37 protein-coding genes and 1 pseudogene are annotated in these 44,757 nt (G+C 73.1%); 25 read left to right on the top strand and 13 right to left on the bottom strand.

Features of this window, described 5'->3' with window-relative positions; all coding sequences use genetic code 11:
- Positions 1–454 precede the first annotated feature (454 nt).
- Positions 455–1,051, bottom strand: a complete 597-nt coding sequence (locus ACFV2J_RS29145; RefSeq protein ID WP_385084692.1) for a TetR/AcrR family transcriptional regulator — start codon at positions 1,049–1,051, stop codon at positions 455–457.
- Positions 1,052–1,274: 223 nt separating this feature from the next.
- Between ACFV2J_RS29145 and ACFV2J_RS29140 the strand changes: the two genes are divergently transcribed.
- The 7 genes from ACFV2J_RS29140 to ACFV2J_RS29110 all read left to right on the top strand — a co-directional run bounded on the left by ACFV2J_RS29140 (position 1,275) and on the right by ACFV2J_RS29110 (position 7,440).
- Positions 1,275–1,883 (top strand): ATP-binding protein, encoded by a 609-nt coding sequence (locus ACFV2J_RS29140; RefSeq protein ID WP_385084690.1) that lies wholly within the window; start codon positions 1,275–1,277, stop codon positions 1,881–1,883.
- Between the two features lie 662 nt (positions 1,884–2,545).
- Entirely contained in the window at positions 2,546–2,683 is a 138-nt protein-coding gene (locus ACFV2J_RS29135) for a hypothetical protein (RefSeq protein ID WP_168500444.1), read from the top strand.
- Positions 2,684–2,795: 112 nt separating this feature from the next.
- Positions 2,796–3,641 (top strand): JmjC domain-containing protein, encoded by an 846-nt coding sequence (locus tag ACFV2J_RS29130; protein ID WP_385087883.1) that lies wholly within the window; start codon positions 2,796–2,798, stop codon positions 3,639–3,641.
- Complete coding sequence (locus tag ACFV2J_RS29125; protein ID WP_385087884.1) at positions 3,638–4,525, top strand: JmjC domain-containing protein; 888 nt, start codon at positions 3,638–3,640, stop codon at positions 4,523–4,525. Before ACFV2J_RS29130 ends, ACFV2J_RS29125 begins: the two co-directional genes overlap by 4 nt.
- Positions 4,522–5,064 carry a GNAT family N-acetyltransferase gene (locus ACFV2J_RS29120; protein ID WP_385087885.1) on the top strand — a complete coding sequence of 181 codons (543 nt, stop codon included), beginning with the start codon at positions 4,522–4,524 and terminating at the stop codon, positions 5,062–5,064. The genes ACFV2J_RS29125 and ACFV2J_RS29120 overlap by 4 nt, the downstream gene beginning before the upstream one ends.
- A gap of 143 nt (positions 5,065–5,207) precedes the next feature.
- Positions 5,208–6,467 (top strand): MFS transporter, encoded by a 1,260-nt coding sequence (locus ACFV2J_RS29115; RefSeq protein ID WP_385087887.1) that lies wholly within the window; start codon positions 5,208–5,210, stop codon positions 6,465–6,467.
- A gap of 91 nt (positions 6,468–6,558) precedes the next feature.
- Positions 6,559–7,440: an aminoglycoside N(3)-acetyltransferase gene (locus ACFV2J_RS29110; protein ID WP_385087889.1), complete on the top strand. Its 882-nt coding sequence runs from the start codon at positions 6,559–6,561 to the stop codon at positions 7,438–7,440.
- A 144-nt stretch (positions 7,441–7,584) separates the two neighbouring features.
- Here the strand turns inward: ACFV2J_RS29110 and ACFV2J_RS29105 are convergent, their stop codons facing one another.
- The gene (locus ACFV2J_RS29105) at positions 7,585–7,908 is read right to left on the bottom strand and encodes an acyl carrier protein (protein ID WP_385087891.1); all 324 of its coding nucleotides are present in this window, start codon (positions 7,906–7,908) and stop codon (positions 7,585–7,587) included.
- A gap of 238 nt (positions 7,909–8,146) precedes the next feature.
- On the bottom strand, positions 8,147–8,620 hold the full coding sequence (locus tag ACFV2J_RS29100; protein ID WP_385087893.1) for a hypothetical protein: 474 nt from the start codon (positions 8,618–8,620) through the stop codon (positions 8,147–8,149).
- 383 nt (positions 8,621–9,003) lie between these two features.
- Here ACFV2J_RS29100 and ACFV2J_RS29095 point away from each other — a divergent pair, with 383 nt between their 5' ends.
- The 7 genes from ACFV2J_RS29095 (at position 9,004) to ACFV2J_RS29065 (ending at position 17,795) form a co-directional block, all read left to right on the top strand.
- On the top strand, positions 9,004–10,338 hold the full coding sequence (locus ACFV2J_RS29095; protein ID WP_385441394.1) for an aminotransferase class V-fold PLP-dependent enzyme: 1,335 nt from the start codon (positions 9,004–9,006) through the stop codon (positions 10,336–10,338).
- A gap of 10 nt (positions 10,339–10,348) precedes the next feature.
- On the top strand, positions 10,349–11,338 hold the full coding sequence (locus ACFV2J_RS29090) for a LysR family transcriptional regulator (RefSeq protein ID WP_385087897.1): 990 nt from the start codon (positions 10,349–10,351) through the stop codon (positions 11,336–11,338).
- Positions 11,339–11,582: 244 nt separating this feature from the next.
- The gene (locus ACFV2J_RS29085) at positions 11,583–12,854 is read left to right on the top strand and encodes a serine hydrolase domain-containing protein (protein WP_385087899.1); all 1,272 of its coding nucleotides are present in this window, start codon (positions 11,583–11,585) and stop codon (positions 12,852–12,854) included.
- Between the two features lie 252 nt (positions 12,855–13,106).
- A complete protein-coding gene (locus ACFV2J_RS29080) occupies positions 13,107–13,994 on the top strand; it encodes a DMT family transporter (RefSeq protein WP_385087909.1) in 888 nt (295 codons plus the stop codon).
- 114 nt (positions 13,995–14,108) lie between these two features.
- Positions 14,109–15,998, top strand: coding sequence for a glycoside hydrolase family 15 protein (locus ACFV2J_RS29075; protein WP_385087901.1), 1,890 nt, complete (start codon positions 14,109–14,111; stop codon positions 15,996–15,998).
- 231 nt (positions 15,999–16,229) lie between these two features.
- On the top strand, positions 16,230–16,988 hold the full coding sequence (locus ACFV2J_RS29070) for a hypothetical protein (protein WP_385087903.1): 759 nt from the start codon (positions 16,230–16,232) through the stop codon (positions 16,986–16,988).
- A 270-nt stretch (positions 16,989–17,258) separates the two neighbouring features.
- Positions 17,259–17,795: a hypothetical protein gene (locus ACFV2J_RS29065; protein WP_385087905.1), complete on the top strand. Its 537-nt coding sequence runs from the start codon at positions 17,259–17,261 to the stop codon at positions 17,793–17,795.
- A gap of 15 nt (positions 17,796–17,810) precedes the next feature.
- Here ACFV2J_RS29065 and ACFV2J_RS29060 read toward each other — a convergent pair whose 3' ends face one another.
- Both ACFV2J_RS29060 and ACFV2J_RS29055 read right to left on the bottom strand, forming a co-directional pair.
- Positions 17,811–18,632, bottom strand: coding sequence for a maleylpyruvate isomerase family mycothiol-dependent enzyme (locus tag ACFV2J_RS29060; RefSeq protein ID WP_385441389.1), 822 nt, complete (start codon positions 18,630–18,632; stop codon positions 17,811–17,813).
- A 140-nt stretch (positions 18,633–18,772) separates the two neighbouring features.
- A complete protein-coding gene (locus tag ACFV2J_RS29055; RefSeq protein WP_385441386.1) occupies positions 18,773–19,258 on the bottom strand; it encodes a hypothetical protein in 486 nt (161 codons plus the stop codon).
- A 267-nt stretch (positions 19,259–19,525) separates the two neighbouring features.
- On the opposite strand from ACFV2J_RS29055, the gene ACFV2J_RS29050 reads away from it, so the two are divergent.
- Positions 19,526–20,041, top strand: coding sequence for a DUF5990 family protein (locus tag ACFV2J_RS29050; RefSeq protein ID WP_385083571.1), 516 nt, complete (start codon positions 19,526–19,528; stop codon positions 20,039–20,041).
- 128 nt (positions 20,042–20,169) lie between these two features.
- Here ACFV2J_RS29050 and ACFV2J_RS29045 read toward each other — a convergent pair whose 3' ends face one another.
- Both ACFV2J_RS29045 and ACFV2J_RS29040 read right to left on the bottom strand, forming a co-directional pair.
- Positions 20,170–20,859, bottom strand: coding sequence for a hypothetical protein (locus ACFV2J_RS29045; RefSeq protein WP_385083572.1), 690 nt, complete (start codon positions 20,857–20,859; stop codon positions 20,170–20,172).
- Between the two features lie 463 nt (positions 20,860–21,322).
- A pseudogene (locus ACFV2J_RS29040) lies at positions 21,323–22,570 on the bottom strand (methylmalonyl-CoA mutase family protein); the annotation flags it as partial.
- Between the two features lie 250 nt (positions 22,571–22,820).
- Between ACFV2J_RS29040 and ACFV2J_RS29035 the strand changes: the two are divergent.
- A complete protein-coding gene (locus ACFV2J_RS29035; protein WP_385083573.1) occupies positions 22,821–25,451 on the top strand; it encodes an AAA family ATPase in 2,631 nt (876 codons plus the stop codon).
- Between the two features lie 691 nt (positions 25,452–26,142).
- Here the strand turns inward: ACFV2J_RS29035 and ACFV2J_RS29030 are convergent.
- The 4 genes from ACFV2J_RS29030 to ACFV2J_RS29015 all read right to left on the bottom strand — a co-directional run bounded on the left by ACFV2J_RS29030 (position 26,143) and on the right by ACFV2J_RS29015 (position 31,041).
- A complete protein-coding gene (locus ACFV2J_RS29030) occupies positions 26,143–26,847 on the bottom strand; it encodes a LuxR C-terminal-related transcriptional regulator (RefSeq protein ID WP_385083574.1) in 705 nt (234 codons plus the stop codon).
- Between the two features lie 657 nt (positions 26,848–27,504).
- The gene (locus ACFV2J_RS29025; RefSeq protein WP_385083575.1) at positions 27,505–27,738 is read right to left on the bottom strand and encodes a helix-turn-helix transcriptional regulator; all 234 of its coding nucleotides are present in this window, start codon (positions 27,736–27,738) and stop codon (positions 27,505–27,507) included.
- Positions 27,735–28,313, bottom strand: coding sequence for a Uma2 family endonuclease (locus ACFV2J_RS29020; RefSeq protein WP_385083576.1), 579 nt, complete (start codon positions 28,311–28,313; stop codon positions 27,735–27,737). The genes ACFV2J_RS29025 and ACFV2J_RS29020 overlap by 4 nt, the downstream gene beginning before the upstream one ends.
- Positions 28,314–28,416: 103 nt before the next feature.
- A complete protein-coding gene (locus tag ACFV2J_RS29015; RefSeq protein ID WP_385441381.1) occupies positions 28,417–31,041 on the bottom strand; it encodes a BTAD domain-containing putative transcriptional regulator in 2,625 nt (874 codons plus the stop codon).
- Between the two features lie 282 nt (positions 31,042–31,323).
- Here ACFV2J_RS29015 and ACFV2J_RS29010 point away from each other — a divergent pair, with 282 nt between their 5' ends.
- Genes ACFV2J_RS29010 through ACFV2J_RS28975 form a run of 8 tightly spaced genes read left to right on the top strand, consistent with a single transcriptional unit; the run spans position 31,324 to position 42,202 of the window.
- Positions 31,324–33,120 carry a fatty acyl-AMP ligase gene (locus ACFV2J_RS29010; RefSeq protein WP_385083578.1) on the top strand — a complete coding sequence of 599 codons (1,797 nt, stop codon included), beginning with the start codon at positions 31,324–31,326 and terminating at the stop codon, positions 33,118–33,120.
- A 2-nt stretch (positions 33,121–33,122) separates the two neighbouring features.
- On the top strand, positions 33,123–34,886 hold the full coding sequence (locus ACFV2J_RS29005) for an acyl-CoA dehydrogenase (protein ID WP_385083579.1): 1,764 nt from the start codon (positions 33,123–33,125) through the stop codon (positions 34,884–34,886).
- A 35-nt stretch (positions 34,887–34,921) separates the two neighbouring features.
- Entirely contained in the window at positions 34,922–35,203 is a 282-nt protein-coding gene (locus ACFV2J_RS29000; protein ID WP_385083580.1) for an acyl carrier protein, read from the top strand.
- Positions 35,191–38,145: a type I polyketide synthase gene (locus tag ACFV2J_RS28995; protein WP_385083581.1), complete on the top strand. Its 2,955-nt coding sequence runs from the start codon at positions 35,191–35,193 to the stop codon at positions 38,143–38,145. Before ACFV2J_RS29000 ends, ACFV2J_RS28995 begins: the two co-directional genes overlap by 13 nt.
- On the top strand, positions 38,142–39,200 hold the full coding sequence (locus ACFV2J_RS28990; protein ID WP_385083582.1) for a 3-oxoacyl-[acyl-carrier-protein] synthase III C-terminal domain-containing protein: 1,059 nt from the start codon (positions 38,142–38,144) through the stop codon (positions 39,198–39,200). The genes ACFV2J_RS28995 and ACFV2J_RS28990 overlap by 4 nt, the downstream gene beginning before the upstream one ends.
- Positions 39,197–41,098 (top strand): HAD-IIIC family phosphatase, encoded by a 1,902-nt coding sequence (locus ACFV2J_RS28985; RefSeq protein WP_385083583.1) that lies wholly within the window; start codon positions 39,197–39,199, stop codon positions 41,096–41,098. The genes ACFV2J_RS28990 and ACFV2J_RS28985 overlap by 4 nt, the downstream gene beginning before the upstream one ends.
- The gene (locus ACFV2J_RS28980; RefSeq protein WP_385083584.1) at positions 41,088–41,345 is read left to right on the top strand and encodes an acyl carrier protein; all 258 of its coding nucleotides are present in this window, start codon (positions 41,088–41,090) and stop codon (positions 41,343–41,345) included. Before ACFV2J_RS28985 ends, ACFV2J_RS28980 begins: the two co-directional genes overlap by 11 nt.
- Positions 41,342–42,202: a 4'-phosphopantetheinyl transferase family protein gene (locus ACFV2J_RS28975; RefSeq protein ID WP_385083585.1), complete on the top strand. Its 861-nt coding sequence runs from the start codon at positions 41,342–41,344 to the stop codon at positions 42,200–42,202. The genes ACFV2J_RS28980 and ACFV2J_RS28975 overlap by 4 nt, the downstream gene beginning before the upstream one ends.
- Here the strand turns inward: ACFV2J_RS28975 and ACFV2J_RS28970 are convergent.
- The gene (locus ACFV2J_RS28970; RefSeq protein ID WP_385083586.1) at positions 42,182–43,174 is read right to left on the bottom strand and encodes an AfsA-related hotdog domain-containing protein; all 993 of its coding nucleotides are present in this window, start codon (positions 43,172–43,174) and stop codon (positions 42,182–42,184) included. The genes ACFV2J_RS28975 and ACFV2J_RS28970 overlap by 21 nt on opposite strands.
- A gap of 127 nt (positions 43,175–43,301) precedes the next feature.
- Positions 43,302–44,285, bottom strand: coding sequence for a hypothetical protein (locus ACFV2J_RS28965; protein WP_356809000.1), 984 nt, complete (start codon positions 44,283–44,285; stop codon positions 43,302–43,304).
- A gap of 167 nt (positions 44,286–44,452) precedes the next feature.
- Between ACFV2J_RS28965 and ACFV2J_RS28960 the strand changes: the two genes are divergently transcribed.
- Positions 44,453–44,632, top strand: coding sequence for a hypothetical protein (locus ACFV2J_RS28960; protein WP_385083587.1), 180 nt, complete (start codon positions 44,453–44,455; stop codon positions 44,630–44,632).
- The last annotated feature ends 125 nt before the right edge of the window (positions 44,633–44,757 follow it).

Here is a 44,757-nt window from a genome sequence, read left to right as displayed (position 1 = left end):
GGAAAAACCGTCCCTCGTTGTTGTCAAACTGTTTTTGTGGGTCCGGCTCGCTGGGGTGGCGCACCGGTGGCGCCGCCCCCGGCCCCCGGGCCGGCGCCCGGCGGGGGTGGCAGGGGGGCGGCGGCGGGGGTCTCTTCATCGGCGTACTCGTGATCGGCACCGGGCTTCCGGTGACGGCCGTCCTGGGCCGCGAGGCCGGTGACGGCCAGGCTGCGGCGGATCGGTACGGCCATCCGGTACGGCCATCCGGTCCGTGGGTGCACCGGTGCCGCTCGGGCCGCTCGCGCCGGCCGGTCGGCCGGAGTGTCCGAACGTCCGCCCGCGGAAGGCCGGAGCGTCGGGCCGGCGTGGGTCCCCTCGGGGGCCGGCGGCGGTGCGGGCGGGTTCGGCTCACGCTCGTCCGGCTTCCCGGTCTGCGGGGCGCGGCGGCCCGGCGGACCTCTGCGGGCGGCGCCTAGACGTCCCGCCAGCCGGGTTCGAGGCGGTCGAGGAGGGTGTGGAAGGCCGCGTCGGCCCGGTCCCAGTCGCCGTTGGTCAAGGGTGCGATGAGCAGGCCGAAGGTCGCGTCGAGCAGGAGGGTGGTCTCCGTGCGGGCCCGGGCCTCGGTCATGCCCAGTTCACGGAAGACGGAGGTGAGCAGGCGTGTCCACTCGCTCATCACGTCGCGCATGACGGGCCCGTACCGCTCGGGGTGGAGCAGGCCCGCGGCCATGATCTCCAGGTAGAGGGGGAGTGTGGCGCGCAGCTCGGGGTTGCTGAACTGCTGCCAGGTCTCCTCCATGAAGCGGCGCAGCCCCGCCGGGTCCCGGGGGGAGTCCGCGGTGGTGAGCAGGCGCCGGGCGCGCAGCAGCGGCCGCCTCTCGTACATGGCGAGCGCCTCGGCGACCATGCGTTCCTTGCTCCCGAAGTAGTACAGGAGCATGCGGTCGCTGGTGCCCAGGGCCTGGGCGAGCGGGCGCAGGGACAGGTCGGCCACGCCGTTGCGGATCATGTACGCGCGGACCTGCTCCAGGAGGTCGCGCCGTTTGGCCGGGTCGGCTGGCCGCGACATGAAGGGCCTCCCACCTGCGGTTGTGCGGGACGGAACGGACCCCGCATGTCTAATTCGTTAACTTTCGTCCAGGTATTTACCGTAGCACGTGCTACATGTATATTTATGGATGTAGCACGTGCTACGTGAATGCGGGATCCGGCGCATGCCCGCCCCGGTCGCCGAAGTGCTTCGGCCGTTCCGGCAGCATCGTCGCCGGCAGTTACGGAAGGGACTGATTCCCATGGCCGCCTGGGCCATCGACCTCGCCTCGATCTCACCCCTGGGATCCCTCGCCCGGTTCTCCCGCGGTCGGACGCAGAGGCCGGACCGGCGGGCTGCCGCCGGCCACGCCCAGGACGAGGACCAGGCCCCGCAGGCCGCGCCCACCTCATGGATCGCCCGGAGCCAGGCTCTGTGGTCGCGTTCCCTGGAGCCCCTGCGGCCGCTCGACGCGCCGCGCGCCCGGGCCACCGCCTGGGACGCCTCCTGGCCCCTGCCGCGGGAGCTGACCTCGGTCCGCCGGGCCCGTCGCCTGGCCACCGCCCAGCTGGGCGAATGGGGTCTGGAGGACCTGGCCGACACCGCCGAACTCCTGGTCAGCGAACTGGTCACCAACGCCCTGCGCCACACCCGCGGCCCGCTGCGGCTCAACCTGTACGCACGCGGCTCCCACCTGCGGTGCGAAGTGGAGGACACCGAGCCCACCGGCCCCGTACGCCGCTTCGTCGACGCCGACGCGGAGAGCGGACGCGGTACCGAACTGCTCGATCTGCTCACCGAGACCTGGGGCAGCACCCGCACGGCCACCGGCAAGACCATGTGGTTCGAGATACCCACGCGGACGCCCTGACCCAAAGCGCCGCCCACCCCACCGGAACACCTCAGACACACCACCGGTGGGGCGGTGGGGGCGGCCGAGGACTCCCCGTGCCAGGCCCGCCGTGCCGGCTGCGCCCGAACCGTACCGGCCGTACCGCGCCTTACCGCGCCGTACCGCGCCGCGCCGTACCGCGCCGCGCCGTACCGCGCCGCGCCGTACCGCGCCGCGCTGCGCAGTACCGGCCGAGCCGCGCCTTACCGCGCCGTACCGGCCGCTTCCGGCATCGCGCCCCGCCCCGGGCCCCGTCTCAAGCCGTTCTCGTGCGATTCTGCGGCAGCCCCCGGCACGGTGCCCGCAGACGGCCATGACGCCGCCACCCGGGTCCGCGATCCCCGAACCGCAGCCCCGGCCCCGCGCATTCCCACCCCTCAACCGCCCACCCGCCGGCCCCCGTTGTCCAGCAGGCCCGGCCCCGGCCCCGCGCACTCCCACCCTTCAACCGCCCATCCCTCAACCGCCCACCCACCGGCCCCCGTTGCCCAGCAGGCCCGCCCGTTCCGTCCCGCCCGCCCCGGCGGGGCTCGACCGCCGCACCCGAGCGCGGTCAAGGACCGCGCGAGGCCCCGCTGGCATGCTCCAGGGCAGCTCACCGCACCACCGCGGTGAGAACCCCGCCGCCTGTGGAGGCTGACATGGGTATCCGCGACACGAAGAACGCGATCGACAACTCCGAGAACCCGGAGGAGCTGGCGCAGACGAACATCAGCGCCGAGGAGGAGGACGCCTTCGACTCCCCGAAGACGATCATGAACCAGATCTCCAACGCCTGACACGCCAGACGGCTCCGCCCGGCCGGAACGCCCGCACTCAGCCGGGCGCTCCGGCCGGCGCCCGGACACCGAAGACACCAGAGCCCTGGGGGTCGGGTTGAACACGTCGCTCGTGGACACTCTGCGCGGCGAGGGAATCTTCGCCGACGCATGGAACAAGGAATTCAGGATCCTCCGCGGCGCGGTCGATCCCGCCGACCACGTCTCCTCCGCCTTCATCGAACAGAAGCTGGACGCCAGCCTGCTGCGCTGGCCCTACTTCTCGGTGCTGCGCCACGGAGCCGTACCGCCGGAAAGCGCCTACACCCGCTCCAGGGACGTCATCGGGCACCAGCGCCCCGGCTTCCCCGACGCCGCGGCCGTCAACCGGCTGATGTCGGCCGGAGGCACCCTCAAGCTCAACCAGCTCTCCGACTGGCACCGTCCCACCCGCACCGTCGTCGAACAGCTCCAGGCAGCCGCCCCGGTCGCGGTGGCCTCCTACGTCTTCTGGACCCCGCCCGAGAGCCGCGGCATGCTCCCGCACCGCGACGCCTCCCACGTCGTGGCCCTCCAGCTCGAAGGCCGCAAGGAATGGCAGCTGTACGCCGGTTCGCAGCAGGTCCGAGCCGACGCCGGCCTCGACGTCGACGCCGCCCACCCCACCCACACCTTCGTCCTGGAACCCGGTGACGTGCTCTATCTGCCGCACGGCTGGCCCCACGACGCCGTCGCCCGCGACGGCGACTCCCTCCACCTCACCTTCACCCTCACCGAACCCACCCCCGACGACCTCCTCGAGGCGCTCGGCCGCCACCTCCTGGACGCGGACCCCGACCTCGCCCACCGCTTCCACACCACCACCCTCGAACAGCGCACCGAGCGCGTCCGCGCCGCCCTGCTCGCCCACACCCGCCACCTCGACGACGACACCTGGGCCCACGCCGCTCTCACCGCCATGCGGGAGGTGACGGGATGACCACCACCCGGATCACCCTCGAGGACCTGGTCGGCGACACCGACGCGTTCTTCCGCGACCACTGGGCCGCCCAGCCCGCCGTCTTCCGCGCCTCGGCCGACCTGACCGGCCTGATCACCGAGCAGGAGATGTGGGAGGAGGTGGACTGCGGGCTGCTGATCCGCCCCTACTTCACCGCCTTCGACGAAGGCGTGCGCACCGCCGTCTCCGAGATGACACGCTCGCGCACCATCGTCGGCCACCACGTCCCCGGCTACATCAACCCCGCCCAGATCAAGGCGGACTTCGCCGCCGGCGGCACCTTCAAGTTCAGCCAGCCCGAGCACTGGCACCCCCGCCTGCGCGCCCTCGTCCAGGCACTGGCACCCGAATTCCGCGCCGAACTCGAGTCGTTCGTCTTCCTCAGCCCGCCCGGCAAGACCGCCATCGCCGCCCACATGGACGGCTCCCACGTCCTCGTCCTGCAGATCGCCGGCGTCAAGGACTGGGTGGTGGGCCGCCTCGACGAGACCTCCACCAGCGACTCCGACCGCTACACCGGCGGCGTCATCCCCTACGACCGGCGCATGGAGGTCACCCTGCGCCCCGGCGACGTGCTCTACATGCCGCACGGCACCCCGCACTCCGCCACCGCCCGCATCGGCACCTCCCTCCACATCGCCGTCACCATCGAGGAACCCACCCCTCAGGACCTCGCCAACGTCTTCCTCGCCGAACTCCTCGGCCGGCCCGAGTTCGAGGCCCTCACCCGGCACCACCACGAACTGTCCCTGACCGAACGCCTCACCCGGCTGCGCGCCCTGCTCACCCGCACCCTCGGCGCGGCGGACGAGACCCAGGTGCTCAAACAGGCCGTACGACTCAAGGCCGGGCACCTCGGATGAGACCGGTGCTGCGCCCGGCGACCGTGCTGCGCCCGGTGACCTCCACGGACCTCGACCGGTTCGACACGGAGTTCGCCGGGCCCCACGGACCGGGCCCCTACCAGTGGTTCGGGCACACGCCGAGTCTGCGGCTGCGCCGGCTGCTCGACGAGCGAGGCCTGCTCGGCGGTGACGAGAACATGCTGTCCGTCACCGTCGACGACACCCTCGCCGGACGCGTCGAGTGGTTCCGCCGCGCGTGGGGACGCGTGGAGACCTCCGCCTGCTGGGAGATCGCGATCGGCCTGTTCGCCGCCCACCGCGGCCAGGGCATCGGGACCCAGGCGCAGCGCCTGCTCGTGGACTACCTCTTCACCCACACCCGGACCGAACGCGTCCAGGTGTGCACCGACGCGGACAACCTCGCCGAACAACGTGCCGCCGAGAAGGCCGGCTTCGAACTGGAGGGCCGGGTCCGCCGCGCCCAGTGGCGCGCCGGCACCTGGCACGACCAGCTCCTCTACTCCGTCCTGCGCCCCCTCGGCCCGCCCGCCCCCTGACCCTCCACCACCCCGGACCCGAAGCCGAAGCCGAAGCCGAAGCCGGACCCGAAGCCGGACCCGAAGCCGGACCCGGACCAACCCACAGGCAGAGCCACAGACAGAGCCGTAGCCGTAGCCGTACGACCGAGCGGAGAGCGCGCATGCCCCTGTTCCCGGCCAGCCTGAAGGGCCCCGCACGGCAGCTCGCCGTCCTGCACGGCATCGACGGCATCGGCGTGGGCCTGTACATGGCCGGCTCCGCCGTCTACCTCACCCAGGTCACCGGCCTGAGCCCGGCCCAGATCGGCATGGCGCTGTCCGCCGCCGGACTGACCGGACTGCTCGCCTCGGTGCTGTTCGGCATGGTCGCCGACCGCACCGGGGCGCGCCCGCTGCTGACCTGGCTGCTGATCGGGCTGGGCTGCGGCTACCTCGCACTGCCCGCCGTGCACGCGGCCTGGCAGTTCGTCGTCCTGGCGGTGGCGGTGGGCGCCCTGCAGTTCGGCACAGGCCCCTCCTTCATGTCCCTGATCGCCGAACTCGTCCCCGGCCAGGACCGGGTGAACGCGCGCGCCGCGATCCGCTCCGTCGGCAACGCCAGCATGGGACTGGGCACCCTGGCCGCAGCGGTCCTGCTCGCCGTCGGCACCCGGGGCGCCCTCCAGGTCATCCCGCTCGCCAACGGCGTCACGTTCGTGGTGGCGGGCCTGCTGGTGCACCGGCTGCCCGCGGCCGCCGCCCGCCCCGCCCCGCCCGCCGCGGGACGCTTCACGGCACTGCGCGACGGGCCGTTCCTGCGGGTCGTCGCGGTCAACGCGGCACTGTCCCTGCACGACTCCGTGCTGGCGGTGGCCATCCCGCTGTGGATCGTCGTCGGCACCGGCCTGCCCACCGTGCTCACCCCCCTGCTCATCGGGCTCAACACCGTGCTGTGCGTACTGCTCCAGGTCCGGGCGGCCAGGGGCAGCGACGACCTGCCCGGCGCCGCCCGCCTCGCCCGCCGCGCGGGCCTGGCCGGCGCGGTGTCCTGCCTGCTCCTGATCCCCACCGGCCATCTCGGCACCCTCACGGCCGGGTTCCTGGTGTGCGCCGCCTTCGTGGTGATGACCGGCGCCGAACTGTGGCACGCGGCCGGGTCGTTCGGCATCGGCATCGGCCTGGCCCCCGAGGACCGGCGCGGCGAGTACCTCGGCGCCTTCCAGCTCCACCACGGCCTCCAGTCGATCCTCGGCCCGCTGGTCCTGACCGCGTTCATCGGCCACGGCTCCGGCCTCGGCTGGGCGGTGGCCGCGGTCCTGTTCACCGCCGCCGCCCTCCTCGTCCAGCCGGCGGTACGCGCGGCCTCCGCCGCCGCCGGGGCGGCGGCACCCCGGCCCACCGCGGACCGGCCCACCGCGGACCAGCCCGCCGCCCTGGACTGAACCCGAAGACGTCAAAGACACCGCAGACACCGCGGGCACCGCAGAAACAGCCACCGCGGACACGCAGACACCGCAGAGACCGGAGGCACGGATGCTGCACCCCGCCGCCGACACCCGCACCCCCGGCCCCTACAGCGACCGCGAACTGGCCCGGGACCTGCGGGCCCTGGGCGTCGGACCCGGGGACGTCGTCATGGTCCACACCTCCCTGAGCGCCCTGGGCTGGACGGTGGGCGGTCCCGTCGCCCTCCTGCGGGCCCTGCGGGAGGCCGTCGGGGCGTCGGGGACCCTCGTGGTGGCCGCCTTCACCACCTACCTGACCGACCCGGCGACCTGGGTCCAGCGGCCCGTGCCGCCCACGTGGTGGCCCCGCATCAGGGCGTCCCTGCCCCCGTTCGACCCGGACGTGCACCCCGTCCAGCCCCGCCTGGGCCGCTTCCCCGAGTTCGTACGGACCCTGCCCGGCGTCCGCCGCTCCACGCACCCCCTCTACTCGCTGGCCGCCTCCGGCCCCGCCGCCCCCGCCCTGCTCGCCGCCCACCCGCTGCCCTACGGCCTGGGCGCGCGCAGCCCGCTGACCGCGCTGGGCGGTGCGGGCGCGAAGGTCCTGCTGATCGGAGTGGGCTGGGACAAGTGCACCGTCCTGCACCTGGCCGAACACCTCACGCCCTACCCGGGGCGCCGCGTCCACCGCATGCGGGTGCCCCGCGCGGGAGCCGACGGAGCCACCGTCTGGCAGGACAGCGACCAACTCGTCATGTACGAGGGTGACTACGCGCGCATCGGCGACCGGGCCGCCCGCGCCGGTCTGGTCCGGGAGGGCCCCCTCGCCGCGGCCCGTGCCCTGGTGTGCCCGGTCGCCGAACTCGTGGACCTGGCCTGCGTCTGGATGGAGCGGCACCGCGACCTGAGCGCCTGGGGCGTGGCACCGAACATGACCGGCGTACGGGAGGCCCCCGCCACGGCACTGTGACCGGCGGGGGCGTCGGTCCCGGCTGACGTCGACCGTTCCCCGCGCCCGCGGCACCGTCACCGGCGCCGCAGGCGCTGTCGCAGCCGCTGTCGTGAGTGTCCGGGGGAGTGGTGCCGCGGCTGCCGCCGTGGTGGCCCGCAGCGGTCAGGCGACGGCCCAGGGACCCAGGTCACGCGTACGCCGGCCGGCCGCCGAGGGCCGGCTCTCGTCCCAGGCCGGCTGCAACGCGGCGGAGAGGATGCCCCACAGCTGACCGGCGGTCAGGGTGTGCACGGGGATGACGACCTGGCCGGCCAGACTGACCCGGAACGTCGACTCCAGCGCGCCGACGATGCCGATGAGTGCCATCGAGTCCAGCCCGTAGGCCTCCATCGGGACGTCGGCGGCGGGCTCCTTGTCCTTGCCGAGCCCCGGCAGGCCCTGGCGCAGTACGTCCTCGAATTTCGCGTTCCACGGTACGTGGGCCATCGGGCGACTTCCTTCCGGACACGGGAGAGGCGAAGCGGTGCTCCGAGCAGCACCGTGCCGGATCCCGCTCGAGCCGCCGTGGACGCCTGCTCAGGCCGGCCCCCGCGACCGGCCGGCGCACGACCGAAGCCCCCGCCACGGCGCTGCCGGCGGGGGCCTCAAGATTCGGTTGGTTCGGCCTGTTCGGCTGGGCGCGGTGGTCGCGGCGCCCAGTGGTCCGTTACGGCAACCGCGCCCGTCAGACGGCCGCGACGGTGACCGCCTTGGGCCAGCCGATGTCGCCGGTGGTCCCGACGGTGGTGGCGGTCTTGGGCCAGCCGATGTTGCTGTCGTCGGCCGCGACGGTGACCGCCTTGGGCCAGCCGATGTTGCTGTCGTCAGCCGCGAGGGTGGCCGCCTTGGGCCAGCCGATGTCACCCGAGGCCGTGGTGTAGGTGGCCTTGGGCCAGCCGATGTCGCCGGTGGTCGCGACGGTGGTGGCGGTCTTGGGCCAGCCGATGTTGCTGTCGTCGGCGGCGACGGTGACCGCTTTGGGCCAGCCGATGTTGCTGTCGTCGGAGGCGGCCGGCCACCCGATGGCGGAGGAGGCCGTGGTACCCGCCGACTGCGGCCAACCGATGCTCTGCGCGGCGGTGCTGACGCCGCCGAGGGTGAGGACGGCGGAGGCGACGGCGGCGGTGGTGGTGACGGCGATGCGGGCGATGTTCTTCATGACGGCTCCTCCGTGGCAATGAAGCGAATCTGCGTTGGTAACTTCTTGCCAAGAAGCTTGGCAACGCGAACTCGGGATCTGCTCGGCATTCGCTGGAGACGGACTGGAGACCCACGAGAGACACGGGGCCACCTGCGCGAATGCCTGGCAAAGTTTGTCAACAACCCCGTTTTCAGACCCAGTGGGCGCCCGTTCCAAGAGGCCGAACCGTGCGTCCGCGGCCCCTTCGCTAGAGCGCCACCGGAGCCGGCGTTGCCACTTCGCCCTCGCGTTAGGCAACATATTGCCAAGCATGTTGGCAACGCTTGTTCGTGGCGGGTCGCGCACAACGGCCCCCGCGTCCTGGCAGCCGATGGCCCCGACAGCGGGGGGAGGCCCCGGAAATGAACGCGACGCCGTCATCCACGGACCAGAAGGACCGAAGGGACTACGCGCCCACGAGTGACCCCACGGACCGCAGTGACCGCAAGGACCACAAGGACCGCGACAGCCGCGACGACCCGAGCGGAGCGGGTGGCGTGGACGGCCGGACGGTCCATCTGGACACGGCGGGCTGGGGCCGTATGCCCGCCGCCGTACGCGCACTCGTCGCCGACTGCGCGGCCCGTGAGGACCGTTACGGGCCGCACGAACTCGAGGAACACCTCGAACACGTCCTGCGCACCGGGATCCATGACCGTCTCGGCGCACTGCTCGGTGTCCCGGCCGCCGACACGGCCGTCGTCACGGACGCCGCCACCGCCTTCGACGCGCTGGTCCGCGGCCTCGCCCCCGGCCGTGGCGACCGGATCTGGACGACCCCCTACGAGGGGGTGGCCAACCTGACGGCCCTGTACGCCCTGCGCGACCGCACCCGCTGCCGGCTGGAGGTCGTCCCGCTGCGCGAGGACGGAGACCTGGACCTGGAATGGATGGCCCGGCACATCGACGACGACGTCGCCCTCGTCTCGGCCGTCCACGTCCCCTCCGGCCGCGGCGTCGTCAACCCGGTCGAGGCCATCGGGCAGATCCTCGCCCCGCACCGGTGCCTGTACGCCGTCGACGCCTCCTACGCCGCCGGACAGCTCCCCGTGGACGCCGCCCGTATCGGATGCCATCTGCTGGCCGGCGACGGCTGGAGGTTCCTGCGCGGCCCCCACGACGTCGGATTCGCCTACGTGGCACCCCGGTTGAGGGATGCGTTCGAGGAGGCCGTCGCCCACCGGACGCCCCCGCACAACGCGGCCGTCGCGGGCCTGGACGCCGCGCTGGCCCACCGCGCGGCGGCCCCCGCCGGCCCCGCGGGACACGACGGGCTGCGGCTGCTGCCGGCCCTGCGCGCCGCCGTCGAGGAGACACCCGGCACCGAACTGATCACGCCCGGCCTGGTCCAGTCCGGCATCCTCGCCTTCCGCCACCGGGAACTGCCCGCCGCGCTCGTGCGCCGGCAACTCGCGGCCCGCGGCGTCGTGGTGTGGAAGACGGTCGCGCAGGAGCTGCCGCTCCTGGACCACCCCGCGAACACCGCCCTGCGCGCGTCCCTCCACCACGACACCACCCCGGACGACATCACCCGCTTCGGCCACGCCCTGCGGGCCGTCGTCCGCGAGGAACGCCCGCACGCGCCCGGCCCCCGCCCGGCCGCCGGCCGCACCGCCCCGGCTCCGGCGGCCGGCCCCCGCCCGCCCACCCGCCGCCACCTGACCCTGTGCCCCACACCGGCCGGGGCCGGTCGGTGAGAATGAGGGCGTGCGTCATGACATCAACCCCAGGCTGCTGCGCGCCTTCGTGGCCGTCGCCGAGGAGTTGCACTTCACCCGCGCCGCCGCCCGGCTGTTCGTCGCGCAGCAGGCGCTCAGCCGGGACATCCGGCACCTGGAACGGGTGTGGGGCAGGGCCTTGTTCGAGCGGGACACCCGGCACGTGGCGCTCACCCGCGAGGGGCACCGGCTGCTGCCCGTCGTGCGGCACGTCCTGGCCGCCCAGGAACGGCTGAGCCGGGAACTGGAGCAGACCCCGGCCGAGGGCGTCGCTCGCCCCTTGATCGTCGACGTCGCGCTCCACGGTTCCACCGGGCCACGGGTACTGGCGGCGGCCAGGGAGGCGGCCCCTGGCGTGGAGTTCGTCTCCCGGTTCCACAGTGGCCTCACGCGGGCGGCGGCCGAGATGGCGGACGGCCGGCTCGACGTCTCCTTCGGCCGTGTCGCCGGACTGCCGAGGGCTGTCCGTGCCGGCCTGGAACACCGGCTGATCCGCTATGACCGGCTGGCGGTGCACCTGCCCCCGCAACACCGGCTGGCCGCCCTGCCACGGGTGCCGCTGGCCGCGCTCGCCGGTGAGACCGTGTACGCCGCCGCGGGCAACGAGGACACCGCCGAATGGACGGACTACGCGCGCGCCCTGTTCGCGGGCCGCGGTGTCGGCCTGGCACCGCCCTTCCCGAAGATCGAGGGCGAGGCCGAGTTCCGGCGGGTCATGCGCAAGCAGGGCTGGTCGGTCCTGGCCAACGTCGACTTCTCGGACGTCCCGGAGCTGGCCCTGCGTCCCCTGACCGACCCGGTGCCTCTTTCCCCCGTCTCCCTGGTCTGGCGCCGCGGCCTGCGCCACCCGGGGGTGAGAGCTCTGGCCGGCGCCGCTCAGGCCCTCGGCGCGGCCGAGGGCTGGCTCGAACGGCCGCCGGGCTCCTGGCTCCCCGACGCCGACCGCGCCCTCGCCGCGGAGCCCTCGCACAGCTTCTGAACCACACCGTCCGGCCCCCGGCGGCTGAACCCGCCGCTGCCCGGTTGCCGGTGCCGTTCAGGGGGGCCGTACCGCCCGACGGGCGACGGCCCCCCGGCCCTCCTATCCTGAGGAGGACAGGACCCCAAGCCCCGTGTCCCACGGCACCGCTGCGCACCGCAGCCCGTCGCGTGGCCCCCGTCCGCGACGACCGGGCCCGGTCCGCATGTGCTTACCCCGGTCCTCACGTGCTTGGAGTCAGCCCATGACCCACTCGGGCACCCGTCTGCGCAGGGGAGCCGTCACCGCCGCCGTGGTGGGGGCGCTCATGGCGGCGGGCGCGGGCTGCACCGCCCGGGGCACGACCGCGACCGCCGCCGTCCCTGCCGCCGCCGACGCCACGCACGCCACCGCGTCCCCTTCACCGTCCGGCCCGGCGACGGGCGGGGTCCGCACCCTCACCCCTGCCGTGACCCGCCAACTCGACGCGAGCGTGCGGCAGGTCATGGGCGAGGCGGGCGTGCCCGGGGTGACCGTGGGACTGTGGACGCACGGCCAGGGCACCTACGTACGGTCGTTCGGTGTGGCCGACAGGAGCGACGGGCGCGCGATGTCGCCGGACCTGTACACGCGGATCGGCAGCGAGACCAAGACGTTCACCGTGACGGCGCTGCTCAAGCTGGTCGACGAGGGCAGGGTGGGCCTGGACGACCCGATCGGCAGATACGTCGACGGTGTGCCCGGCGGCGACCGGATCACGCTGCGGGACCTCGCCGGGATGCGCAGCGGCCTGTTCAACTACACCGAAGACCGGGGCTTCTTCAAGGCCCTCACATCCGACCCGCAACGGCCTTTCACCCCACCGCAGTTGCTCCACTACGCCTTCAGGCACCCCGCGCTGTTCCCGCCGGGACGGAAGTTCTCCTACAGCAACACCAACCTCATCCTGCTCGGCCTGGTCGTGGAGAGGGCCGGCGGTATGCCGGCCGGGGACTACATCCGTGAGAACGTCCTCGCCCCGGCCGGCATGGACCACACGCTCCTCCCGGCCGACGCGGCCTTCCCGGCCCCGCACGCCCAGGGCTACACCGACCAGACCGCGAGCGGCGCGGTCGAGGAGACCGCCGACTGGAACCCCTCCTGGGCCTGGACGGCCGGCGCGATGATCTCCGACCTGGACGACCTGCACACCTGGGCCCGCACGGTCGCCACGGGCGTCCTGCCCGACGGCACGGCCCTGATCAGCCCCGCCACCCAGAAGCAGCGGCTGGCCACGCTCCCCACCACGATCCCGGGCGCCGGGTACGGCCTGGGTATCTTCGACGTCCAGGGCTGGATCGGCCACAACGGCTCCATGCCGGGCTACGAGTCCCTGACCGTCTACCTGCCGTCGGCCCAGGCCACCCTGGTCGTGCTCCTGAACACCGACATCAGCCACGACGGCGCCGAGCCCAGCACACTCGTCGGCGAGGCGGTCACGAAGATCGTCTCACCGGGACACGTCTTCGACCTGCCCGCACAGCCCGCGGCCCGCTGACCGCGCACCATCACCATCACCATCACCATCACCATCACCATCACCATTGGCATTGGCATTGGCATTGGCATTGGCACTGGCATTGGCACCGCACCGGCACCGGCACGCGCGGCGGTGCACCAGCGCCCCGCGCCGTCGGGGGGCGGACACCGCGCCGTCGCGGGAGCATGGGCAGGACCGGCCCCCACGCCGGGCCGCATCCGGCAGACACGGGAACGCCGGGACACACCGAGGAGGGACAGGCCGGTGGGCATGGTGGTCTCCGTCGTCTTCGCCCTGCTGGCCGCCGCCAGCAACGCGACCGCCACCGTCCTCCAGCGCCGCGCCGCACAGGACGTCCCCCTGTCCGAAGGCTTCCGCGCCCGCCTCTTCGTCGACCTGCTGCAGCGGCCGGCCTGGCTCGGCGGCATGGCCGCGGTCATGGCGGCGGCCTGCTTCCAGGCGCTGGCCCTGGTCAACGGCGCCCTGGCCGTCGTACAGCCGATCTTCGTCCTGGAACTCCCCTTCGCCCTGCTGATCGGCGGTCTGGTGCTGCGCCGGCGGGTGACCCAGCGCGGCTGGACGGCCGTGGCATGCATCGCCGCCGGACTGGGCGTCGCCCTGGCCGCGGCGGCACCCTCGGCCGGCACCGACCAGCCCACCACGGGCGGCTGGATGGTGGCCATCGTCTGCTGCGTCGGCGTCATGGTGATCGCCGTGCGGATCGCACTGCACCGGCCCGCCGGACGGGCCCGCGCGGCCTGCTTCGGCAGTGCCGCGGCCATCGGCTACGCGCTCACCGCGGCCCTCATCAAGGACGCCACCCACGCCTGGCAGACGGGCGGTGTCACCGCCTTCTTCCTCACCTGGCAGACCTACGCCTTCGCCGCCGCCGGGGTCTGCGCCCTGTTCCTGCTGCAGAACGCCGTCCAGTCCGGCCCCCTGGTCGCCTCCCAGCCCGCCCTCACCCTCGGCGACGCCCTGGTCAGCCTCGCCCTGGGCGTCACCCTGTACGCGGAGGAGGTGCGCACCGGCTGGTGGCTGGTCCCCGAGATCGCCGGGGCCGGCCTGATCCTGTACGGAGCGATCCTGCTGGCCCGGATCCCCCTCGCCCAGACCCTGGTCTCCGCACCCCCCGCCCGCCACCGCGGCCGGGCCTGATCCCGCTCCCGCCACCGCCCCGGGCGCTCCGCTCGCTCCCCAAGCCCAGGTGACGAGGACTCGCTAGCCTGGAGTGGCAGGGGGTGGCCAGGCCGACAGCCCGAGGAGGCTGACGTGGCTGAAGCGACTACCGACACCGGAGCGACGGAAGGGCCCCGCCGCGGCCCCGGTACCCCCGGTCCCCGCGGCACCGCCACACCCCCCTACCTGCCGATCGCCGAACACGGCCTGATCGGCGACCTGCGCAGCGCGGCCCTGGTCGGCACGAACGGCACCATCGACTGGTACTGCTGCGCGCGCTTCGACGCGCCCAGCGTCTTCGCCTCGATCCTCGACGCGGAACGGGGCGGTTGCTTCGAACTGGCCGCGGACGTCCCCGCGCGCACCAAGCAGTTCTACTTCCCCGACACCAACGTGCTCATCACCCGCTTCTTCGCGGAGGACGGGGTCGGCGAGATCCAGGACTTCATGCCGGTCGTCGACGACTCGCGCGAGGCCGGCCGGCACCGCCTGATCCGCCGCGTGGTGTGCGTGCGCGGAACACTGCCCTTCCGCGCGCGCGTCGCCCCCCGCTTCGAGTACGGCGCCATGCCGCACACCGTGCACGCGTACGACGGCCAGGTGGTCTTCAAATCGGCCTCGCTCCACCTCGCGCTGACCTCCACGGTGCCCATCGAGGTCGCGGGCCCGGACGTGTGGTCGCTGTTCAAACTCCACGAGGGCGAGTCGGCCGTCTTCACCATCGACCGCATCGGCGGTGAGGTGGCACCGCGTTTCTGCGCCGTGGCCGAGGCGGAGCGGGAGTTCAACGCGACCGTGCGCTACTGGCGGCACTGGCTGTCCCAGTCGCGCTACCGCGGCCGCTGGCGGGAGATGGTGCACCGCTCCGCCCTCACCCTGAAACTGCTCACCTACGCGCCGACCGGCGCCATCATCGCCGCGCCGACCACCAGCCTGCCCGAGCAGATAGGCGGCGAACGCAACTGGGACTACCGCTACGTGTGGGTCCGCGACGCAGCGTTCTGTGTCTACGCGCTGCTCAGGCTCGGATTCATCGACGAGGCCGAGGCCTTCATGGGCTTCCTCACCGAGAACGTCGGGCTCGAATCGGTGAGCGCGTCCCAGGCCGAGGGACCCCTGCAGATCATGTACGGCATCGACGGCCGCCGCGATCTGTCCGAGCGTGAACTGCCCCATCTGGAGGGCTACCGCGGATCGGCCCCCGTACGCGTCGGCAACGCCGCCGTCGGCCAGCTGCAACTGGACATCTACGGGGCACTGCTCGACTCGTTCTACCTCTACGACAAGTGGGGCAAGCCCATCTCCAGCGGGCACTGGGACAGCATCTGCGAACTCGTCGACTGGGTGTGCGACCACTGGGACCAGCCCGACGAGGGAGTGTGGGAGACCCGCGGCGGACGCAAGCCGTTCCTGTACTCGCGGCTGATGTGCTGGGTCGCGATCGAACGGGCGATACGACTGGCCCGGCACCGCGGCCTGCCCGCCGACATCGTGCGCTGGGGCGGGGCACGGGACGCGATCTACCGGCGGATCATGAGCCACGGCTGGTCCGCCGAACGCCGCGCCTTCGTCCAGTACGAGAACAGCTCCATCCTCGACGCGTCGCTGCTGATGATGCCGCTGGCGAAGTTCATCTCCCCGACCGACCCGAAGTGGCTCGCCACCCTGGACGCGCTGGGCGAGGACCTGGTGTCCGACTCCCTGGTCTACCGCTACGACCCGCAGGCCAGCCCCGACGGCCTCCAGGGCGAGGAGGGCACGTTCTCGATCTGCTCGTTCTGGTACGTCGAGGCGCTCACCCGCGCGGGCCGGCTGGACGAGGCCCGGCTCGCGTTCGAGAAGATGCTCACCTACGCCAACCACCTCGGCCTGTACGCGGAGGAGATCGGCCACACGGGCGAACAGCAGGGCAACTTCCCCCAGGCGTTCACCCACCTCGCCCTGATCAGCGCGGCCTTCAACCTCGACCGCAGACTCGGCTAGAGGGAATCGTTTCCCCCCGGCCCGCGGCGGGACCGTCACCCCCCCTCTCGCGGTACGGACGGTGACATACGCCCGCGGTTTCCCCTGCACCGAGGGCGCGAACGGGTGGATGGGGGCCGCATGTCGCTGACCGTCACGATTACTGAGAGTCATATACGGTGACGGGCGGTCGCGCCGCCGGACACCGGTGCGCGGCCTGTCCGGTTTTCCAGCCGTCCGGAAGGAATGAGCGTGCACGCTCGCATTGGCATGAGCCGGGGGAAGACGCTCGCGGTCGCCGCACTGGCCGCCCTCGTCGCCTCCGTCCTCCCAGGATCCGCATCCGCCGTCGCGGACACGGGCCGGGACCACTCGGAACACTGGGGTGTGATCACCCGCAACACGATCGGCTCTCCCGTCGCCGCGCTGCGCAACGGCCCGTTCGGCTCGTTCGGCGTCCAGGGCCCCGCCGCCAGGCCGCCCTACGGAAAGGGCAGCCTGGGGATCGAGGTCGCCGACCAGAGCGAGAAGGTCGACTTCGGCAACGAGGTCGACTTCTTCGGCGACCCGGTGCTGGGCCTGACCAAGGTCGGCTTCCACGTCTTCCAGACCGGCGAGAACGTCGGCGCCGGAGGCACGGAGAACATGCCGAACATCAGGTTCGAGATCGACCCGAACGTGAGCGCGCATCCGGGCGACAACTACTCCACCCTGGTGTGGGTACCGGACGCGGCGCCGGTGACGGACCGCTGGAGCCCGTACATCGACGCCACCTCGAGCGGCTACTGGTTCCTCTCGGGCGGCGAGACCGCCTGCAACCAGGCCGCCGAGTGCACGTTCGCGCAGCTGAAGGCCTCGCTCAACGACGGCGGCGAGAAGCCGACCATCCACACCGTGGCGGTGGGCAAGGGCCGCGACCACATGTGGATCGGTGCCGTCGACGGTCTGCGCATCAACCAGACCGTCTACGACTTCGAGGCCGACGGAGTCAGGACCCACCGCGCCGCCTGACCGCCCGGGCGGGACGGACCCCGGCCCACCGGTGGGCCGGGGTCCCCCGCGGCTGCCGGCAACCCCTGAGCGCGGCGGACAGCCCTTGAGGGCGGCGGACCAGTCCCTGGGGCGGCGGGCAACCTCACACCCCGTTCTGTGAGCTACGCCCTGTCGCCGTCACGAGGGGCGCCCTTACGTTTGACTGCCACCGCGCCTGCCCCCTTCGGCGCACGTGTGCCCGTGTGGTCGGGCACGGGCCACGGCGGGCACCTGCGAAGGACGGTCACCATGCCCAGCGAACTCTCACCTGTCATCAGCGCCTGCGCGCGCTGGCTGCTGTCGGCGTTCCCGCCGGCGGCAGGCTCGCTGAACCATGCCCTGGCCGAGGCCCAGGCGCAGCACGCGGTCACCATCGCCGCCGCGCTGCGCTACCCCACCCCGCTGGACGCCGAGCTGCTCAGCCTGCTCGGCCCCGGAGGATCGGGCAGGCTGGACTACGTGACCGGCGCCGACGTGCACGCGCCCACCGGAGCCGAGCGCCTCTGGCGCACCTGGGTCGACGAGACCGTCGTCAGCTGGGCGGCCTGTCTGCTGGCCGACGCCGACCTCGCCGCGGTGGCGACGGCCTGCCTGGGCGCCACCCACCACGGCACCGGCGGCATCGGCAGCGCCCGCCGGCTCACCGTCCCCAGCCCCCGCGACCACCGGGCGGCCCCCCTGCTGCGTCACCCGGATCTCCTGGACCCGATCGCCGACCTCCACCGCGCGACCCTGCTCGGCCTGCTGGTCACCACCCCCGCGGCCGGCGCACCCGGCCCGAGGTGAGCGTCCCCGCCGCGGTCAGGGTGCCTTAAAGAGGCCCGGGAAACGGGGAGCGAGCCAGGGCCTGCGGCCCCAGACGGTGATGCCGCCCCGTCCGAGAGCGCTCCACTGGCCACGGCGGCCGAGCGCCATCAGCAGGAAGGTGACCGGCTCGGTCAGGATGGTGCAGTCCGGCCGGGCCGGTGGCCGCGCGTCGACCTGGACGACACCGTCGGTCACCGTCACCCCGAACCGGGCGCCGCCCCGCAGCCGGATCGTGTAGCGGGCGCTCAGCCCGGCGGTCCGGGCGGCGTCGGTCACCCGGGGCATGGCGGTGAGCAGGAACGGCACGGTCAGCTCGACCCGGGCACGGTCGATCATGTGCGGACGGCCCAGCGCGCGTGCGAGGTCGTAGCCGTGGCCCAGCATGTGGGTCAGCAGGTAGGACCCCAGCACGTCGGCGCCCATCGGGCCCAGCGGGGTGACGAGGGTTCCCCGCGCGGCACCCGTCTCCCACGCCTTCAGATATGCCTCTGCCTGCGTCTCGATCATCACGGCCAGCGGTTTCGCCCTCCGCTCGCCGAACGCGGCGAGCGCCCGCTCGTTGGCCGCGGCGAGGCTCTGCGGCGTCCCGTCGCCGTAGCCGCGGACCTGCCCCGCCGCGAGCTGGGCCATCAGTTCGTTGGCCTGCGCCAGATGCGCCGCCGCCTCCCCGACGCTCCACCGCGAGTTGGGCACCGCGCGGTCCATGTCCGCATCCCGGCGCAGCAGCGCGGCGATCTCCCGGGCGGTGTCGCGGATGGCGTCATCCAGCCCCTCGGGCAGGGTGTCCCGTACGTCCTGCCCGGCCACTGACTCCACGCCGCTCCACCTCGGGTCCCGCGTCCGCGCCGGACGCGGCACGCCCGGCGATCCGGCAGGCGAACGCCTTGCCGGTCAACCGGGGTACAGAACACCAGGTGAAGCGGCCCGCGACAAGACCCTGCGCGCAGCCGTCAAGGTCAGTTCGACAGGGGGTAGGCGACGGTCTGGGTGTATCCGGCGGGCTTGGTGTCGGTGTAGACGAGCCTCAGCCGGGTGTACTGGGACATCTGGGGGTTCTTCTTCCAGGCCTGCGGGCGGTCGAGGCGTACGGTGACGGGGTATGCGCGGAAGGTCCCCGCGGCGCAGTACGGCTTGCAGTCGTTGACCTCGTTGACGCCCTGCGCGACGGCGGAGCCGGCGTCCCAGCGCGACCACCGCAGTGAGGTGAGACGGCTGTTGCCGTCGCCGCAGGCGAGCACGAAATCACCGGGCTCCACCCGCGGCTGGAAGGAGCAGTCGACGATGACGGGCTGCGTCGGCACCGGGGGCTGCATCGACTCCTGCGCGAGGGTGTGCGCGGACCGCGGCGCCGTCACGGGTGCGGCGTCCGCCGTTCCCATGACAGTGGCCAGCGATACCGCGGCACAGAAGGTGACTGCCGCCCTGACGGTGAGTTTTCGCATGTCCGCTCCCGGCCGCGCTCTCCTTGGACTCATCGGCCCCCGCGTCCGTCCGGCCCGCCCGGCCCCGCCTGCACGGCGGGCGCCGACCGGCTGCCTTCCCACGCGGAGGATGCCTCCTCCCACGACGCTACGACCCCACCGGGAGATCCACCACTCGCACGCAGCAGCAGTACTTGCGGAACCCTCCGCCCCGCGTACCGGGCCCCGCCGCGAACCGGCCCGGCACCGCGAGGCACCCGCAACGGCCACGGCGGGATGATGGCCGGCATGCGCATCCGTATCGAGGCCGTCGACCTGCCCGGCCGCACCTGCCCGGCCCCCGCCGACGCCGCGTTCCCCGCGTACCGCGACATCCATGTCGCCGTGCAACGCCGTGACCGTCCCGCCGAACTCCTCGACCCGCAGCCCGGTGACGCCCGGTCCGCGACATGGACCCTGCCGTGCACGGTGACCGCCTCGCCGGCCGGCACCCACGTCCAAGGCCCCTACGTACAGGACCGCCTGGGCCGCCGGTTCGTCTACCTGTCCTGGGGCACCGTCGACGAGTCGGGCGTCTTCACGATGTTCCGCCGCGCCAAGCTGATGCTCGACGCCGTGCCCCCGCAGGTGCTCGACGCCGCCGCGCGCGAAGGCCTCCTCGTCGGACGCCTCGGCCTCAGTGACGCGCACGGCAACCCCCTGTGCGCACGTGTCGAACCCCCGCACATCACCTGGACCGCCGGCCCGTCTCAACTCGACGGCCGGCAGGGGGACATGAGGGCTCCGGGCGCCACGTCCGCATGAGGGTGCCGCCGCGGCGGTGAGGGGCAACGGCCCGCTCATGGCGGTGGGCGTCGATGTGTCCGGCACGGACAGGAAGGCGTTCTTCGGCGCGGACCGGCCGCGCGGGTAAGGCTGCGCATGCCGTCGCGTCAGTCGGTGACCGGGGTCTTCTGCTCAGGAGCGGCCTGCTGCGCGGCATCGTCGGCCGCACCGGTCCCGGCCGCCGTGTAGTACACCGACGTGCCCTGCTTGCTGCGCTGGGCGCGGCCCTTGGCGACCAGTCCCTCCACCGTGGTGCGCACGACCGTGGCCTTGACACCGCGCTCGGGGTGGGTCTCGGAGAGCGTGGCGGTGATCTCGGCGGCGGAACGCGGTTCGGACTGCCGGCTCAGGTGGTCGTGGATGAGCTCGACCAGGGTGGGCTTGCCCGCGGCTTCCGGCGCCTTCGCGGCGGCCTTCGTCGCCGTGCTCTTGGGCGTCGTGCTCTTGGGCGTCGTGCGGGCGGGCTTGGCCGGCTTGGCGGCAGCGGCCTTCTTCTGCTGCTTGGCGGGCTTGGGCCGGGACTTGGGTTCGGCGGAAGCCTGCCGCGGCACCGAGGGCACCGTCGCGGCGGCCTCGGCCGCCTTCGCACCGGCCGCGGCGGGGGCCTCGTCACCCAGCGTCCGCCGCAGGTTGACCAGCAGGGCCTGATCGCGCCGCAGGGCCTCCAGCAACTCCTGCAGGGCCACCACCTCGGCGCCGATACGTTCCTGTTCCTTGGTGTTGCGCTCAAGGTCCGCGGTGAGCTGGGCCGCGTACTGCGACTGGAGTTCGGTGGTCTCCGAGTGGACTTGTGACATGACAGTTCCTTCTTCCGGGATGTCTGAATCGGTCCTGAGGGCGGATGGTACCTGCATCATCTGGCCATGATCCTGTGCGTGTTCGGGCTCGCGCGCACCTGCCGACTCCCAAGGATGCCTGTTCGGAGCCCACATGACAGCAAGGAACGCCACCTGTGAGCGGCACCACCAGCCCGTATCGGAGGTGTCTCATTCCCCTCACCGGCACGGGACATCCCCGGGGGAACCGACCCTGCGCGGACCATGGCCGATACCGGCCGCAACGAGGTGCGGCAGGCGCACACACCAACTCCCCTCCGGGCCGGGGCCGCTGAGATCGGCCGCGTCGTAGGAGGCACAGTCCCAGACAACGGGGTGCGACATCGGGGAGAACAGCGGAATACACCCGAACGGCACCCCGTACGCGCACCGCCGCTGTTGATGGGACCACTCACCGGCACCCACCACCCGCCGGACCGCCCGGCTACGCGGCGGGCTGAAAACCAGCTCCCCACACCTGCCGCAATGTGTCGCAGACCTCACCCACCGTGGCTCCGGAAGCCAGCGCCTGCTTCATCGGGTGAAGGACGTTGTCACTGCCCTCCGCCGCCTTGCGCACCACGATGAGCGCGTCGTCGACCCGGTCGGCACACCGCCACGCGCGCAGTTTGGCCAGCCGCTCGGTCTGCCGCTGTTCGGCGACGGGATCGAGGCGGGCCGCCTCGTACAACCCGTCCCCGTCGAGGCGCCGGTGGCGGCGCGCGGCGCGCTCGATCTCGTCCCGCTGGAAGCCGTGACCGTGGGCGGCGACCGCGCCACCCAGCTCCTCCACCCGCAGCATCAGCTCCAGCGCCGCGGCCTCCAGGCCGTCGATCGTCCGCGCGGCGGCCCGACTGCCCGCGAACGGACGCACCGCGGAGGCGGCCCCGTACGGCCGGCCACCGCCGAGCACCGCGGCCAGACCCCGCACGGCCCTGCGCACCGGCATGCGCGAGGCGACACCGCGCGCACCGAACTGCTCACCCAGTACCCGCGACCAGACACGCCGGGCCGCACGCAGGGTGGCGAGCTCCTCCAGGAGCGTGGCCCGCGCGCCGAACAGGAACGACAGCCGCGGCGCGAAGACGTCCACGTCCATCCCGTACGCGACCGCCGTCCGCAGGTACTCCACGCCCTCGGCCAGGGTGAAGGCGATCTCCTGCGCGGGCGTGGCTCCCGCCTCCGCCAGGGCGCGCCCCGAGATCGAGAGCGTGTTCCAGCCGGGCAACTGCGCACGGCAGTAGGCGAAGAGGTCCGCCGCCAGCCGCAGGGAAGCCTCCGGCGGGAAGACGTACCTGCCCCGCACGACGTACTCCGTCAGCACGTCGTGGTGGACCGTGCCGGTCAACCGGTCGGCGCGCAGGCCCTGTTCCTCGGCGACCAGCTGGTACAGCAGCAGGAGCACCGCCGCCGGCGCGCCGACGGCCATCGACGTCGACACCCGCTCCAGGGGGATCCCCGTGAACAGCACCCGCATGTCGTCGAGGGAGTCGACCGCCACCCCCGCCCGGCCGACCTCACCGCTCGCCTGCGGGGCGTCCGAGTCGAGACCCAACTGCGTGGGCAGGTCGAAGACGACCGACAGCTCCGTCGTGCCGTACGCGACCGACCGCCGGTAGTAGGCGTTGGACTCACCCGCGGTGCCGAAACCGGCGGACCGGTGCGTGGTCCAGGGGCAGACGGTGAACATCGATGTTCGTCCCTCCGAAAGGCCCGGCGCAGCGCGGGAGCACCGCGGGCCGTCATCGTGGGGGCAGCGGCTAAAGCCCGGGCAGGGCGCCCATCACCGCGAGGACCTGCCGAAACCCGCCGACGGTGTGACAGGGACGGCATCCCGGTACTTCCTGCCGTGCAGTCACTGGCCATCGCGCCGGACTCGTGCCGGGCATATGCCTTCCTAGACTGCAGGAACGTGGAGGGAATGCGACCGGGAGGGCGGGCCCATGATGCTCCTGCACCGCGACGACGAATGCGCACGACTCGACAAGGCTCTGCGCGCCTGCAGCGACGGCACCGCTCAACTGGTGCTGGTGGAAGGAGCACCCGGCTGCGGCAAGACACGGTTCCTGCAGTACGCCGCCGACCTCGCCGCCGACCGCGGACTCACCGTGCTGCACGCCGCGGCCGACCCCGGCGCCCGCCGCGAGGACCACGCGCTGCTGCGCCGCCTCGCCGCCTGCCTCACCGAGGACCTGCCCCGGCCGGCACCCGCACCGGACGGGACGGCGGCCGGCTTCGCCGCCCTGCTGCGCACCGCCTGCGCGAACGGCCCCGTACTCCTGTGCGTCGACGACCTGCAGCACGCCGACCGCGCCTCGCTCGCCGAACTGCTGCGCCTGACCCACACCCTGCACGAGGCCCCCCTCCTGACGGTGCTCGCCCAGTCCCCGTACCACCGCACGGACGGCTTCGCACTGCACACCGAACTCCTGCGCCACCAGGGCTTCGTCCGCATCCCGCTGGCCCGCCTGGACGCCCGGGGCACCGCCGAACTGGCCCGCTTCTGGGGCACCCCGGTGCCCGCGGACGCCACCGCGCCCCTGCACGCGCTCAGCGGCGGCAACCCCCTTCTGATACGTGCCCTGCTGGCCGAGACGGGCACCCCCGCCGGCCGGCCCGGGTGGCCGGAGCCCGAACCCGGCGGCCCCTTCACCGAGGCGTTCGCGACCTGTGTCCAACGCTGCGGTCCCGCCGCCCGCCGGCTGGCCGCCGCCCTCGCCGTCCTGGGCCCGCAGGCCGACCCGCAGCACGCCGCCCGCCTCGCCCGGCTCGGCGCCGACGCCGCCGCCCGCGCGCGCCACGCCCTGGACGCCGCCGGACTCGTCACCGGCGCCCGGCTGCGCCATCCCGCGGCCGAGTCCGCGGTGCTGGGCATGCTCTCCTCCGAACAGCGCCGGTCGATGCACCGCAACGCCGCCCGCGTCCTGCACCACGCCCTGGCCGAACCCGTCCTGGTGGCAGGGCAGTTACTGGCCGCCGGGACGGCCACGCACACCTGGGAGATCCAGGCGCTGCGGGACGCGGCCCGGCAGGAACCGTTCTCGCACAGCGACCCCGACGGCGCGCCGACCCTGCTGCGACTGGCCCGTTCCGGCTGCCCCGACGAACCCACCCGGCTGCGGATCACCCTGCAACTGGCCGCCCACACCTGGCGCCTGCATCCGGCCGCGGCCCACCACCTCCTCGACGAACCCCAGGCCGCCCTGCGCGCCGGACGCCTGTCCGGCGCCGACGCGGGATGGCTGGCCCGGCTGCTGGCGGCCCAGGGCCGCATCGAGGAGGCCGACGAGGTCCTGGGCCGAGCGGCCGGGGACGTCCGCCCGGCCCGCGACAGCGTGCCGAGCGAACCCCACGCCCAGTGCCCGGTCACCCACGAGCGCCCCACCGCACCGGTCACCCGCGCCGCCGCGCTGTGGCTGGTCCCGGGCACCCGCGAGGACGTACCGGCCGCCGAACGGCTGCTGACCGACACACCCCTGGCCCCGGCCACCTACGAGTCACTCGCCCGGGCCCTGCGCACCCTGGTCCATCACCGGCCGCAGCGGGCCGTGGCCTGGTGCGGCCGGCTCGCCGAGGAGATCTCCGCCCGCAACGCCCCCGGCTGGCAGGCCGCCTTCGCCACCGCGCACGCCGAGTCCCTGCTGCGGCTCGGCGACCTCACCGGCGCCCGGCGCGAGGCGACGCGTGCCCTCGAACACCTCGCCGGCCGCGGCGGCCCGTTCCTCCTCGCCCCGCTCGCCCTGCTGGTCCAGGCCCTCACCGAACAGGGCGAGTACGCCACGGCGGCCCTGCACCTGCACCCCACCCTGCCCGGCGAGCCCTACTCCACCGTGCACGCCCTCGCCTTCCTGCGCGCCCGCGGCCGCTACTACCTGGCCACCGGACGCCCCCAGGCAGCCCTGGAGGAGTTCCTGGAGGCGGGCAGGACCGCGGGCCGCTGGGCGGCCGACCAGCCCGAACTGCTGCCCTGGCGCACCGACGCGGCGGAGGCACTGCTCCTGCTCGGACGCCCGGGCGAGGCACAGGCCCTGGTCGCCGACCAGCTCGCCCTCCCGGCGGCCACCGGGACGCGGGCGCGCGGGGTGACACTGCGGCTCAGCGCGGCCACCGCCGAGCCCCGGCGCCGCGTCGAGCTGCTGGCCGGCGCGGTCGACGAGCTCCGCGACTACGGGGACCGCCTCGAACTCGCCCGCGCCCTGGCCGACCTGGGCGGCGCGCTACGCCTGAACGGCGAGGGAACCCGGGCTGGGACGATCACCCGGCGGGCCTGGCAACTGGCGGGCGACTGCGGCGCGGTGCCGCTGCGCGAGCGGATACGGCCCGTCGACGGCCCGGAGCGCGCCGCGCGTCCCGTCCGCAGCCGGGACACCGCCCGGCTGAGCGGTTCGGAGGAACGGGTGGCCGCCCTCGCCGCACAGGGGCACACCAACCGGGAGATCGCGGTCAAGCTCTTCGTCAGCCCCAGCACGGTCGAGCGCCACCTCACCTGCGTCTACCGCAAACTCGGCATCGCCCGCCGCCAGGACCTGCCCTCGGACCTGCGCACCCGGACGTTCGAACAGGCCGGCCACTGAAGCGGACCGCCCGGGCCCGGTGACGGCACGCCCGCCGCGCGCTCCTACGCCGAGCGGAGACATGCGCCGAGTGGAGACATGTGTCGAGCGGAGACATGCGCTGAGTGGAGACATGCGCTGAGTGGAGACATGTGCTGAGCGGCACACCGGCCGGCGGGAGCTTCCCGCGGTCCGCACCGCTGCCGGGACGCACCCCTGACGGAACACCCGGGCCGCACCGCTGACGGGCACAGCCTTGGCGGGCCGGACCTCCGTCAGCCGCGTCGCTGCCGGGCACATCGCCGGCGGGGCGAACCTCTGGTGGCCGCACCTCTGACGGTGGCACACCGGGCGGGCCGCGACATGGTGGGCCGAGCCTCTGACGGGCACGCCCCGGGCGGGCCGAACTCCTGGCGGCCGCCCCTTTTGGCGGTCCGAACTCCGGTCGGGCGCGGGGCAGTTCGCGGTGCCTGTGGTGGCACGCCGGTGTTCTCCGGGCGAGGGAACCGGGACGGGGCGGTGCGGGAGCGGGCCGGGCTCATCCTGGTACAGGAGATCCTCGGCGGTCCGCCGTACGCCGTCCGCGGTGCGCGCCTCACCGCGATGCCGCTGCGGGGGCGCGATGTTCCCGGGTCCCTGGCCGGTGACGGCCAGGGACCCGGCGGGAGCATCCAGCATGGGGGGCAGGCTGGACCGGGCCGGTTCGGCCGTTCTACTTGATGAACTCCGGAGGCACCCGCGGGGGCCAGTGACCCACCGTCAGCATGCCCAGGGAATGGGCACGGGCCACGAGGGCGGCCCGGTTGGGGGCCTTGAGCTTCCGCAGCATGAGCCCGACGTGGTACTCGACGCCCTGCCGGCTGAGGTAGAGGCGCGCGGCGAGCTGGACGGTGGAGGCTCCGGCGGCGACACCCTCCAGGACCTGCGCGTCGAGCTTGCTCAGCAGCCGCTCGGGGGCGTGCGCGGCCGGCTCCTCGGCGGCCGCGGCCTCCTGGTCGGGCCGGACTTGGACAACGATGCCAGCGAGCCCGCCTGTGGTGTCGTGGACCGCGATTCCGGTGAGACCGGCGGAGAACACCCGGCCCGAGTCGCCGAGGCCGACCATCCGCTCGTCGAAGCGGTTGCACCGCCCCTCCGACATCCGTGTGAAGTGCCGGTCGAGATAGGACGGGGAACTCGGGTGGAGCAGCTCGTACAGGCTGCGGCCACAGGTGTCGGCCGAGGTACGTCCGAACCGGCGGGAGAAGTCGGGCTCGGCCGCGACGATGCGCCGTTCGGGATTGAGGTGGGCGGTGTAGGTGCGTCGGCCGGCCGCGGACGCCGAACGGGCGGCGTAGGTGTACCGGTGTCCGGCCGAGGGGTGCGAGGTGGTCGACCGGTCGTTGGTGAGCAGGACATCCGTGATGCTGGTGGTCATGACGAGATACCGGCTTTCTGTATCCAGGTGCGGGACAGCGCATGCCTCGTTGCACGGCCGGCTTTCACACAACGCCGGGCGATCGCCGGGAATCCGTGCGCGGCGGTTGGGGCGGGGGATCCTGTCTGCGCCGCCGCCGACGTGCTCGTGATCTCCTCGGCGTGCGGGCAGCCGTTCCGCGATCCCCATGAGCTCCGCGATCTCCTCGATCGGCTGGATCTCTTCGTTTCCTCCTGAACGGGAAGTGACCTGTCCTACTGCACCACCGGCCGCTTGCGGCTGTGTTGTGTGCGGCATGGGGGATCTCTGTGGCAGCGCTGCGGGGGCCTTCAGGGGACCGCGGACGAGGGCCCGGGAGGCCGGTTCTGTGCGCTCGGCCATGCGCTCGGCCATGTGCTCGGCCGCAGGGGCGCCGGGTGCCGTGCGCCGTGTCCGGGGTTCCGCTCGCGGCCGCGCGGTCGGCCGCCGCGTCCCGCAGGACAGTCACAGCAGGCGCTCGTCGTGCCGAGCACGCGCCGATGGCGCGGAACCCCGGTCAGGCGGCCGGTGGAACGTCGCCCCGGCCAGGACCCACGGAACACTCAGGCCCGCTGAAGTCCCGCGAAACGCCGCCCGCCCGCTCCATGCGGACAGTCGCCGCTGCTGACCGGCAGGAGTTCAGACAACTGAGTCCGGCTGCGGTGCGGCTTGCGAGTCGGAGGTGAAGGTGACCCTGAGCCGACAGTCCAGGGCAGAGGCGATGCGCTCCAGCAGTGCCAGGGTGGGCTGGTCCCGCCCGGATTCGATGCGGGAGATCGCGGCCTGGCCGGTTCCGGCGAGTTCGGCCAGACGCGCCTGGGACATGCTCCGCTGCAGGCGCCAGAAGCGCACCAGGTCCGCGGTGTCACTCATCGTCCGGCGTCCTGGCTGTAGCGGGGCAGAACCGCCGTGTCGATCTTCCAGCCGCCGACCGTGATGGTTTCCGGGAACGTGTAGTGCTGCCTGTTGTCGTAGGTGTCCACGCCGGCACGCCGTACGGGCGCCCAATGGTGGACAGCACTTCCGTCCCGGGGGTCGACGATCAGGTAGTGCGGCACTCCCATGGCCGGATAGTCGCGCAGTTTGCCCTCATAGTCATTGCTGGGGTTGGAACGGGAGACGATCTCGATCACCAGGTGGCAGCGGCGGGGGTCGATCGCGTCGCTGTCAGCGGTGGCCTCCTCCTCATCGACCACGACAAGGTCCGGCACGCGCAGGATGCCGAGTGCGGCGTCTTCCATGTCGGTTTCGAGCATGAGGACCAGGTCCGTGTCCAGCTGGGGGTCCAGCTGGGTACGCAGACGGTGAGCGACCAACTGATGCTGCTTCTTGGAGCTCATCATCATGAGCAGCTGACCGTGACTGATCTCCGGCCAGGCCAGCGGTTCGGGCTTGTCGAACGCCTCACGGAACTCACGCAGGTGGTGGTAAATGCTCTGTTCCGTCATACCTCAACCGTACATGACGAAATCATCATACGCGGTGCGGTGCGGTGAGGCCCGGGTCCAGCGGTCCTGTCGCGGACCGGCGCGTGCGGATGCCGGGGAGCGCTCAGTTGGCGCAGGGCGCCAGGCGCCACACCCCGGGCCGTACCTCCGACCAGCCCGCGGGCCGGTGGCCCTGGCCGTGCACCCGGTCGAGCCACCGCCGTGCGTAGGACTCCAGGCGCGGGTCGCGCAGAGTCGTCGCCAGGCCCAGGCAGTCGGCGAAGTGCGCCTCGGCCGCGTCGGTCCCGACGTTCTCCAGAGCCAGCAGGCCCAGCACCCGGTGTGCCTCGTAGCGGCCCCGGGGGTCGTCGGCCACCGCGTCGAGCGCGGGGGACAGCAGTGCCGCGGCCTCCTCCAGGCCGCCCGCGTCCAACTGGAGGTCGGCCAGACCGACCAGGGCCCGGCCGCGTTCGGTGGCCGCCGCCGCCGCGTCGGCGGTCAGCAGCGCCCGCTCGTAGAACTCGCCGGCCGTCGTGAGCTGCCGCCGCTGCCAGGCCAGGTCGCCCAGCGACCGCAGCAGCCTGGCCTCGGCGGCGAGATCCTCCTGCCGGCGTGCCGCCTCCAGTGCCAGGGCGTGACAGGTCTCCCAGGTGTCCCAGGCCGCCCGGGCCTCCAGGAAGCCGGTCATGGCGTCGGCGAGGTCCACGGTCTGCGCCCACAGGCCGGCCGCGTGACACCGGCGTACGACGTCCACCAGCCCGTCCTGGCGCCGGCTGAACAGCTCCAGCGGATGTGTCCCGCACCGTTCGGCGTGGGCGTCGGCCTCGCGCAGCTGGCCGGTGAACTCCTGCGCCAGTCTGGCGGTGGCCGCCCGGGCCTCCGCGGCCGGGCTCTCCGAGGCCAGGCACTCCAGGGCCAGCAGCCGCCACAGCGGATGCATCCGGTGGTGGGTGCCGTGCTCCGGGCCGGCCGCCACCCGGCGCAGCAGCTGGGCGGCGACCAGGGCGTCCAGCAGCTCACCGGTCTTGGCCACGTCCTCCCCGAGGACCGCGGCGGCCGTCCGGGTGTCGAAGGGGCCCACCGGCACGAGCCCCAGCAGCCGGAAGGCGCGCCGCAGCGTCGGCTCCGTCTCCTCGTAGCAGGAGCGCAGCCGGTCGTGGAAGCCCGGTGCCGCGGCGCTCAGTTCCGCCAGCCGCCGCTGTTCACCGCGCAGCCGGGCGGCCAGCATCTCCGGGCCCCAGTTGGGGCGGGAGGCCAGCCGTGCCGCCGCGGCCCGCAGGGCCAGCGGCAGTCCCTCGCACAGTGCGGCGATCTCACGGACCGGTGTCTCGCCGCCGTGCTGCGGGATCAGGCGGCCGGCCGCCGCGGTGAACAGCCGGCGGGCCTCGTCCTGGGGCAGGACGTCCAGTTCCAGCACCCGGTCGGTCAGCCCCTCCGGCACGCGCCGGCAGGTGATCAGCGCGGTGCTGCCCGCCGCGTTCGGCAGCAACGTCCGTACGTGTTCGGGGGATTCGGCGCCGTCCAGGATCAGCAGGATCCGCCGGTCCTCGGTCAGCCGGTCCAGGACGCGGCGCAGTGCGGGCACGTCGGCGGGCAGCGGCCCGTCCACCCCGAGCCGCTCCAGCAGGCGGGTCAGCAGGTCTACCGGGTCGGCCTGGCGCGGACCGCCCAGTTCGAGGAAGACCCGGCCGTCGGGGAAGAGGTCGCCCAGCTCGTGGCCGGCGGCGACGGCGAGCGCGGTCTTGCCGATGCCGGCCGCCCCGGCTACCGCCGCGCAGCCGCCGGCCGGGATGTCGCGCAACAGGGCGCCCAGCCGGTCCAGTTCGTCGGAGCGGCCGACGAACACCGGGTCGCGCGGGGGCAGCCGGTTCGGTGTCTGGCCGGGCAGCCGGACCTGCCCGGGGCGGTCGGTGTCCGGTGGTGTCGCGGGCCCGGTGGCCTGCGGTGCGCTCTCCTCGGACGTGCGGGGCAGCGGGGCGGGGTGCAGCAGTTCGGTGTCGCCCGACAGGATCCGCTGGTGGAGCAGCTGGAGCGGCTGCCCCGGTTCGATGGCCAGTTCCGCCACCAGGGTCTGGCGCAGCTGCGCGAAGATCCGTAACGCCTCCGCCTGCCGGCCGGCCCGGTACAGGGCCGTCATCAGCAGCATGTGGAACTCCTCGCGCATCGGCATCTCGGCCACGGCGGAGTGGAGTTCACCGATCAGACGCTGATGGTGACCGAGCCGCAGCTCGGCACGCATGCGCTGCTCCAGAGCGGCGGCCCGCACCTCGGCCAGCCGCACCGCGGTCCGGGCCAGCAGCGCGCCGTGCGGGGTGTCGGAGGCCAGCGGGGCACGCCACAGCTGCAGCGCGCGGCGCTGCAGATCCGCGGCGGCGGCGTGGTCGCCGCGCAGCAGTGCCTTCTGGCCGTTGTGGTGCAGTTCCTCGAACACCGTCAGATCGAGCTGCGCGGGATCCAGGTGCAGCGCGTACCCGGGCGGGCGGGTGACCAGCGCGTCCCGGCCGTACTCCGGGTCGGCGGTGTGCAGCAGCTTGCGCAGCTGCGAGACGTAGACCTGAAGGGTGGTCGTCGCGGTGCGCGGCGGGTGCTCGCCCCACAGCTCGTCGATGAGGCTGTCCACCGAGACGATCTCGTTGGCCCTGACCAGCAGGGTCGCGAGCACCGCACGGATCTTGGCCGCCCGGGGCCGGACCGGTTCGGCCGCCGCGGACGAGGTGATCTCCAAAGGACCCAGAATCCGAAAACGCATGCTCCCACCCTCTTCTCCCCGTCGCACCGGCCGGCGGGACCGGACGGCCGACGCGCGCCGGAGCCGCTCGTCGACCGCTCGCTCCGCGGAACCCGACGACAGACCGTGCTGCCCCAATGTAGGCGTCGGCCACACCCCAAATTCGGACAGGCGTACCCCTGAATTCTGTGAAGGGGCGGTGCATCGCAAGCGGCGCTTTAGCCCGTGATCTCACGATGAGCGTGCTCGGCGGCAGAGGGGCGTCCTGTGCCCCGCTTCGTATGCGCCATGAGGGGGCTGACGTTGACCGCTGCATTCACCACCTTCACCCAGCTGATGCGGGAACGGGTCGCCGCGCTCGGCGACGCGGACGCGCAGGTGTTCCTGCGGGACGTCAGCGAAGCCGAACACCTCACCTACTCCACTCTCGACCGCCGCGCCCGCGCCCTGGCGGTACGGCTGCACGAACTCGGCTCCCAGGGCCGGCCCGTGCTGCTCCTGTACCCACCCGGCCCGGAATTCCTCGTCGCGTTCGTGGGATGCCTGTACGCCGGCGCGATCGCCGTGCCCGCCCCGCTGCCCGGCGACCGGGGCGAGAGGCTGCAGCGGGTCTCCGGCATCCTGCGGGACACCGCGGCCACACTGGTGCTGACCGACTCCGAGCACGCGGCGGACACCTCCTTGTGGCTGGCCGTGACCGGCCGTGGAGAAACGGTTTGCCTGGCCACTGACCTGGACGACACCACGGCCGCCGACGCCTGGCGCGAACCCCGCGTCGGCGCCGACGACATCGCCTTCCTGCAGTACACCTCCGGCTCGACCAGCAAACCGCGCGGCGTCATGGTCAGCCACCGCAACCTGATGGCCAACCAGGAGGCGCTGCAGCACCTCATGGGCACCACCGCCGGCGACCGCTTCGCCAACTGGCTGCCGCACTACCACGACATGGGCCTCATCGCCCATGTGCTGCACCCCCTGTGGCTGGGCACCCACAGCGTCCAGCTGTCGCCGGTCTCCTTCATCAAACGGCCCGTCAGCTGGCTGCGCGCGATCGGCGAGTACGGCGTGACCGTGAGCGGCGGCCCGAACTTCTGCTACGACCTGTGCACCCGCCGCGTCACCGACGCCCACCTCGCCGAACTCGACCTGTCCAGCTGGCGCCTGGCCCTGTGCGGCGCCGAACCGGTACGGGCCCAGACCCTCGACGCCTTCGCCCGCCGCTTCGCCTCGGCGGGCCTGCGCGCCGCGAGTCTCTACCCCGGCTACGGGCTCGCCGAGGCAACCCTGGTGGTCTCCGGCGGCCGTCCGGGCGTCCCGGCCCGCCGGCTGACCGTGGACGCGGCCGCCCTGGAAAGGGACGAACTGCGTGCCCCGGCCGAGGGTGCGGCCGCCCGCACCCTGGTCGGCTCGGGACAGGCGCACGACTTCGACCTGCGCGTCGTCGACCCGCTGGCGGGCGCGGAACTGCCGCCCGGGCGGGTCGGGGAGATCTGGCTGCGCGGCGACAGCGTCGCCCAGGGCTACTGGCGCCAGCCGCTGGAGACCGACGAGACCTTCCACGCCACACTGGAAGGCGCCCCCGAGGGCAGTCCCGGCGACTTCCTGCGCACCGGCGACCTGGGCGCCGTGGACGACGGCGAGCTCTACATCACCGGGCGTTTGAAGGAAGTCATCATCCTCAACGGGCGCAACATCTACCCTCAGGACGTGGAGTGGGCGATCCGGGAGACCGGCCCCGCCCTCGCGGCCGGTCACGGCGCGGTGTTCACCGTCGGAGCGGACCGGGAGCAGCTCGTAGTGATCCACGAGGCACGCCTTCCCCGCGCGGACACCGACCGCCTGCGGGAGCTGGCCTGCGGCATCCAGACGCTCGTCGGACAGGACTTCGACGTCCCCGCCGGCAACGTCGTCCTCGTACGCCCCGGCACCGTGCGCCGTACCACCAGCGGCAAGATCCAGCGCACCCTGATGCGCTCCCTGTTCCTCCGCGGTGAGATCACCCCGCTCCACGACGTACTCGACCCGGCCGTGCGCGCCCTGATCACACCGTCCGCGGTGCCCAGCGGCGAGAACGCCCCCACCATGGTCCGGAGCAGCTAGTGGTGACCTCCGCGCTGCTGACCCAGCCGCCGCTGCACGGCGGCCCGCCCGCCGGCGAGGCCCCGGCCCGGGTCGCCCGGCTGGAGGCCCTGCTGGGCGACCCCGCCGACCCGGCCAACCCGGTCGGCTACCGGGCGCTGCTGCACGCCGACCGGCGGGCCGCGCTGTCCGCCGACGCCGAGGGGCTGCTCGACGACTTCGGGATGAGCCGCGAGTTCGTGCCGACGGAACTGGGCGGCCGGTTCGACTCCGCCGAGACCCTGCTGCGGGTGATGCGCGCGGTCTTCCGCCGCGACGTCGCCCTCGGCGCCGGCTACGGCATGACCACCTTCATGGCCGCGTCCGACGTGTGGATGCAGGGCAGCGCCGACCAGCGGACCTGGCTGGCGGGCCTGCTGCTGTCGGGCTCCAAGGCGGCCATCGCCCAGCACGAGACCGCCCACACCAACGACTTCGTCCGCAGCGGCGTGCGCGCCGAGGTGCACCCCGAGGGCCTGTCGGTCACCGGCGTCAAACCGGTCATCAACAACCTGCACCGCGCCGACGCCCTGGTGCTGTTCTGCCGCACCGAACCGCAGCCGGGCACCACGGGCGCCCACTCGGTGCTCCTGCTCGATCCGCACACCCTGCCCGCCGACCGCTACCGGGTCACCCGCCGTCCCGCCACCCTCGGCCTGCGCGGCTGCTTCTTCGCCGGAGTGGAACTCGACGCCTGTGTCGTCCCCCGCGACAGCCTGCTGGGGCCCCTGGGCGGGGGAGTGGTGACCGCCCTGCGCTCCTTCCAGGTCAGCCGCACCCTCATGGCCTCCATGGTGTCCGCGGCGGTGGACACCGGCCTGCGCACCGCCGTCCTGGTGGACCGCAGCCAACGCCCCGGCCGCACCGGCCTGGACCCCACCGACCCGCAGCACACGGCGGGCACCCTCGCCGGGGCCTTCGTCAACCTGCTGCTCTACGACTGCATGGCCGTGGTGGCCACCCGGGCGCTGCACCTGCTGCCCGCCGAGACCAGCATCTACTCCGCGGCCGTCAAACTGCTGCTGCCCCAGGTCCTCAGCGACACCATGTACGACCTGGCGACGGTGCTCGGCTCGCAGATCTACACCCGCGAGGGCACCGTCGGCATCTTCCAGAAACACATCCGCGACGTGCCGGTGGTCAGCCTCGGCCACGCCGGCACGGCCGCCTGCCAGGCGACGATCATCCCGCAACTGCGCTCCCTCGCCGAGAAGTCCTGGTTCACCAGCGTCGAGGCACCCGCCACCCTGTTCCACCCCGGCGCTCCGCTGCCCCCCTTCGACTACGGCCAACTGTCGCTGGCCTGCGGCCGGGACAGTGTCAGCGCCTCCCTGCTGGCCACCGCCGCGTCCGTGCCCGGCTCCACCGCCGTCGAGCGCACGTTGCGCAACCTGGCCGGCCAGATGAGCGCCGAACTGCACGAACTGCGCAGCCGGGTACTGGCGCTGCCGCCCCCCGACGCGGCCCATCCGGTGGGACCCGCCTGGTTCGCCCTGACCGACCGCTACGTGCTGGTGCTCGCCGCCGCCTGTGTCCTGGGCGTGTGGCACCACAACCGGGGCGGCCCCGACCCCTTCCTGGCCGACCCGGCGTGGGCCGCCGCCGCCCTGCACCGCATCGCCCGGCGACTGGGCATCCCCGCCGCCGACCTGCCCGCCGAGTGCACCGCCCGGGTCCACCGGGAGGTCCTGGCCCGCTACGGCGACCGGCGCAGCTTCGACCTGCACAACACACCGATTCCGGGCTGAGCACGGGCCCGTATCAGGACAAGGAGCCTTCAGGGATGACTCCCTCCCCGCCGTGGCACACCGAGGCCCCGCTCCACCAGTGGCTGATCACGCACCTGGCGGTCTACCTGGACCGGCTGCCCGAGAACATCGAGGCCACGGTGCCCCTGGCCGAGTACGGCATGGACTCGGTGTGCGCGCTCAGCCTGTGCGGCGACATCGAGGACGAGTTCGGCATCGTCGTCGAACCCTCGCTCGTCTGGGACCATCCGACGGTGGCCCACCTGACGGCCCATCTGACGGCACGCGGCGCGGACCCCGACCGGTGGGTACGGTGAACGCCGTCGCCGTGGTCGGTCTGGACTGCGTCTTCCCCGCGGCCCACGGCGTCGAGGCCTACTGGGACCTGCTGATGCGCGGCGGCGACGCGATCGGCCCGCTGCCCGAGGACCGCCGCGGCCCCGGCTTCGACGACACCGTCCAGGGCGGCTTCGTCGACACCGTCACCACCTTCGACAACGACTTCTTCACCATCGCGCCCCGCGAGGCGGCCGCCATGGACCCGCAGCAGCGGCTCCTGCTGCAGTGCGCCTGGCGCGCCCTGGAGGACTCGGGCCGCGCCCCGTCCGCGCTGGCCGGCAGCGACGCCGGTGTCTTCGTCGGCGTGATGGGCAGCGAGTGGGCCCAACTGCACATGGGCGACTACGCGCGGGTCACCCCGCAACTGGGCGCCGGCAGCAGCGCGGGCATGACGGCCAACCGGATCTCCTACCACCTCGACCTCAAGGGCCCCAGCCTCGCGGTGGACACCGCCTGCTCCTCGTCCCTGGTCGCCGTGCACCTCGCCGCCAACTCCCTGCTGTCCGGGGAGTGTTCCACCGCGCTGGCCGCGGGCGTCAACATCGTGCTCACCCCCGCGCTCGGCATGGTCTACCAGCAGATGGGACTGAAGGCGCCGGACGGACGCTGCAAGCCGTTCAGCATGGACTCCGACGGCATCGGCCGCAGCGACGGCGTCGGCGTGGTGGTACTGCGCCGGCTCCAGGACGCGCTCGACGACCACCAGCGCGTCTACGCCGTCATCCGCGGCACCGCCGTCAACCAGGACGGCCGCAGCAACGGCGTCAGCGCGCCCAGCCGCTGGTCCCAGCAGGCCGTGGTGGCCGCGGCCTACCGCAGGGCCGGCGTCGACGCCGGCCAGGTCCGCTTCGTCGAGGCACACGGCACCGGCACCGCACTCGGCGACATCATCGAGTGCGCGGCCCTCGGCGAGGTCCACGCGGTGCCCCGCGACGAACCGTGCGCGATCGGCTCGGTCAAGGGCAACATCGGGCACACCGAAGGAGCGGCCGGCATCGCCGGCCTGATCAAGACCGCCCTCGCCCTGCACCACCGCATCGTGCCCGCCAGCCGCTTCGCCACCCGCGAGAACCCCCAACTGCGGCTCGCCGAGCGGGGACTGAGCCTGCTCAAAGCCCCCCTGCGGCTGCCGGCCGAGGAGGTCGTCGCCGGAGTCAGCAGCTTCGGCATGGGCGGCACCAACGCACACGCCGTCCTGGCCTCCGCACCCCGGACGCCGGTCACCGCCGTACGCGGACCGGCCACCGCCGGGGCGTTCACACTCTCCGCCGACACCCCCGAGGCACTGCGCCGCAACCTCACCGCCCAGGCCGAAGCACTGGCCCGCCGCCCGCGCGGCGACGCCGCCTCGGTGTGCTGGACCAGCAACCAGGTCAAGACCGGCCTGCCCTACCGGGCCGTGTTCACCGCACGCGACACGGCCGAACTCGCCGACGCCCTGCGCACGGCCGCCACCGACGAACACACCCTGGCCCGCGTCACCGACCGCGCCCTGCGCCCGCCCGCCGTCGCCTTCCTCTACCCCGGACAGGGCAGCCAGGAGCCCGGCATGACGGCCGCCCTCTACCGCGAATCCGTCCTCTACCGGCGCCACCTGGACGACGCCGACGACGCGCTGCGCCCCCACACCGGTGACTCCGTACGGGACCTGATCCTCGCCGACGACCCCGCGATCCACCACGCCCGATGGGCCCAGCCCGCCCTGTTCGCGGTCGCCCACGCCCTCACCAGGACCCTGGCCGAGCTGGGCGTGGTGCCCGACGCCGTCCTCGGCCACGGCACCGGCGAACTCGCCGCCGCCGTGGCCGCGGGGATGCTCACCCTGCCGGACGCCGCACGCCTGGTCGCCGCCCACGCCACCGCGGCCCACGACCTGCCCGACGGCGGCATGCTCAGCGTGCGCGCCACCCCGGACGAGATCGCCGACCTCCTCCCCGCCCACCCCGGCCTGTTCCTGGCCGCCGTGGACGGCCCGCACGACACCGTCCTGTCGGGCACCGCCGACGTCCTGCGACAGGCCGCCGCGGACCTGGCCGCACGCGGGCTGAACACCCGCCGCCTCCCGGTCCCGCACGCCGCCCAGGGCTCGGCGGACACCGCCCTCCACGCCCGGATCGCCGACCTGGCCGGCCCGGTCACGGCCAACCCGGCCCGCATCGCCCTGGCCTCGGCCCGCCACGGCCGGATGCTGCGCGACGAGATCCCGGACACCGCGTACTGGGCCGACCTCGCCGTGCGACCGGTCCGGTTCGCCGACGCACTGACCGCCCTGATGACCGAAGCCGCCCCCACCTGCCTCGTCGAACTCGGCCCGGCCGCACACCTGTTGAGCCTGGCCCGGCAAGGCGACCTGCCCACGGGCATCCGGCTGCTGCACCCCGCCCCCGGCCGCGCCGCCACCTTCACCGACCTGGCCGAGACCGTGGGCGGCCTGTACCTCAGCGGCGTCGAACCGTGCTGGGACGCCCTGTACGAGCCGGCCCACCGCCGCACCGAACGCCTCGCCCCCTACGTCTTCTCCGGAGCGCACCGCTTCGGACAGACCGCCGCGGCCCAGCCCGCCGCCCAGCCCGCCGCACCGGACACCATCCCGCGCCAGGAGAGCCCCGGCCCGGCCCACCCGCCGCCCTCCGGCGGCCCCGGCACCCCGGCGGACCGGCCCGACCCCGCGCTGAGCGCGGTCATCGAAGCCGTCGTCGAGGTCGGCGCCTACGCACGCGAACAGGTCAACGCCGAGGCCCGCCTCTACGAGGACCTCGGCTTCGACTCGGTGATGATCATGCAGTTGAAGAACCGGATCGAACAGCAACTCCCGCAGGGCGCGGACATCACCGTGCCGCAACTGCTGCCCGCGCTGAAGTCCGTGGGCACCCTCGCCGCCTTCGTACGCGAGCTGACCAGTACGGGGGCCACGGTATGACAGCACGCACCGCACTCATGCACATCGCCGGCACGGGCAGCGCGCTGCCCGCCGAACCCGTCGACAACGCGGCACTCAGCCACGCCTTCGGGATCAGCGAGGACTGGATCGACCTCTTCGTGGGCACCGGCACCCGCCACTTCGGCTGGGACCTGGCGACCGGAAAGGTCACCCACACCCTCGGCGACCTGTGCGCGGAATCCGCCGCCCGGGCACTGGCCGCCGCCGGACTGGCCGCCGCGGACCTGGACTTCCTGGTGCTGTCCACCGCCACCCCCGACACCCTGCTGCCCACCACCGCCAACGAGACCGCGGACCGGCTGGGCCTCAACCACCTGCCCACCTACCAGCTCCAGGCCGGCTGCTCGGGCGCCGTCCAGGCCCTCGACGTGGCCCGCGCCCTGCTGGCCGGCGGCCACCGCACCGGCCTCGTCGTCTCCGGCGACGTCACCGCCCGCTTCCTCGAAGCCGGCCGGGACGCCTCCACCCTCGCCAGCCAGGAACTCGTCAACTACGTCCTGTTCGGCGACGGAGCCGCCGCCGCGGTGGTCACCGCGCACCCGCACGGCGACGCCCTCGCCGTGCACGGCCTGCTGCACCGCTTCGCGGGACGGGGACGTGCGCCGGGACAGATCGTGGGCTGGCACGGCATCACCGAACCCGACCCGGACCGCCAGATGCTCTTCGAGGACTACAAGACCATCGAGGAGGAGGTACCCGCCCTCGCCGGCGAGATCGTGTGGGAACTGCTCAGCACGGCGGGCTGGACCCCACAGCAGATCGACGCCGTCCTGCCGCCCCAGCTGTCGGGACACATGACCGACCGGATCGTCGCCGGCCTCGGCCTGCCGGCCGGCTGCCGCGAGGTCTCCTGCGTACGCGACACCGGGAACACCGGCAACGCCCTGCCCCTGCTCCAGCTCGACCGGCTCATGGACCGGCTCGCCCCGGGGGAGCGCGCCCTGTCCGTGGTCGTCGAGTCCAGCAAATGGATCAAGGCGGGGCTGGCGCTGGAACGGCCCGCCGATCCCGGGGAAGAAGGGCACACCCGATGACCACCGCCCTGGACGAACTGCGCACCCTGCACCGCACCGGCCGGCTGGCCGCGGCCTACCCCGACGTGGCCCCGCTGCTGACCGGGGTCACCGACGCGGCCGACCGCTCCGAGGAACAGACCGCCGACGAACTGACCCGCTGCGGAAGCCTGCTGGCCCGGCTGGACCTCGAGGACGTCCTCGCCCACCACCCGCACACCCCCGTGCCCACCGTGGCCGTCACCGGCCACTCCGCCACCGCCCAGCTCACCGACCCGCTGACGGCCGAACTCGCCCGGCACGGCCTGCTGGGCCGCCTCGTCACCGGGGACCACGGGGCCTACCTGCGCGACCTCACCGACGAACACAGCGAACTGCGCCGCCACCGACCCGAACTGACGGTGTGTGTGCTCGGCGCCGACGCCGTCCTGGAGCAACTCCGGCCGCCGTGGAGCGTCGACGACGCCGAACAGGCCTGCGCCCGGCTCCTTCACCAGCTGCGCGCCGTCGCGGACGCGCACACCGCACACGGCACCGGAGCACTGGTCCTCAACACCCTCCCGCTGCCCCGCGGCGCCACCCACCAGATCATCGACCAGCGACAGCGCGCCCTGCTCGGCGCGGTGTGGCGGGAGTTCAACGCCCGCCTGCTGCGGCTGGCCGGCGAACACCCCGCCCTGGCCGTCGTCGACCTCGACCCGCTCGTCGCCGCCACCGGACCGGCCACCGACGCCCGGCTGGCCCTCTACACCCGCAGCGCCTTCAGCGCCGCCGTCTTCGCCGCACTGGCCCGCGAGGCCGTGCACGTGCTGCGCGCCCGGCGCGGCATGACGAAGAAGTGTCTGGTGCTCGACCTCGACCACACCCTGTGGGACGGAGTGCTGGGGGAGGACGGACCGGACGGCATCACCTGCGGGCCCACCCCGCAGGGCGAGCCCTACGCCGCGTTCCAAAGAGTCGTCAGACAACTCGCCGCCCAGGGCGTACTGCTCGCCGTCAGCAGCAAGAACGACCCCGGCCCGGTCCAGGACGTCCTCGCCCACCACCCCGAGATGACCCTGCGCGCGGAGGACTTCGTCAGCGTGCAGGCCGGCTGGGACCCCAAGGACACCGCCCTGCGCACCATCGCCGGCCAGCTGGGCATCGCGACCGACGCCCTGGTGTTCGCCGACGACAGCCCCGCCGAACGCGCCCTGATCCGCCACCGCCTGCCGGACACCCCCGTCGTCCCGCTGGGCACCGAACCGGCCTGGCACATCACCCGGCTGCTGGCCGACGGCTGGTTCGACACCCCCCACGTGACCGACGAGGACCGCGACCGCACCGCGCAGTACCGGGGCGCCGCCGCCCGCGCCCGGATGCGCGGCACGACCGGCTCGCACGAGGAGTACCTGCGCGAACTCGGCATCGTCGTCCGCATCTCACCGCCCCGCCCCCACGAACTGCTCCGGGTCTCGCAACTCTCCCTGCGCACCAACCAGTTCAACCTCACCGGCGAACGCGTCCCGCCGGAGAGCGTCCTCGCCGAAGGCCGCCGCCCGCTGACGGTGCGCGTGAGCGACCGGTACGGCGACAGCGGCCTGGTCGGCGTGATCTTCACCCGCCGGGCCGCCGACGGCCTGACGATCGACAACATGCTGCTCAGCTGCCGGGTCCTGGCCCGGGGCATCGAGGACGGCTGCCTGGCCGCGGTCCTCGCGCACGCCCACGACCTCGGCCTGCCCGCGGTCCGCGCCCGCTACCGCGCCACCCGCGGCAACGGACGGGCGAGCGGCTTCTACCCCTCACTCGGCTTCGTGCCGGACACCCCGGGCGACGGCCCGGAGACACTCTTCCGGCACGATCTGAAAGACCTGCCCGCCCCGCCCGGTCACCTGACCGTGGAGGCCGACTTCGAAGGAGACGCCGATGAGTCGTGACAGCACGGCCGACCTCGCCGGCTTCCTCGAAGCGGTGCGCGACGGTCTGGGCCTGGACCTGACCGAGGAACAGGCCGCCGAGGACTTCGACCTGCTGCCCGACTGGGACTCGGTGCACCTGCTGCGCCTGCTGATGCTCCTGGAACGCGAGACGGGCCGCAGCGTCCCCGTCAGCCGCCTGCTCAAGGCCCGCAGCATGCGCGAGATCCATTCACTGGTCACCACCGAGGGGAGGGACACCCGATGAACGCCGTCGGCGGGGGCCTGATCGGTGTGACAGCGGAGGACAGCGACTGGGCGGCGGTCCGCGAGGACCTGCGGCGCTACGGCACGGCGGTGGTCCACGGCCGGCTCGCCGACTGGCGCCCGCGAGCGCCGGACGGTCCCGCGCTGCGCGCCGTGCTGGGCCGGGACTGGTCGCGCTACCGCGACATCGGACACCCGGACATCCAGAGCCGGTACGCGGCGTCGCGGCGGCTGCTCAAACACGCGGCCGCGGCCGCCCTGCGGGCCGAGGCGATCGACCTGGAACTGGCCTACGGGCCGACCGGAAGGCCGTATCTGCGCGGCTGCGACCAGATCGACATCAGCCTCAGCCACACCGACGACCTTCTGCTGGTCGGCCTGACCAGCAGCGGTCTGATCGGGGTGGACGCGGAACGCGCCGACCGCAGCATCTACGCCCGGGGCCTGGCCCGGCTCATCTGCACCCCCGACGAGCAGCGGATGCTGTCGCGACTGCCCGAGCCGGAACGCAATCCGAGCCTGGTGCGGCTGTGGACGCTCAAGGAGGCCTACAGCAAGGCGATCGGCCAGGGCATGCAGTTCCGCTTCAACGAGTTCGGCTTCGGACCGGAGAGCCGGCCCGTCCAGCTCAACCGGCCCGACGGCACGGCGGGAGCGGGCGACGAGTGGACGCTGCGGACCCTGGTCCTCAACAGCGGCGGCACCGAGTTCGTCGTGAGCATCGCGGTCTACGACGCCGGCATGGGCCGCACCCTGGACACGGAGATCACCACGATGCTCGACGCGGAGGCCGTCGCGGCCATCCAGGAGGCGCTGGACGCCGAACAGGAGGAGTGGTCACAGATCCTCGACGACTGACACCGCCGCCTCCGTCACCGCCCTCCCCGCCTGGGTCAGGGCGAGCGTCATCGAGACCAGCGGCCGCCCCAGCGCGTCCTGTCCGGCCGACTGCGCCACCGCCACGCACCGCAGCGGCAGATCGGGCTCCGCGTGGCCCCGGAAATGCGTGTGCATGGCCACCGGCGCACAGTGCCGCGGGTCCAGGCCGTGGAGCCGGTGGGCGGTCAACAGCGCCGTCTGCCGCAGCACTTCGAGCAGCAGCGCGGACGAGGGCACCCGGTCGGGCCGGGCCGCGCCGGCCCGCCACGCGTCGGGCGCGAGCACCTGCGCGGACAGCCGCTGTCCGTTGACGGTCACCGGGGACCGCAGCAGGACGTTGGCGGCGCTGGCGCGCCCCACGTCCGCGGGAGCGGGGCCCGGCGACCTGTCGATGGGGTCCTCGTGACCGGGATGCTGCTGCCCGGCCGTGGCGAGGACGGTGTGACGGGAGTGCTCACGGTGGCTGCGGTGCGCCATCGGGGCGAGGAAGAGCAGATTGGCCGAACCGGTGCCGGCCGCGACCCCGTCGATCTCCAGGCGCGCGTCGAACTCCAGGGCCCGGGGGACTCCGGAGATCACCTTGTCCGGCCGCACCCGCATGGTCGTCGTCAGCGTGCCGGGGCCGGAATGCCGGCGCCACGCGCTGACCTCGTCCATCTCCAGGCCGAACCGGTAGAAGATCGCCACCCGGTCGGCGGCGACCCCGAAGTGGGCCTGACCGATACCCCCGCTGACCTGGCGGACCATCGCCATGGCCGCCTGCAGGTCGTGGAAGCGGTCGTGCCCGTCGTTGAACAGCGGGTGAGAGGTGGGAAGTTCACCGGTCAGGACGAATTCCTGCGACCGGTCGTCGGGGCTGTCGGGCGTCTGGGGGCCGAAGCACTGCGGCCGGTGCACCAGATGGCGGCTGCCGTGTCCGTACCCTGGCGGCGCGGGCCGGGAAGTCTCCAACGCCTCACACTCCTCGGCGGTGTCCTGGCTCGATGTGACTGGTCGTACCAGCCTGCCGGGCAGCAGGGCGGCAAGGCCACTTGCGTCCGGTGACAGGTTGTGGCCTGGCATGCACTGCCGGACCGGTCTACTGGAGGTCCGGCAGCCCCGTCAGCGCGATGTGCACCCCCGCCTGGAAACGGCTGTTGGCGTCGACACTCAGCATGATCTGGGAGATGTAGCGGCGGCAGGTGCGCACCGACATGCCCAGCCTGCGGGCCACGAGCTCGTCCTTGTAGCCCTGCGCCATGAGCCGGATGATCGACCGCTTCAGATCGTCGGTGATCTCGCTGCTGTCCTCGGCCCCGGGGACGAACTGGGTGGCCCCGGACCACAGATGCTCGTAGACCCGGCAGATGAAGGCCACCAGGGTCGGCTCGCGCACCACCACCGCCCCGGGGGCCCGGCCGCCCACGTGCTGCTCGGGCAGGAAGGCCACCTCCCGGTCGTAGATGACGATCCGGTCGATCAGCTCGTCGGTGGTGCGCACCTCGGCCCCGTGCTCGGTGATCGCCCGCACGTAGGAGGCGGTGGCGAGGTCGCTGCGCGCGGTGTGCTGGTAGAGGTGACGTATCTGCACCCCGCGTCTGAGCCGCTCCAGGGTTCTGGGCCGGGCGTTGGCCAGGAGACTGGAGGGACGGGCACCGCCGGGCTGGGCGCTGAGCATCTCGGTGCGGCAGCGCTCGCCCTGCTCGTCCAGTACGGCCTGCAGCGCGTTGATGTCACTGATCACGTCGAAGGCCTCGGCCTGGTTGCGCTGCTGGCGGCTCTCGAAGTAGGTCGCGCGCAGCGCGCCCATCTGGTCACGGATCTCGGTGACCTCCCGCTGCAGGTCCCGTATGCGGCCCTCGGCCGGCCCCACGAGGTCGGCCACCGCCGTGTCGGGGCTCACCGGCACCAGCAGCTCCGGCTCGCCGGGCAGGGGACGCAGCAGGCTGAGCGCCGTCAGACGCTCCTCGACTTGTGCCACCTTTTCCAGGGAGACGCCCAGGGCGGTCGCCATCTCCTCACGGACAAAGCGGCCCAGCAGGACTGCATTGCGGTACGCCTTCGCTTCTGCGTCATCCAGCATGGCGAAAGCGCCTGCCGGGAGAGAGCTTTCAGGCACTGGAGGCTCGCATTCCCGCGCGACGGAACTTCTTGTCAGGCAACTTTACGACACCAGGAATGGGTTGGGCGGAGAACCCCGGTCGGCGAGTCTTGCTGCTGCAAGGCCAACTGTCGAACGTGGGGGTAGCTATGAGCAAGCTTGTACTGCGAATCACGACCGCCGGACTTCTCGTCACCGCCGGATTCATCGGCACACTCGGGGCCCACATTACGGTTCCCGCCATTGCGCACGGCCAGGTGGCCGTGTCGTCGCCCTTCCCGGCGCATTCCGTGCACGCGGCGCCGCTCGGGGACGACCAGTGGGGCTGATGAATCAGCTGTGACGCGGGCGGGCCGGTGCTTCCCGGGCCGCCCGTCGGCATGTCCGCAAAGCGGGCTTTGCTCATGTTTCACCCCGACGGGCCGGTCCGACCAGCCGGCCCGCCGCCCCGGGC

Origin of the sequence: Streptomyces sp. NPDC059668, from assembly GCF_042734135.1 — a bacterium.
Classification (GTDB): domain Bacteria; phylum Actinomycetota; class Actinomycetes; order Streptomycetales; family Streptomycetaceae; genus Streptomyces.
This window is presented reverse-complemented; position numbering and strand designations above follow the sequence as displayed.

Bases quoted from the DNA above. Each gene is read 5' to 3' on its own strand.
- ACFV2J_RS29145 (WP_385084692.1), bottom strand. From the start codon at position 1,051: ATGTCGCGGCCAGCCGACCCGGCCAAACGGCGCGACCTCCTGGAGCAG.
- ACFV2J_RS29140 (WP_385084690.1), top strand. From the start codon at position 1,275: ATGGCCGCCTGGGCCATCGACCTCGCCTCGATCTCACCCCTGGGATCC.
- ACFV2J_RS29135 (WP_168500444.1), top strand. From the start codon at position 2,546: ATGGGTATCCGCGACACGAAGAACGCGATCGACAACTCCGAGAACCCG.
- ACFV2J_RS29125 (WP_385087884.1), top strand. From the start codon at position 3,638: ATGACCACCACCCGGATCACCCTCGAGGACCTGGTCGGCGACACCGAC.
- ACFV2J_RS29120 (WP_385087885.1), top strand. From the start codon at position 4,522: ATGAGACCGGTGCTGCGCCCGGCGACCGTGCTGCGCCCGGTGACCTCC.
- ACFV2J_RS29115 (WP_385087887.1), top strand. From the start codon at position 5,208: ATGCCCCTGTTCCCGGCCAGCCTGAAGGGCCCCGCACGGCAGCTCGCC.
- ACFV2J_RS29110 (WP_385087889.1), top strand. From the start codon at position 6,559: ATGCTGCACCCCGCCGCCGACACCCGCACCCCCGGCCCCTACAGCGAC.
- ACFV2J_RS29105 (WP_385087891.1), bottom strand. From the start codon at position 7,908: ATGGCCCACGTACCGTGGAACGCGAAATTCGAGGACGTACTGCGCCAG.
- ACFV2J_RS29100 (WP_385087893.1), bottom strand. From the start codon at position 8,620: ATGAAGAACATCGCCCGCATCGCCGTCACCACCACCGCCGCCGTCGCC.
- ACFV2J_RS29095 (WP_385441394.1), top strand. From the start codon at position 9,004: ATGAACGCGACGCCGTCATCCACGGACCAGAAGGACCGAAGGGACTAC.
- ACFV2J_RS29085 (WP_385087899.1), top strand. From the start codon at position 11,583: ATGACCCACTCGGGCACCCGTCTGCGCAGGGGAGCCGTCACCGCCGCC.
- ACFV2J_RS29080 (WP_385087909.1), top strand. From the start codon at position 13,107: ATGGTGGTCTCCGTCGTCTTCGCCCTGCTGGCCGCCGCCAGCAACGCG.
- ACFV2J_RS29065 (WP_385087905.1), top strand. From the start codon at position 17,259: ATGCCCAGCGAACTCTCACCTGTCATCAGCGCCTGCGCGCGCTGGCTG.
- ACFV2J_RS29055 (WP_385441386.1), bottom strand. From the start codon at position 19,258: ATGCGAAAACTCACCGTCAGGGCGGCAGTCACCTTCTGTGCCGCGGTA.
- ACFV2J_RS29050 (WP_385083571.1), top strand. From the start codon at position 19,526: ATGCGCATCCGTATCGAGGCCGTCGACCTGCCCGGCCGCACCTGCCCG.
- ACFV2J_RS29045 (WP_385083572.1), bottom strand. From the start codon at position 20,859: ATGTCACAAGTCCACTCGGAGACCACCGAACTCCAGTCGCAGTACGCG.
- ACFV2J_RS29035 (WP_385083573.1), top strand. From the start codon at position 22,821: ATGATGCTCCTGCACCGCGACGACGAATGCGCACGACTCGACAAGGCT.
- ACFV2J_RS29030 (WP_385083574.1), bottom strand. From the start codon at position 26,847: ATGACCACCAGCATCACGGATGTCCTGCTCACCAACGACCGGTCGACC.
- ACFV2J_RS29025 (WP_385083575.1), bottom strand. From the start codon at position 27,738: ATGAGTGACACCGCGGACCTGGTGCGCTTCTGGCGCCTGCAGCGGAGC.
- ACFV2J_RS29020 (WP_385083576.1), bottom strand. From the start codon at position 28,313: ATGACGGAACAGAGCATTTACCACCACCTGCGTGAGTTCCGTGAGGCG.
- ACFV2J_RS29015 (WP_385441381.1), bottom strand. From the start codon at position 31,041: ATGCGTTTTCGGATTCTGGGTCCTTTGGAGATCACCTCGTCCGCGGCG.
- ACFV2J_RS29000 (WP_385083580.1), top strand. From the start codon at position 34,922: ATGACTCCCTCCCCGCCGTGGCACACCGAGGCCCCGCTCCACCAGTGG.
- ACFV2J_RS28990 (WP_385083582.1), top strand. From the start codon at position 38,142: ATGACAGCACGCACCGCACTCATGCACATCGCCGGCACGGGCAGCGCG.
- ACFV2J_RS28985 (WP_385083583.1), top strand. From the start codon at position 39,197: ATGACCACCGCCCTGGACGAACTGCGCACCCTGCACCGCACCGGCCGG.
- ACFV2J_RS28980 (WP_385083584.1), top strand. From the start codon at position 41,088: ATGAGTCGTGACAGCACGGCCGACCTCGCCGGCTTCCTCGAAGCGGTG.
- ACFV2J_RS28975 (WP_385083585.1), top strand. From the start codon at position 41,342: ATGAACGCCGTCGGCGGGGGCCTGATCGGTGTGACAGCGGAGGACAGC.
- ACFV2J_RS28965 (WP_356809000.1), bottom strand. From the start codon at position 44,285: ATGCTGGATGACGCAGAAGCGAAGGCGTACCGCAATGCAGTCCTGCTG.
- ACFV2J_RS28960 (WP_385083587.1), top strand. From the start codon at position 44,453: ATGAGCAAGCTTGTACTGCGAATCACGACCGCCGGACTTCTCGTCACC.